Origin of the sequence: Hymenobacter sp. IS2118 (assembly GCF_000715495.1) — a bacterium.
Taxonomy (GTDB): domain Bacteria; phylum Bacteroidota; class Bacteroidia; order Cytophagales; family Hymenobacteraceae; genus Hymenobacter.
The window spans coordinates 1-57,671 of record NZ_JNLX01000165.1; the positions used below are offsets into that span (position 1 = coordinate 1).

49 protein-coding genes, 1 tRNA gene and 1 pseudogene (1 of these 51 running past the window's edge) are annotated in these 57,671 nt (G+C 59.1%); 20 read left to right on the forward strand and 31 right to left on the reverse strand.

The window, feature by feature from the left end:
• Nucleotides 1-13: 13 nt before the first annotated feature.
• The 5 genes from GM79_RS16935 to GM79_RS16955 all read right to left on the reverse strand — a co-directional run bounded on the left by GM79_RS16935 (nucleotide 14) and on the right by GM79_RS16955 (nucleotide 4,652).
• Nucleotides 14-1,117: an ISAs1 family transposase gene (locus tag GM79_RS16935; protein WP_035559885.1), complete on the reverse strand. Its 1,104-nt coding sequence runs from the start codon at nucleotides 1,115-1,117 to the stop codon at nucleotides 14-16.
• A gap of 367 nt (nucleotides 1,118-1,484) precedes the next feature.
• On the reverse strand, nucleotides 1,485-2,030 hold the full coding sequence (locus tag GM79_RS16940; RefSeq protein ID WP_035566236.1) for a cysteine hydrolase family protein: 546 nt from the start codon (nucleotides 2,028-2,030) through the stop codon (nucleotides 1,485-1,487).
• A 204-nt stretch (nucleotides 2,031-2,234) separates the two neighbouring features.
• Nucleotides 2,235-2,816, reverse strand: a complete 582-nt coding sequence (locus GM79_RS16945) for a TetR/AcrR family transcriptional regulator (RefSeq protein WP_035566238.1) — start codon at nucleotides 2,814-2,816, stop codon at nucleotides 2,235-2,237.
• Nucleotides 2,817-3,245: 429 nt separating this feature from the next.
• Nucleotides 3,246-3,533 (reverse strand): hypothetical protein, encoded by a 288-nt coding sequence (locus tag GM79_RS16950; protein ID WP_035566240.1) that lies wholly within the window; start codon nucleotides 3,531-3,533, stop codon nucleotides 3,246-3,248.
• A 102-nt stretch (nucleotides 3,534-3,635) separates the two neighbouring features.
• Nucleotides 3,636-4,652, reverse strand: coding sequence for a tryptophan 2,3-dioxygenase family protein (locus tag GM79_RS16955; protein WP_035566242.1), 1,017 nt, complete (start codon nucleotides 4,650-4,652; stop codon nucleotides 3,636-3,638).
• A 284-nt stretch (nucleotides 4,653-4,936) separates the two neighbouring features.
• Between GM79_RS16955 and sdaAB the strand changes: the two genes are divergently transcribed.
• From sdaAB to GM79_RS16985, 6 genes are all read left to right on the forward strand, one after another.
• On the forward strand, nucleotides 4,937-5,617 hold the full coding sequence (sdaAB, locus tag GM79_RS16960) for an L-serine ammonia-lyase, iron-sulfur-dependent subunit beta (protein WP_035566243.1): 681 nt from the start codon (nucleotides 4,937-4,939) through the stop codon (nucleotides 5,615-5,617).
• A 61-nt stretch (nucleotides 5,618-5,678) separates the two neighbouring features.
• Nucleotides 5,679-7,238, forward strand: a complete 1,560-nt coding sequence (locus tag GM79_RS16965) for a TolC family protein (protein ID WP_081867837.1) — start codon at nucleotides 5,679-5,681, stop codon at nucleotides 7,236-7,238.
• 75 nt (nucleotides 7,239-7,313) lie between these two features.
• A complete protein-coding gene (locus GM79_RS16970; protein WP_035566428.1) occupies nucleotides 7,314-8,699 on the forward strand; it encodes an efflux RND transporter periplasmic adaptor subunit in 1,386 nt (461 codons plus the stop codon).
• A gap of 248 nt (nucleotides 8,700-8,947) precedes the next feature.
• Nucleotides 8,948-9,937 carry an NAD(P)H-dependent glycerol-3-phosphate dehydrogenase gene (locus tag GM79_RS16975; RefSeq protein ID WP_081867838.1) on the forward strand — a complete coding sequence of 330 codons (990 nt, stop codon included), beginning with the start codon at nucleotides 8,948-8,950 and terminating at the stop codon, nucleotides 9,935-9,937.
• A gap of 6 nt (nucleotides 9,938-9,943) precedes the next feature.
• A complete protein-coding gene (locus GM79_RS16980) occupies nucleotides 9,944-10,816 on the forward strand; it encodes a glycosyl transferase (RefSeq protein WP_035566247.1) in 873 nt (290 codons plus the stop codon).
• Between the two features lie 26 nt (nucleotides 10,817-10,842).
• A complete protein-coding gene (locus GM79_RS16985; protein WP_035566251.1) occupies nucleotides 10,843-11,274 on the forward strand; it encodes an EamA family transporter in 432 nt (143 codons plus the stop codon).
• 243 nt (nucleotides 11,275-11,517) lie between these two features.
• Here GM79_RS16985 and GM79_RS16990 read toward each other — a convergent pair whose 3' ends face one another.
• The 4 genes from GM79_RS16990 to pdxH all read right to left on the reverse strand — a co-directional run bounded on the left by GM79_RS16990 (nucleotide 11,518) and on the right by pdxH (nucleotide 15,960).
• The gene (locus tag GM79_RS16990; RefSeq protein ID WP_035566254.1) at nucleotides 11,518-13,290 is read right to left on the reverse strand and encodes a hypothetical protein; all 1,773 of its coding nucleotides are present in this window, start codon (nucleotides 13,288-13,290) and stop codon (nucleotides 11,518-11,520) included.
• Nucleotides 13,291-13,872, reverse strand: coding sequence for a Maf family protein (locus GM79_RS16995; RefSeq protein ID WP_035566256.1), 582 nt, complete (start codon nucleotides 13,870-13,872; stop codon nucleotides 13,291-13,293).
• The gene (locus GM79_RS17000) at nucleotides 13,869-15,194 is read right to left on the reverse strand and encodes a DUF1015 domain-containing protein (protein WP_035566430.1); all 1,326 of its coding nucleotides are present in this window, start codon (nucleotides 15,192-15,194) and stop codon (nucleotides 13,869-13,871) included. The genes GM79_RS16995 and GM79_RS17000 overlap by 4 nt, the downstream gene beginning before the upstream one ends.
• A 115-nt stretch (nucleotides 15,195-15,309) precedes the next feature.
• Nucleotides 15,310-15,960, reverse strand: coding sequence for a pyridoxamine 5'-phosphate oxidase (gene pdxH / locus GM79_RS17005; protein ID WP_035566258.1), 651 nt, complete (start codon nucleotides 15,958-15,960; stop codon nucleotides 15,310-15,312).
• 345 nt (nucleotides 15,961-16,305) lie between these two features.
• Between pdxH and GM79_RS17010 the strand changes: the two genes are divergently transcribed.
• The 9 genes from GM79_RS17010 (at nucleotide 16,306) to GM79_RS17050 (ending at nucleotide 27,508) form a co-directional block, all read left to right on the forward strand.
• Nucleotides 16,306-16,860 carry a YqgE/AlgH family protein gene (locus GM79_RS17010; protein WP_035566261.1) on the forward strand — a complete coding sequence of 185 codons (555 nt, stop codon included), beginning with the start codon at nucleotides 16,306-16,308 and terminating at the stop codon, nucleotides 16,858-16,860.
• 92 nt (nucleotides 16,861-16,952) lie between these two features.
• Nucleotides 16,953-19,421, forward strand: coding sequence for a DUF349 domain-containing protein (locus GM79_RS17015; protein WP_051719001.1), 2,469 nt, complete (start codon nucleotides 16,953-16,955; stop codon nucleotides 19,419-19,421).
• Nucleotides 19,422-19,553: 132 nt separating this feature from the next.
• Nucleotides 19,554-19,629 (forward strand) — tRNA-Thr (locus GM79_RS17020).
• Between the two features lie 81 nt (nucleotides 19,630-19,710).
• Nucleotides 19,711-20,580, forward strand: coding sequence for an EamA family transporter (locus GM79_RS17025; protein ID WP_035566264.1), 870 nt, complete (start codon nucleotides 19,711-19,713; stop codon nucleotides 20,578-20,580).
• Nucleotides 20,581-20,623: 43 nt separating this feature from the next.
• Nucleotides 20,624-21,271, forward strand: coding sequence for an HD domain-containing protein (locus GM79_RS17030; RefSeq protein ID WP_035566268.1), 648 nt, complete (start codon nucleotides 20,624-20,626; stop codon nucleotides 21,269-21,271).
• Between the two features lie 51 nt (nucleotides 21,272-21,322).
• Nucleotides 21,323-21,553, forward strand: coding sequence for a hypothetical protein (locus GM79_RS17035; protein WP_152560054.1), 231 nt, complete (start codon nucleotides 21,323-21,325; stop codon nucleotides 21,551-21,553).
• A gap of 239 nt (nucleotides 21,554-21,792) precedes the next feature.
• Complete coding sequence (gyrA, locus tag GM79_RS17040; protein ID WP_035566272.1) at nucleotides 21,793-24,372, forward strand: DNA gyrase subunit A; 2,580 nt, start codon at nucleotides 21,793-21,795, stop codon at nucleotides 24,370-24,372.
• A gap of 184 nt (nucleotides 24,373-24,556) precedes the next feature.
• Nucleotides 24,557-25,714 (forward strand): tetratricopeptide repeat protein, encoded by a 1,158-nt coding sequence (locus GM79_RS17045; RefSeq protein WP_035566275.1) that lies wholly within the window; start codon nucleotides 24,557-24,559, stop codon nucleotides 25,712-25,714.
• Between the two features lie 765 nt (nucleotides 25,715-26,479).
• Nucleotides 26,480-27,508, forward strand: coding sequence for a hypothetical protein (locus GM79_RS17050; protein ID WP_152560055.1), 1,029 nt, complete (start codon nucleotides 26,480-26,482; stop codon nucleotides 27,506-27,508).
• 90 nt (nucleotides 27,509-27,598) lie between these two features.
• On the opposite strand, the gene hisIE is transcribed toward GM79_RS17050, so the two are convergent.
• The 7 genes from hisIE to hisG form a co-directional block, all read right to left on the reverse strand.
• Complete coding sequence (gene hisIE / locus GM79_RS17055) at nucleotides 27,599-28,267, reverse strand: bifunctional phosphoribosyl-AMP cyclohydrolase/phosphoribosyl-ATP diphosphatase HisIE (protein ID WP_035566286.1); 669 nt, start codon at nucleotides 28,265-28,267, stop codon at nucleotides 27,599-27,601.
• Between the two features lie 77 nt (nucleotides 28,268-28,344).
• Nucleotides 28,345-29,100: an imidazole glycerol phosphate synthase subunit HisF gene (hisF, locus tag GM79_RS17060; RefSeq protein WP_035566288.1), complete on the reverse strand. Its 756-nt coding sequence runs from the start codon at nucleotides 29,098-29,100 to the stop codon at nucleotides 28,345-28,347.
• 84 nt (nucleotides 29,101-29,184) lie between these two features.
• Nucleotides 29,185-29,901, reverse strand: a complete 717-nt coding sequence (gene hisA / locus GM79_RS17065) for a 1-(5-phosphoribosyl)-5-[(5-phosphoribosylamino)methylideneamino]imidazole-4-carboxamide isomerase (protein WP_035566290.1) — start codon at nucleotides 29,899-29,901, stop codon at nucleotides 29,185-29,187.
• Between the two features lie 30 nt (nucleotides 29,902-29,931).
• The gene (gene hisH / locus GM79_RS17070; RefSeq protein ID WP_035566298.1) at nucleotides 29,932-30,519 is read right to left on the reverse strand and encodes an imidazole glycerol phosphate synthase subunit HisH; all 588 of its coding nucleotides are present in this window, start codon (nucleotides 30,517-30,519) and stop codon (nucleotides 29,932-29,934) included.
• Nucleotides 30,520-30,581: 62 nt separating this feature from the next.
• Nucleotides 30,582-31,682 (reverse strand): bifunctional histidinol-phosphatase/imidazoleglycerol-phosphate dehydratase HisB, encoded by a 1,101-nt coding sequence (hisB, locus tag GM79_RS17075; RefSeq protein ID WP_035566299.1) that lies wholly within the window; start codon nucleotides 31,680-31,682, stop codon nucleotides 30,582-30,584.
• A 74-nt stretch (nucleotides 31,683-31,756) separates the two neighbouring features.
• The gene (gene hisD, locus GM79_RS26345) at nucleotides 31,757-34,168 is read right to left on the reverse strand and encodes a histidinol dehydrogenase (RefSeq protein ID WP_316930130.1); all 2,412 of its coding nucleotides are present in this window, start codon (nucleotides 34,166-34,168) and stop codon (nucleotides 31,757-31,759) included.
• Between the two features lie 9 nt (nucleotides 34,169-34,177).
• Nucleotides 34,178-35,029 carry an ATP phosphoribosyltransferase gene (gene hisG, locus GM79_RS17090; protein WP_035566300.1) on the reverse strand — a complete coding sequence of 284 codons (852 nt, stop codon included), beginning with the start codon at nucleotides 35,027-35,029 and terminating at the stop codon, nucleotides 34,178-34,180.
• Nucleotides 35,030-35,482: 453 nt separating this feature from the next.
• On the opposite strand from hisG, the gene GM79_RS17095 reads away from it, so the two are divergent.
• Together GM79_RS17095 and GM79_RS17100 are read left to right on the forward strand one after the other, a co-directional pair.
• Nucleotides 35,483-36,046, forward strand: coding sequence for a Crp/Fnr family transcriptional regulator (locus GM79_RS17095; protein ID WP_035566301.1), 564 nt, complete (start codon nucleotides 35,483-35,485; stop codon nucleotides 36,044-36,046).
• Between the two features lie 99 nt (nucleotides 36,047-36,145).
• The gene (locus tag GM79_RS17100) at nucleotides 36,146-36,622 is read left to right on the forward strand and encodes a hypothetical protein (RefSeq protein WP_035566302.1); all 477 of its coding nucleotides are present in this window, start codon (nucleotides 36,146-36,148) and stop codon (nucleotides 36,620-36,622) included.
• Nucleotides 36,623-36,636: 14 nt separating this feature from the next.
• Here the strand turns inward: GM79_RS17100 and GM79_RS17105 are convergent, their stop codons facing one another.
• Nucleotides 36,637-39,189: a TonB-dependent receptor plug domain-containing protein gene (locus GM79_RS17105; protein ID WP_072008648.1), complete on the reverse strand. Its 2,553-nt coding sequence runs from the start codon at nucleotides 39,187-39,189 to the stop codon at nucleotides 36,637-36,639.
• A 65-nt stretch (nucleotides 39,190-39,254) separates the two neighbouring features.
• Nucleotides 39,255-39,977 carry a ribulose-phosphate 3-epimerase gene (rpe, locus tag GM79_RS17110; protein WP_035566304.1) on the reverse strand — a complete coding sequence of 241 codons (723 nt, stop codon included), beginning with the start codon at nucleotides 39,975-39,977 and terminating at the stop codon, nucleotides 39,255-39,257.
• Nucleotides 39,978-40,115: 138 nt separating this feature from the next.
• Between rpe and GM79_RS17115 the strand changes: the two genes are divergently transcribed.
• Entirely contained in the window at nucleotides 40,116-40,712 is a 597-nt protein-coding gene (locus GM79_RS17115) for a hypothetical protein (protein ID WP_152560056.1), read from the forward strand.
• 91 nt (nucleotides 40,713-40,803) lie between these two features.
• Here GM79_RS17115 and trmB read toward each other — a convergent pair whose 3' ends face one another.
• The 11 genes from trmB to holA form a co-directional block, all read right to left on the reverse strand.
• Nucleotides 40,804-41,469, reverse strand: coding sequence for a tRNA (guanosine(46)-N7)-methyltransferase TrmB (gene trmB, locus GM79_RS17120; protein ID WP_035566309.1), 666 nt, complete (start codon nucleotides 41,467-41,469; stop codon nucleotides 40,804-40,806).
• A gap of 53 nt (nucleotides 41,470-41,522) precedes the next feature.
• Nucleotides 41,523-42,836: a bifunctional folylpolyglutamate synthase/dihydrofolate synthase gene (locus GM79_RS17125; RefSeq protein WP_035566446.1), complete on the reverse strand. Its 1,314-nt coding sequence runs from the start codon at nucleotides 42,834-42,836 to the stop codon at nucleotides 41,523-41,525.
• Nucleotides 42,837-42,956: 120 nt separating this feature from the next.
• A complete protein-coding gene (locus tag GM79_RS17130) occupies nucleotides 42,957-43,838 on the reverse strand; it encodes a hypothetical protein (protein ID WP_035566315.1) in 882 nt (293 codons plus the stop codon).
• 121 nt (nucleotides 43,839-43,959) lie between these two features.
• Nucleotides 43,960-44,379: an ExbD/TolR family protein gene (locus tag GM79_RS17135; RefSeq protein ID WP_035566318.1), complete on the reverse strand. Its 420-nt coding sequence runs from the start codon at nucleotides 44,377-44,379 to the stop codon at nucleotides 43,960-43,962.
• A 90-nt stretch (nucleotides 44,380-44,469) separates the two neighbouring features.
• Nucleotides 44,470-45,165, reverse strand: coding sequence for a MotA/TolQ/ExbB proton channel family protein (locus tag GM79_RS17140; RefSeq protein WP_035566326.1), 696 nt, complete (start codon nucleotides 45,163-45,165; stop codon nucleotides 44,470-44,472).
• An 8-nt stretch (nucleotides 45,166-45,173) separates the two neighbouring features.
• On the reverse strand, nucleotides 45,174-46,403 hold the full coding sequence (locus GM79_RS17145; RefSeq protein ID WP_035566327.1) for an SPOR domain-containing protein: 1,230 nt from the start codon (nucleotides 46,401-46,403) through the stop codon (nucleotides 45,174-45,176).
• 111 nt (nucleotides 46,404-46,514) lie between these two features.
• Nucleotides 46,515-48,272 carry a TonB-dependent receptor gene (locus GM79_RS17150; RefSeq protein WP_051719002.1) on the reverse strand — a complete coding sequence of 586 codons (1,758 nt, stop codon included), beginning with the start codon at nucleotides 48,270-48,272 and terminating at the stop codon, nucleotides 46,515-46,517.
• Nucleotides 48,273-48,347: 75 nt separating this feature from the next.
• Complete coding sequence (locus GM79_RS17155) at nucleotides 48,348-51,491, reverse strand: tetratricopeptide repeat protein (RefSeq protein WP_035566448.1); 3,144 nt, start codon at nucleotides 51,489-51,491, stop codon at nucleotides 48,348-48,350.
• A 228-nt stretch (nucleotides 51,492-51,719) separates the two neighbouring features.
• Complete coding sequence (locus GM79_RS17160; RefSeq protein WP_035566331.1) at nucleotides 51,720-52,454, reverse strand: ATP-grasp domain-containing protein; 735 nt, start codon at nucleotides 52,452-52,454, stop codon at nucleotides 51,720-51,722.
• A 2-nt stretch (nucleotides 52,455-52,456) separates the two neighbouring features.
• Nucleotides 52,457-52,855, reverse strand: coding sequence for an immunity 22 family protein (locus GM79_RS17165; RefSeq protein WP_051719003.1), 399 nt, complete (start codon nucleotides 52,853-52,855; stop codon nucleotides 52,457-52,459).
• 23 nt (nucleotides 52,856-52,878) lie between these two features.
• Complete coding sequence (holA, locus tag GM79_RS17170; protein WP_035566334.1) at nucleotides 52,879-53,937, reverse strand: DNA polymerase III subunit delta; 1,059 nt, start codon at nucleotides 53,935-53,937, stop codon at nucleotides 52,879-52,881.
• Between the two features lie 152 nt (nucleotides 53,938-54,089).
• Between holA and tyrS the strand changes: the two genes are divergently transcribed.
• Complete coding sequence (gene tyrS, locus GM79_RS17175) at nucleotides 54,090-55,409, forward strand: tyrosine--tRNA ligase (protein WP_035566452.1); 1,320 nt, start codon at nucleotides 54,090-54,092, stop codon at nucleotides 55,407-55,409.
• 284 nt (nucleotides 55,410-55,693) lie between these two features.
• Here tyrS and GM79_RS17180 read toward each other — a convergent pair.
• Together GM79_RS17180 and GM79_RS17185 are read right to left on the reverse strand one after the other, a co-directional pair.
• Nucleotides 55,694-55,864, reverse strand: a pseudogene (locus GM79_RS17180) (histone H1); the annotation flags it as partial.
• Nucleotides 55,865-56,116: 252 nt separating this feature from the next.
• Entirely contained in the window at nucleotides 56,117-57,364 is a 1,248-nt protein-coding gene (locus GM79_RS17185) for an aminotransferase class I/II-fold pyridoxal phosphate-dependent enzyme (RefSeq protein WP_035566337.1), read from the reverse strand.
• A gap of 279 nt (nucleotides 57,365-57,643) precedes the next feature.
• Here GM79_RS17185 and accC point away from each other — a divergent pair, with 279 nt between their 5' ends.
• On the forward strand, nucleotides 57,644-57,671 hold the 5' portion of the coding sequence (accC, locus tag GM79_RS17190) for an acetyl-CoA carboxylase biotin carboxylase subunit (RefSeq protein WP_035566339.1). The gene runs 1,484 nt beyond the window's last position; 28 of the gene's 1,512 nt are visible here — the first part of the coding sequence; the start codon lies at nucleotides 57,644-57,646; its stop codon lies off the right edge, out of view.

Below are 57,671 nucleotides of genomic sequence, written 5' to 3' on the forward strand. Positions count from 1 at the left end.
CAGACTAACCGCACTATGCAAGTTGGTGGCAAATCTGGGTCAGCAGCTCTTCTAAATAGGCATCGTTCCATCCGAGCCGCTTTCGTTTTTTCTTGATGCTGACCCGTGTGGGGTCCTGTTGCAGCAGGTTAAGCGCCATTTTGCGCACGAGGGCCAGGTTTTCCACGGCTTGGGCCTGGCGCAAGCGGTGGGCGTCTTCGCCCAGCGTCACGTCCAGGTGCCAGTGGAGCTTGTTTTCAATGGCCCAGTGGTCGCGCACGGCGGCCGTGGCCTGGGCCGGGGTCAGGCTCGCGCGGCTGCTGAGGTAGTAGCGCACGGCCTGCGACTGGGCCGGTCCGTCGACCGGGTGGCGGGTGGTCGCGACCCGGACCAGGGCGGCCAGCCCCGGCCAACGGCCTTCTTCATCGACCCAGCGCAGGTCGGTTTGGACGCTGACCTGGGTGCAGAGCGGGGTGTTGTGGGAGGCCAGGCTCCAGGATTCGAGCGTCTGCCGAGCGGGCACCTGAGCCAGGGCGCGTTCGGCCTCGGCCAAGAGCGTGGCCTGGTTCTCCTTGAGGGCCAGCAGGTAATCACCGCCTTGCTGGCAAATCTGGGCCGCGATGGCAGGTTGGCAGCTGAGCGCATCGAGGCTGACGAGGCAGCCGCGTACGTCGAGTAGGGCCAGTACGTCGGGGATGGCCGCCAGTTCGTGGCCTTTGCCCGCCGTGGCCACCTGGGCCAGGCTCAGGCCCTGGGCGCTGGCCACGGCCGACACCACGTGCAGCGCCTGCGGGCCGGAGCCGCGCAGGGTCTTACCGTCGATACAAACCTGGCCGAGTTGGTCGGCGGGCAGCACCTGCCGCATCCAGGCCAGAAAGGCCGCGTTGAACGCCGCCGCGTCCAGGTGCTGAAAGACCCGCCGGAAGGTATCGTCGGACGGAATACCGTTGTCCAGCGAGAGGTAGCGCCGAAAGACGGGTTCTTTCTGCTGGCCAAACCAGGCGATTTCCTCAAAATCGTCGGCCCCGCTCAGCACAGCTAGCACGCTGATAACGAGAATGTCTAATAGTTTGTGGCGAAAGTTTTTATTCTGCCGCCGGAAGTCCGGCACGTCGGCTAAGTGGGTGAGTAACGACATCGAACCAAGGGGGTAAGCCGCAAATTTACCCTTGCGCACATAGTGCGGTTAGTCTGGACCAGCAGTAGCTCGGCACCAAGTGGCCAAGTGCCTGCTAAGGGGCGGTACGAGTTTACGAAACCCGTCTACGATTCAAAGTTTACGAAATGGCCAAGGCAGATGGGTTTCGTAAACTTTCCAAAGGGAGCCTGGTCCCCGCCAAAGCACCACGCCAGCCGTGTCCTGAATGGAAGCCGAAAGCGGCGTTTTTCAAGAAGTGTCCGAGAACGAGGGTTGGGTGAAATAAAAAAAATGGCTAGACCGCAACCAACAAGGGATTGAGACTATAGCCCCAATCCCTTGTTGGTTGCGGTCTAGCTGTAAGCCCTTAGGCAGCCAGGTACTCCGTCGTGTCCTGAACCTTGGCGTAGAAAGAGGATAGCGCGGCTAAAAATGCCGTCTGCACGTCGGCGGCTTTCACCTGCGCACCATTTACTTCCAGGTCTCTGGTGGCACAGGCATCCCCGATGACGGTGCATTCAAAGCCCAGGTCGCGGGCGGCGCGGGTGGTGGCATCAATGCACATGTGCGTCATCATGCCCGTAATCACTAAGTCCTTGACCCCGAGCCCTTGCAGATGCGCCAGCAGGTCCGTCTCCCGGAAGCTGTTCGGGTAGTATTTCTGCACTGTTTTTTCGCCGGCTTCCGGTTTCACGTTCGCGTGAATCTCGGCCCCTTCAGTGCCGGGCAGGAAGAACGTCGCGTCGGGAGACACTCCCAGGTGGTGCACGTGGACGATGGGCAGGTTTTCCTCGCGGAATTTGGCCAGCACAAGCTTGACGTTTTCGCTGGCTGGCAAGGGGCCCACGAGCTCCATGGCACCATTGGCAAAATAATCGTTTTGAACGTCGACAATAATCAGGGCTTTGCTCATTTTACTTTTTTGTTAGGGTGAAAATATGCGGTGAATTTACCGGGAGGTGAAAGCCGGATGACGACCAAATGAGGTCGAAGTCCGGCCATTTTGTTAACCCAGCCGCTGAACCGAATCTGCATGCTAAGGCAGGGCTAAGTGACTAAACGTTAGTTATGGACTTAACGGTCCAAAATTAAGCAAAAAAATGTGAACAGACCTGCGCTACCCGTCCAGGTGGGATAGGAGCAGCTGCAGGGAATCGTCGAGCTGCTGCGGGCTATAGCCGGCCCGGGCCATCACCTGTAGCCCCGGAAAGGCCAGCACCAGCAATTTGGCCAGGTCCCGGGCCGGCCGCGGGCTGGTCAGCGCGCCCGCTTGCTGCCCCCGTTCGATGGTGCGCGTCAAGAGGTCCTCCATCAGCTGCAGGTCCTGCACCACGCGTTGGCGCACCTCCGGGTCGTGCGGGGCCAGCTCGACGGCCTGGTTGATGCTCATGCATCCATAAGCGGGTTCGGCGTCGTTCACGCTGGCGAAAAGCTGGTGAAAAAAAGCGTCGATGGCCGGGCGGACGGCTCCCTGTTCCAGCACGTGGTGCGCCGCACGGGCCCGGTCCTGCCGGTAAGTGTCAAACGCGGCAATAAACAGCTCCCGCTTGCCGCCAAACGTGGCGTACAGACTGCTCTTGCTTAGCCCGGTCGCCGCCAGCAAGTCCGTTACGGAAGTGGCCTCATAGCCCTTGCGCCAGAACACGCCCAGGGCCTGACGAAGTGCTTCGGTGGTATCAAATTCCTGGGGACGCGGCATCGAATGGAGGACTTATGAGGCGCAAGTTACAATTAAGAACCGTTCGGTCCAAAATAAAATTCCTGCCCTCGAATAACGCTCGGGTAAGTCGGAGGGCCCGGCACGTTTGCCTTAGTCAGCAGTGGGGATTGGTAAACAAGTACGCTCCCCCCGACTCGGTAGCGCGGGCTTCTACCTTTTGTGCCTCCTGGCTTGCTATGCGATGAAGTAGTTGGTGCGACGGCGTAAGCAACGATACAAACGTTCGTTTTCGCTATCGCGCCTCGCTACGCTTGTAGCACGGTTTTGCCTTGTGAGCACTCCCTAAGCGGCTTGGCTTGGGAGTCGAAGGTTTTGCCCTGCTTGTTTAACGACACGTCAGAAGCAGAAAAGAGCTTAGCGTGTCAATCCGCCCTTTTGAAAGAAGAATCCCGGGTAAGACCCGGAAAACTATTTCGGCTCCCCGCTGCCGGGTGCGGGCGTTGCCGGGGGCGTGGGCAGCCCCGCCGTGAGCCGGCCCAAATCGACGTGTGATTTGGCTGTGTTTTCGTAAACCTCAGTCAGGATTTCCATGAGCGGCTTGGCCAGCTCGGGGCCGTTGCGGGCTACGGCGCTGGTCAGCACGTTGTGGTAAAAGGCGGCAATAGCGTCGCTGTCCCACAAGCTGCTGATGTTGGTGTGCAGGGCTTGCATTTGCGCAAGGGAAGTGTCGATGAGTTTCTGGTCAGCTTCGGTCATGGGTTTTGCTAAAAAAAGCGGCAGGCTTTTCCATACGGATGCCTACCGTTTTCGTGTTCAATTAAACGTGTTTTGAAGTGCTAAAAGCTGCCTCAAATAGCTTTAGGAGACAACGTTTTGGGGTTTGCGCACAATCTCAGTCTCGCCCAGCACTTGCTCCACCCAGCCTTTGCCCCAGTCTTCGAGCTCCTGCGCACTCCAAATCTGGGGGTAGAAAATGCGGCGCTGGAACTTGGGAGGCAGGTAGTTGCGCCAGTTGGTGCCCCCGGTGGCGGCCACGTCGGTGGGGTTGCGCTGCAGGTAGCGCACCGCCGATTTGTAGTGCATCAGCGGCCAGTTCACGTTCACGCTCACGTCGAGCTGGCGCATGGCGCGCAGCAGGCGCGGGTGCTGCTGGTCGGCTGCGGGCAGGCGCTGCACCACGGCCCACACATTGCGCTCGTGGTAAGCTTCGGCGTGGCGCACGAGGTCGGCGGTGTACTTGCGCTCGAACTCGATAAGCGTGAGGGCTTTGGCGCCGCTGTCCTCGATGGTGGCGCCGGCTTTCCAGTAAATGCAGCCCAGCAGCTGGTCGTAGTCGTGGGCCGAGGCTTCGCCCAGGGCCTGCCGCTTGGCCTTGTCGGTGAGGTTTTCGAGGCTGGTGCTCGCGATTTCTATCATGCGGTACTGCACCGACTGAAACCCCGAGGCGGGCATGAGCGCCATGCGGAAATCCAGAAACTGGTCCTTGTCCATGCCATCGACCATGACATCAAACGAGTCGATGAGGTTGTCGAAATAGCGGTTGATGCGACCCAGGCGCAGCACGACTTCGCCGAGCGTGGGCGCGCTCAGGTCCCCGATTTGCTCGTATTCGCAGAGGCAGAGCTTAAAGTACAGCTCCGAAATCTGGTGGTACATGATAAAAATCCGCTCATCGGGCAGGTTCGTGAGCGGCCGCTGCAGCGAGAGCAGCGTGTCGAGCTCGATGTAGTCCCAATAGTTGATGTACTTGGCGTGGTACAGGCCTTCGAGGTAGGCGGCCAGGTCCTGGCCGTCGGGGGCGTAGCGGGCCTGCAGCCGTCGGAGCTGCTCAAATACGGCCGGCGAAAATTCGTCCGGCAAAGGATGGGTGGGCATGGGCGTGGGGTGGGTGGATGGGGGAAATCAGCCTGGGTGGGCCTGGGCAAATATCGTTAAAATAACGAGCCACCCGGCTTGTGGCAGGTGCCGCCGCGCCACCTGGGGCAACTGCTGGGGCAACTGATTAAGCCCCGGCCGCATCTTTGCCGGGAATCCGGTCCCGAAAGCCCGTCGACCACCCGCCCATTGTGGCTGGGCGGCAATATTTGGGGCGTGGTAGGGGCTGGTATGGCGCCAATCCGCTACTTTTAGGCCCATAACACCACGTATGGCGCAAGTTGATGGCCGAAAAATCCAGTATTTTTGATATGATTGGGCCCGTGATGATAGGGCCCAGCTCGTCGCATACGGCCGGGGTAGTGCGCATTGCCCGGGCGGCCATCCGCATGCTGGGCAGTATTCCCACCGAGGCCGTCGTCACGTTTTACAACTCTTTTGCCCGCACCTACGAAGGCCACGGCTCCGACCGCGCCATTGTGGCGGGCCTGTTGGGCTACGCCCCCGACGACACCCGCATTCGTACCGCGTTCGACCATGCGGCCGAAGCCGGCCTGAACTACACGTTTCAGAGCGTGGGCAACGCCTCCACCATGCACCCGAATACCATTAAGCTGAGCCTGCACGACAGCGGCACCGGGCACCGTGTGGAGATAGTGGGGCAGAGCCGGGGCGGTGGCGTTATCCGCATTGTGGAAGTGGATGGGTTTCCCTCCGATTTTTCCGGCTCGCTGCACACGCTTATTATCGATGCCAACGACGTGCCCGGCTCCATTGCTTTCATCGCCTCGGTTATCGCGCACGACCAGTGCAACATCGCCACCATGTTTGTGAGCCGCAAGGGCCGCAACGACGCCGCCCGGCAGTTCATCGAAATGGACAGCCCCATCAAGGAAATAACGCTGGCTTATTTGCGTCAGCTCAGCTGGGTACAGCGCATCACCTACATTCCCACCCTCGAATAATGACGCCCGCAAATCCTGTTCGGGTTATTTTCGCCTCTTCCAAGCACTATTTTTCTGCAAGATGAAACGAAGGACTATGCCACTTTTTGAAGCCCGGCCATTGGCTTTGGCGGGGTTTGTGGGGGTGCTGCTGGCGCTTGCCCCCGCCGCAAATGCCCAAAATTCAGCGGTTCCTCCAGTGCCGCCGGCGGCGCAGCTGGGGCGGCCCCAACTGCCCGTCACCGGCCCCTGGACCCTGCAGCGCGCCGTGGACTACGCCCTGCAAAACAACCTGACCGTGCGCCAGAGCGAGCTCACGGCCCAGCAGCAGGAAGCCATTCAGCGCCTGAACCGGGCCGCGCTGCTGCCCACCGCCGGCCTGAATGGCACCCAGGGCTTCAACTTCGGTACCAACCGCGACCCCTTCACCAACCAGTTTCAGCAGCTGAACGTGCGGACCAACAACTTCAGCGCTACCGCGCAGCTGACGTTGTTTTCCGGGTTTCAGCTGCGCAACACGGTGAAGCAGGGGGTGCTGGATGCCCAGGCCGCGCGCATTGATATTGCCAAGGCGCGCAACGACTTATCGCTGAACGTGGCCTCTTCCTTTCTGCAGCTGCTGCTGGCCCAGGAGCTCATCCGGGCTTCGGAGGCGCGTCTCGGGACGGTGCGCGCCCAGGTAACGCAAAGCGAAAAGCTGCTCAAGGCCGGGGCCGTGGCCGAAGGCAACCTGCTCGATAGCCGTGCCCAGCTGGCCGGCGAAGAACGTACGCTCGTGACCGCCCAGAACCAGCGCGACCTGGCCCAGCTCACGCTGGTGCAGCTGCTGAACCTGGACCCGGCCACGGCCACGCAGTTCCAGGTGGACGTGCCCGCCCTCGCCGACCCCACGGCTTACACCACCTCGCCCGACGGGCTGGACCCCAACGCCACCTACGAGCTGGCCCGCCAGAACCAGCCCGACGTGCAGGCGGCCGATTTGCGCGTGGAAAGCGCCCGTCGGGGCATCGACATTGCCCGCGGCGCCTATTATCCCCGCCTCACGGTGGCTGGCGGCGTGCAAACCGGTTTTTCATCGGTGCGCACCCAGTTTCAGCGCACCCAGGGTGAGCCGGTAGAAGTGCCCGTACTTCAGCGCGACCCGGCCGCGCCGGGCGGCTACTCGCCGTCGCCGTTCGTGCTGCTGAGCCCTCAGTTTAATACCCAAACATTGCCCTACAATTTTTTTGACCAGTTGGGCGACAACCGGGGTGAGTTTGTCCAGTTTAGCCTCAACATCCCCATCCTCAACGGCTTGCAAAGCCGGGTGGGGGTGCAGCGGGCTCAGGTGAATGTGCAGCAAGCTGAGCTGCGCTCCGAGCAAACGCGCCTGCAGCTGCGCCAGACCATTCAGCAGAGCTTCGCTGACGCGCTGGCGGCCCAGCGCCGTTTCACGGCCAGCTCCCGGCAGGTCGACGCCCTGCAGCTGGCTTTCCGCAACGCCGAAATCCGTTTCAATAACGGCTTGCTTAACGGCACCGATTTCAACATTGCCCGCAACAACCTCACGGCCGCCGAATCGGACATGATTCAGGCCAAGTATGAATTCTTCTTTCGCCGCAAGGTGCTCGAATTCTACCAGGGTAAGCCACTGGCTTTGTAAGTGTTAAGTCAATAGCTACTCGCCCATTCCAATAATATCTTCATAAGCCAATGGTTATTGGCTAACTGCAAAAAAATGAAAAACAACCGTATACTCTACATTCTCGTGGGCGTGTTGGTGGTCGCACTCGCGGCGTACACCGTGGCCAAAAAACAGGGGTGGGTGGGCAAGCCTACCGGGGTGGAAGTGCTGGTGTCCAAAGCCGGCCCCGTCACTATTGTTGAAAAGGTGAGCGCCTCGGGCAAGTTGCAGCCCGTAACGGAGGTGAAAATCTCGCCCGATGTTTCCGGTGAAATCATTCAGCTGTACGTGCAGGAAGGCGACTCGGTGCTCAAGGGCCAATTGTTGCTGCGCATCCGGCCGGATAACTACCAGGCGCAGGTGGCCGTGCAAAATGCCCAGGTGGGTACCCAGCGCGCCAACGTGGGCCAGGCCCAGGCCCGCTTGCAACAGTTGCTGGCTTCGGCCAAGCAAACCGAGCTTTCGTACCGCCGCAATGCCTCGTTGTTCAAGCAAAAGGTGATTTCGCAGGCCGATTACGAAGCCAGTCAGGCGGCCTACAACGCCTCGCAGGAGGAAATTAACAGCGCCCGCCAGTCCATCCGGGCTTCGCAAAGCACCGTGAACGCAGCCTCGGCCTCGCTGGACGAAGCCCGCCGCAACCTCGACAAAACCACGATTTACGCCCCCGTTAGCGGTACCATTAGCAAGCTTAATGTGAAGAAGGGTGAGCGGGTAGTGGGTACCAGCCAGATGGCCGGCACCGAGCTGATGCGCATCGCCAACCTCAACAACATGGAGGTGCGGGTGAACGTGAACGAGAATGACGTGAACAACGTGAACATCGGCGACTCGGTGGACGTGGACGTGGACGCGTACAGTAGCCGGGGCGAAAAATTCAAGGGCCTGGTGACCAACATCGCCAACACCGCCAAAGACGCGCTGACGGCCGAGGCCGTGACGGAATTTGAAGTGCGCATCCAGATGCTGCCCGAGAGCTACCGCCACCTGCAGCGCGTGGTAGGCGGCAAAACCATCGTGCCCTTCCGGCCCGGCATGACGGCTTCGGTCGACATTGTGACGGACCGTAAAAGTGGCGCCTTGAGCGTGCCACTGGCCGCCGTAACCACCCGTTCGGACTCGGCGGCGGTGAAAGCCGGCGAGGGTAAAGACAACGAGCAGAACGGCCGTGCCGCGGTGGCCGGCGCGCCCAAGCCCGAGATTCAGGAAGTGGTGTTTGTGGTGAAAGATGGCAAGGCGGTGCTTACGCCCGTAAAAACCGGTATCAGCGACTTCCAGAGCATTGAAATTCTGAGCGGTGTGCCCGCCGGCGCACAGGTGGTGAGCGGCCCCTTCCGGGCCGTGGCCAAAACCCTGAAGGACGGGGCCCTGGTGGATATCAAGGACGCCAAGAGTCTCAACAAGGAAGCCCTTAAAGAAGAGCCCGAGACGGATAACTAGCGCCCGTTGCGTTGCAATTGAACGTCGTGCGCATTGGCCGGGGCTACGCTGTGGTACTAGTAAGGTTTACTATTGCAGCAGCGTGGGGCCGGCCAATTTTGCAGGGTGTTCCTGGCTGCTGAGCAAAGCAGCGGTGCCAAAGTAAACGCACCTTGAATGACTTGCAACCAAGTCACAATCATAACTAAAGCTTGCGCCTTGTAGCGTAACGCTTATGGCTCACCACCCAACTGATAAGCCCCACTGATTTGGAAAAAATAGCCATGTTGGGCGGCGGCTCCTGGGCCACCGCTCTCACCAAAATCCTCAGCGAAAATGGCGCCCGCGTCGACTGGTGGCTGCGTTCAAAAGACGACGTGCAGCACCTGCTGCGCACCCGCCACAACCCGCGCTATCTGTCGGCTGTGCAGTTCGACCTGAACCGGGTGTACCCGACCACCGACCTGGCCGATGCCGTGGAAGAAGCCGACTGGCTGGTGCTGGCTGTGCCCGCCGCCTACGTGCAGCCCGTGCTCGACAAGCTGGACCGTGACGCGCTGAAGCATAAGCGCGTGGTTTCGGCCATTAAGGGCATGATTCCGGGCAAAAATCAGCTGGTGACGGATTACGTGGCCGAGCGTTTCCGGCTGGGTCGTCAGCAGCTGGGCGTCGTTGCCGGGCCTTGCCACGCCGAGGAAGTGGCCCTGGAGAAGCAGAGCTACCTAACCATCGGTTCGCCGGATGCGGCGCTGGCCCAGGAGTTTTGCGAGCTGTTGCGCAACCGCTACGTGCGCGCCTATCCGGCTTCCGACCTCGACGGCATTGAGTACTGCGCCGTGATGAAAAACATCATTGCCCTGACCGGCGGCATCGCCCACGGCCTGGGCTACGGCGACAACTTTCTGGCCGTGCTGGTGAGCAATGCGGTGCAGGAAATCCGCCGGTTTTTGCAGGCCATCAACCCGCACCCGCGCGACCTCTCGGCCTCCGCCTACCTCGGCGACTTGCTGGTGACGGCCTACTCGCAGTTTTCGCGCAACCGCACGTTTGGCGGCATGGTGGGCCGCGGCTACTCCGTGAAATCGGCCCAGCTCGAAATGAACATGGTGGCCGAAGGCTACTTCGCCGTGAAAAGCATCTACGAACTGAATAAAAAGCTGAAAGTGCACATGCCCATCACCACCGCTGCCTACCGCGTGCTCTACGAAAAGGTGGCGCCCGCCGTGGAAATGGAATTGCTAAAGGACCAGCTGCGCTAGTTTGCCATGAAAGTCGTCGGCTTTACCTTCGTTCGCAACGCCATCACCTACGATTATCCGGTGGTGGAAAGCATCAATTCCCTGCTGCCGCTCTGCGACGAAGTGGTGGTGGCCGTTGGCAATTCCGCCGACGATACGCTGGGGTTAATCCGCAGCATCGCGTCGCCCAAAATCCGCATCATCGAAACCGTGTGGGACGACTCACTGCGCGAGGGCGGGCGGGTGCTGGCGGTAGAAACTGATAAGGCCCTGGCGGCCGTGCCCGCCGATGCCGACTGGGCCATTTACCTGCAGGCCGACGAGGTGCTGCACGAGGCCGACTACCCGGCCATCCGGGCTGGCATGGCCCGCTGGCAGCACGAGCAGGCGGTGCAGGGCCTGCTGCTCAACTACCGGCATTTTTACGGCTCGTACGACTACGTGGGGGATTCCTACCGTTGGTACCGGCGCGAAATCCGCATTGTGCGGCCCGGTATCGGCGTGGCCTCGTACCGCGACGCGCAGGGCTTCCGGCTGGCGGATAATGCCAAGCTGCGGGTGCGGCTACTCGATGCCACCGTGCACCACTACGGCTGGGTGAAAACGCCCGCCGCCATGCAGCGCAAGCAGGAAACCTTCAACAAGTTCTGGCATACGGACGAGTGGGTGGCCCAGAACGTGGTGCCCGCCGACGAGTTCGACTACAGCCAGGTCGATTCGCTGGTGCGCTTTGGCGGTGCGCACCCGCAGGTGATGCTGCCGCGCATTGCCGAACAAAACTGGCGCTACGAGCACGACATGAGCCGCAACCACTACCGCCCCAAAGACCAGCTCAAGCGCTGGCTGGAGCAGCTCACGGGCTACCGCCTGGGCGAATACCGCAACTATATACTTCTGTAATCCCTGGTCAACCGCCAGGCAACGCGATGCTCAACTGGCTTCCTCTGGCCCTGCTCACGGCCCTGTGCCTGGCCCTCTATAATTTCTTTATCAAGTTGGCGGCCAACCACGTTCCGGCGGCCGTGGGCGCCGTGGTGTTGCAGCTGGTGGCGGCGGGGCTGGGAGCCATCTGGCTGGTGAAGCTAAAGCTGCAGGGCGAGCCGCTGACCATTACTGGCAAGGGGCTGATGCTGTCGGCATTGGCAGGTTTGGGGGTTGGCCTGGCTGAAATCCTAACCTTTGTGGTCTTTCAGCGCGGCGTTGATTCCTCGGTGGGCACGCCCGTTATCGTGGGCGGTTCGGTGTTGCTGACGGCCGTACTGGGCGTGCTGGTGCTGCGCGAAGGCTTGTCGATGCCCCAGGCGGGCGGGCTGGTCCTGATTGTGGTGGGCATCGCCTTGCTGGCGCGGGGGCATTAGGTGGTGAGCCATAAGCTTTAAGCGACGGGCTGCAGGCTTTGATTATCAACAGGACTTACGCACTCAGTTGCTGGCGCGCGTCTCTGACGCGTGGCTTGCTGGCTTGGCGTTTCCAAACGCCGCCGTTCGCACCGTCTGGTCTCGTTGGCCGCGCGCGTCAGAGACGCGAAACCAGTGGGCAACGCGTCGGAGACGCGCGCCAGCAACTGAGTGCGTAAGTCCTAATCAATTCAGATGGTACCCTTAGTGCCGCCAGGCTTTGGTTTGCAAGGAATACCTTTGGGGAACCCGATAGATTTCCACTTCCCGGTTTTGATAAGCGGGCGGAAAATTAAACTCGGGCTGAAAGAACCCGCGCTTTTTGGGGAAAGCCACCACGTAGGCGTAGCGGGTGGTACCGTGCTGGTCGTTATCAATGTGCCAGGCGCGCTGCCGCATCTCGGAATGCGCGTAAAAGCGAAAAAACAAGTTGTGGGTGGGTTCCGGAATCAGGACTGGGCCGGGGGCCTGCGTGGCCAGCCATTGGAGCCCGGCGTGGTAGGCTGCATTGGTGCCCCGCGCCGCCGGATTTACCCGAATGACTGAATAAGCCTGATAGCTTACAAACAGCCCGATGCAAGCGGTAATGCCCCATCGCAACCGGCCGCTGGGCCAGCGCCAGCGCAGCCATTCCATCACCAGGGCCACGAGAATGAAGGAGAAAAATGCCTTGTACAAGAGCACGCGCTCGGGCGGAAAAACCCGCTGCGCCAGAATAAGCGCGTAGGGCAGCCCGGCAAACCACAGCGCCGGTACGCCCACGCGTCCCAGCTGTAGCGTGAGCCCGGCGGGCAGCCGGCCGCCCCGCGCCGCCAGGAGCAGCCAGGCCACCGCCCCGAGCATTGGCACCGCGATAAACGCCCCCAGTGTGCGCTGTCCCGCCATAAAGCCCTCGTTGAACCAGACGTAAGCGGGCAGGCCGGTCCAGAATCTGGCGGCCGGCAGCGCCGATACGTACCCGTTTCCCACCAGCTTGTTCAGGCCCGAAACGAAAATCAGCGGGCTGTAAAGTATCAGCACTCCCGCTCCAATCAGTCCGCCGGCCGCCGCGATAGGTAGTAGCTGGCGCCAGTTGCGGCGCCGCAACGCCGCCACCCCAAGCCAGGAAAAAGCGGAAGCCAGCACGTACGCAAACGGCGGAACTGTGTAGCCGCCCAGTACCCCGGCCAGCACGAGGGCCGCCCAGGCTGCCCGTTGCCGGCCCCGCTGCTCCACCAAAATCAGGGTGCTGAAAAAGACGATGCCCGCCAGCAATATCATCAGCCAGTAGCCGCGGCCCACTCCGGCGTGGTACAAACTCAGCTGCAGGCAGCTAAACAGGCCCGTGGCAATGCCCGCCACCCGAAACCCGGCGAGCCGCAGCAGCCCCAAAAACAGAAAAACAGTGGCCCCGGTGCTAATGAGCAGCACGGGCAGCCGCATGGTCCACCAAAAGCCGGGATGTAGCTGGTAGAACGCCACACTGATGGTGTTGGAAAATACGTGGTTGTTGGGAATGGGATAGTAGGCAGTGGTGGCCAGCAGCCCTTTGCTCACGAACACCTCGTAGGAAACGGCATCGTCGTACTCCGGATTATAAAGGCTGAAATAGAGCCGCAGCCCGGTGAGCAGCGCCAGCGCTCCCCAGGCCAGTTGCAGCTGGATTTTAGTCAGGTTACTAAAGCCGGCGAGCAGGGCGGCGGCGGAAAGAATTAGCTCCTTACCTAATGCCCGGAGCTCCGCCCGGTAGGCGCGCAAGCCGCAAAGCCCGCCAAAGAGGCCCGCCGACAGCACTGCTCCCCAGGCAAGTGACCGGCCAAAAGCTGCGTATTCGGTGGCACTGAACCGGCGAATGGGCTCGCCATAAAACGGAAAAATCGCATCTAGCGCCTGCGTTTCGGCCCAGGTCGCGGAGCCCAGCACCAGCGCCGAATAAGCTGTGCACAATGCCAGCAGCCCCAGCCCCAGGAGCCAGAAAAAGCGCGCAGATAGTAGCATCTACTCGGGCTTTGGCAGCGCGCCCATTTTGTCCAGCTCTTCCCACACGCGGTGCGTGGGCAGGCCCATCACGGTGAAGTAGGAGCCTTCGAGCCGGGTGATGCCCACCATGCCCAGCCAGTCCTGCGCCCCGTAGGCGCCCGCCTTGTCGAAGGGCTTGGCGGTGGCTATATAATGGGCGATTTCGGCAGGGGAGAGGGGGCGGAAATGCACGGTGGTCTGGTCCGAAAAAACCACCTCGCGGCCGTCGCCGCCGCGCAGGCATACGGCCGTGAACACGTCGTGGGCGCGGCCCTGCAGGCGCGTGAGCATGGCGGTGGCTTCGGCCACGTCGGCCGGCTTGTTCAGCACGTCCTCGCCGAGGCAGACAATGGTGTCGGCGGTCAGTACGACTTCGTTGGGTGCCAGGCTGGCGGCGTAGGCGGCGGCTTTGTGGGCGGCCAGGTACTCGGCTACTTCGGCGCGGCGCAGGTGGTCGGGGTACGTTTCCTCGATTTCCACCAGGCGGATTTCGTAGGCCAGGCCCATGTCAGCGAGCAGCTGGCGGCGGCGTGGGGAGTTGGAGGCTAAGATTAATTTCACGAAAGAATACCCTGAAAATGGTGCGCGAATAAGTTGCCGTCTTCCTCATCGGCAATGCTGCTGAAGAGGAAGCCCCCAATCGTTTTGGGGTAGAAAAAGGTCGATTTGGCCGGCATCACGGCCCCGGAATGGCACACGGCTTCCACTTCGGCCATGCTTACTTCGTTCACAATGAAAGCGGCGCGAGCCTCGCCCCGGTCCACCCGTTGCAGGCACTCCGCGAAATTGCGCACGTAAGCCACTCCCGTCCAGGCGCGCTGGGCATCGGGGCCCACCAATCCCAGCGCTTTTTCCAGCACGAAGAAGTGCAGTACCGTCAAATCAAGCTGCTTTACTTCTTCGGTAGTGTCCCAATTCAGCAGGGCGTGCGCCTCGGGCCGCAGCCTGATTTTGTAGGCCTGCCCGCCGAGGTACACGCCGAAAGCCCACTTTTTGCCCGCGATAATTTCGGGTAAGTCGTTGGCGTTTTCTTTGGGTAAAACGGTGAAGTAGGGCGCCAGGCGGGCCAGCAGCTCGGCATCGCTCAAGTGGCCGGGTAGCTCCAGCAGCAGCCGGTGCGTGGCCAGAATGCGCAGGTCGTCGGCGGCCGCGTTGGTCAGGTACATCAGGTGGTAGTTCCAGGGTTCGCGGCCGGTAGCGTCGGGGGTGGCCGCCTGCCGGGCGTGGCGGTAGGCCAGCGAGCCTTCGTAGCGGTGGTGTCCATCGGCCAGAATCACCTGGCGGGCGGCCATTATTTCCTGAAACCGGTTAATAATGGCGGCGTCCTGAATCACGGCCAGCACGTCGCGGGCGCCCTGGTAATCCTCCTCGGTTTCAAGCAATGGCGCGCGCATGGCTTCGTCCATGTACCGCTCCAGCTCAAACTCCTCGTCGCGGTATAGGCCGTGGGTGGCACTGGTCTGGAACTGCGTGCGGGCCAGGAGCGCGGCGCGGTCGCTTACGGCGCCGGGTAAGGTGTTTTCGTGCCGCAGAACCACATTTTCGGCCCATTCGTAGGCGCGGATGTGGCACATGAAACCCTTGCGGCAATACTCCCGCGGGCTGCCGGGCAGCCGGAAGTACTGGTAGTAAACGTAAAGGCCGGGCAGCTCATCCTGGCGCAAAATGCCGGCCGCCTGCCACTCGCGCAGGCGAACCAGGGCCGCCGCGGACGGGTCGTCGGACCGGGGCACCGAGAGGTGAATGGAGTTGAGCGGGTTTTGGTACAGCGCGTCCCGCTGCTTCGTCGACACGACGTCGAAAAGCGGCGAAACATACGCGTCAATATCGGCGCTCAGCGTTGGGTTGTAGCGCCAGCCGCGCAGGGGTTGAATTTCAGCCAAACTGGTAAGGAATGAATCGAATTTGAGGTTTAAGCAGTGGTGCAAAATCAAACGCACATTGAACCGCTTGCAACCGATTGAAAGCTTGCAGCTAAAATTTTGCGGCTTGTAGCTGCTAGGGCGCCAGGCGGCTGCGCTGCCAGGTGGTGCCGGTCAGCTCGTACACGATGCGGTCGTGCAGGCGGCTGGGGCGGCCTTGCCAGAACTCTATGCGGTGGGGCCGCAGCAGGTAGCCGCCCCAGTGTTCCGGGCGGGGCAGGGGGTTCTGCGCTCCAAATTGGTCGGCTACCTCCGCTTCGCGCGTTTCCAGCACTTCCCGGTTGGCAATTACCTGGCTTTGGGGGGAGGCCCAGGCACCAATCTGGCTGCTGCGCGGCCGGCTCTGGAAATATTCAGTCGACATTGCCTCGGGGGCTTTCTCAACCCGGCCTTCCACGCGCACCTGCCGCTCCAGTCCCGGCCAAAAGAAGTTGAGGGCGGCCAGTGGCGCCTCGGCCAGCTCCTGGCCCTTGCGCGACTCGTAGTTGGTGTAAAACAGAAAGCTGCACTCCTCGGGCAAGCCCTTGAGCAGTACCACCCGGGACGAGGGCTGGCCGTTTGGTCCCACTGTGCTCAGCGTCAGGGCTGTGGGTTCATCGAGTTGGGCGGCCAAGGCTTCGTCGAGCCACACCCGAAACTGTTGCACGGCATCGGGCAGCACGTCGGCTTCGGCCAGCGTGCGTTGGGCGTAGGTCTTGCGAAGGTCGGCGAGTTGCGGGTCAATCATGCGACGGTTGAGGAGGGGGTATTTATTATAAGTAGGCTGTGCTTAGCGAAATTCTTACCGGTTTAAGAACGAAACGCCAACATTCTGATTCATCAAATGCTTAACGAATAAGTTCTTGACCTGAATTAAACGCATGCTAGTTCACGTTCAACAAACTGCGAACAAAAAAGCGGGCAGCTAAAAGCTATTGGTTTATTACTTAGGACGCCTGCTTGAGGCGGTGAGCAGCGCGCCTTTCGGGGCGCAAGTTACTAACAACCGGGAAGCCGTTTGGACTGCCCTTCGCCCGCTAAATCGTCGTATACCAGTCGTTGTTTCGCCCTTTTCTTTTGTTCCCTGACTATTATGCGACCCGGCACGCTTCTTATCTCGCAACCTTTCCTCGGCGACCCTAACTTCGAGCGCAGCGTTGTTATGCTGTGCCGCGATGAGCCCGAAGACGGGTCTTTTGGGTTGGTGCTCAACCGCCTGACTGCCCTCACGCTTGGCGATGTGCTGGAGCTGCCGCCACTAGGAGTCGCTGCTGCCATGCTGCCCATTTATGTTGGTGGGCCGGTTGAGCCCAACACCCTGCACTACCTGCACCGCCAGCCCGACCTGCCGGGTGCTTCGGCCCTGGGGCAAGAGGTGTACTGGGGCGGCGACTTTGAACACTTGCTGGGCTTGGTCGGGAACGGCGCGGTTGATGCCGCCAGCGTGCGACTTTTTGCCGGCTATTCGGGCTGGTCGGCGGGCCAGCTGGCGGGCGAAATCAAGGAGCGGAGTTGGATACGGCACCCGGCAAGCGCGGGGAAAGTGTTTACTTTGTCGTCTGATGCGTTTTGGCGTGAGATTCTTCGGGAGAAAGGCGGGCGATACAAAGTGCTGGCCAATTATCCGGTAGACCCCCGTTTGAACTGATTGGGTCTCAAACCGTAGCTTCTGTTTCATTATCATCCTTTTTTTGCTCTCTCCTCTGGTCCAATTTGTCGGGCTGGCCTTTTCGAATTTTTATGGCTGCTGAAGAAAACCCCACTGCCCCGCTTGCTGACGGTTCCAACCCGTCTGCGGAGGACCGCATGACCATCCTGCAACGTCGCCTGGCCGAAATCCAGGGCACTCCCGCGTCCACTGATGCGGCCGTACCTGCTGCCGACGCAGACCAGGGTCAGGTAGAATTGCCCACGCAAGGCACGCCCGAATTGCCCGCCGACCAGCCCCTCGGGGCCGGCACCGCCGAGCCCGTGGCTGAGCCGGCTGTTGCGGCCGCACACGGCGCCTTCGCGCCCGAGCCCGGTACGCCGGAAGCCAGTGCGGCCATCGAGTCCTCGCACCATGTGGCCAATCCTGCTACGGTTGATGGCCACGAAGTATCGGCGTCGCAAGCCCGGGCCTTGGCGCACTATGGTGATGCCTCGCCAGCGGCGGCCGAAAAATCCGTGATTGCTAATCCCGAAGCCTTGCCTGCCGCCGGCCACATCGACACGGCGCATCCGGCGCCCATTGCCGACCCGGAAACCCTTAGCGGCCCTATGGACAGCGGCGTTGCCGAGTCCGGTGCTACCGTGGAAGACCAGGCACCCGAGCTGCCCACCGCCCACATCGGCACGGCCGAGGAGTTGGAAACGGCTCCGGAAGAATTGGCTACGCTGCCAACTTCGGAAGAAACCCCGTTGGATGCCGCGCCCGCCGTGGAAACCCACGAATCGGAAATCCACGAAACCGGGCCCAGCGTATCCGAAGCTGAAATCCCCGATTTTACCGCTCTCGACCTGCCTGCCCAGGCTACCTATCTGGTTGGGTTGTTGCGGGACTCCAACGCTGCGCGAAACCGCAAGCAGATTCAGGACCTGACCCGCCAGTACGAAGCCAATGTGGGCCTGGCCCGCAGTGCGGCCCGCCAGAAGTTTGCCGAGGGTGGCGAAGGCGCCGAAGCTTTCGCTTTTCAGCAGCCCGAAGGCCAGCAGGAGCTTAATAAGGCCTTGCAGGAATTCCGTGAGAGCCGCGCCAAAGACGCCAAAACCGAAGATGCCAGCCGGGGCGACAACCTGAGCAAGAAAAAGCAGCTCCTCGACCAGCTTCGTTTGCTGGTTGAAGCAGCGGAAACCAAGGACAGCTCGGCGAAGCTGAAGGCGCTGCAGGGTGAGTGGAAAGCCACCGGGGCCGTGCCTCAGACCGACAGCCAGGCCATTTGGGATACCTACCACGGTCTGTTGGACATCTATTACAGCAAGCAGGGCCGCTTCCTGGAGATGAAGGACCTGGACCGTCGGCGGAACCTCGAAGCCAAAGAAGTGCTGATAAAGCGGGCCGAAGCTTTGGCGCAGGCAACCGGCATTAATAAAGCCCTCGACGAGCTCACCAAGCTGCACGACGAGTGGAAGCACATCGGCCCAGTGCCCAACGACCAGCGCGAGCCCCTGTGGCAGCGGTTTATTGCGGCTTCCGACGTGCTGCACCAGCGCCGCAAGGAGTTTGTGGACCAGCGCTCGACGGTGGAAAAGGCGAACCTGACCGTGAAGCAGGCGCTGCTGGAACGGGTGCTACCTTTTGCCGCGTTCGATTCGGACCGTGTGAATCTGTGGCGCTCCAAAACCGACGAGCTCCAGGAAATTAAAGTGGAGTGGGAAGCCGCTGGCCTCGTGCCCCGGGCCCAGGCCGATGCCCTGAACAAGCAGTACTGGGCGGCCTATAAAGGCTTCTTCAACCGCAAGAACGAATTCTTTAAGTCGCTCGACAATGAGAAATCGGCCAACGTAAAAGCCAAAATCGCACTAATTGAGCAGGCTGAAGAAGCGGCGAATAACGCCGACGGTGATGCCGCGCGTCAGGTTGTTATCCGGGTGCAGAAGGAGTGGAAGGACGTGGGCCGCGTGCCCGATAAGTTGGCTGATAAGCTCTGGCACCGTTTCCGCGCCGCCTGCGACGCCGTATTTGAGCGCCCCAAGCACGAGGCCCGGCAGCGTGAGGAGAAAGTGCAATTGTCGTCGGTGGAGCAAACCAGCCACCTCGAAAAGATTGCCGAGCAAGTCAATGCCCTCTCCGCCGATAACCCTGGCTCCCTCGAAGGGTTCCGGGGGCTGCTCGCCCGTTGGGGAGCCGAGTTTGACCCCACCGACGTGGGTGCCGGCTCCGGTACTTCCGACCGCAGCGAAGAGCAGCTGCTAAGCCATCTGGGCAAATACCTCGACCAGGTGCCCGGCCTGGCCTATGCCGACCGTACCGAGCTGTTGTTTCAGGCCGAAGTGGCCCGGTTGAAAGCCCGCCCGCAGGCGCAGCAGCAGCTTACGCGCAAGGAAATGGCATTGCGCAAGGAAATCAACGAGTTGGAAAATGACCATTCCACCTTGCAGACCAATCTGGCCTTCTTCGCTCGTTCCAAAAACGCGGCGCAGCTTCGTCAGGAATACGAAGGGCGCATCGCCGAAGGCCAGACGCGCATCGAAATTCTGAAAAAGCAGCTGAAAATGATTCGCAGCTAACATTGGTTCAGAATCAGTAGCTTATCCGTTTCAGAGGAGCCCGACACGAACAGTGTCGGGCTTTTTTGTGATATAAATGGCCGATAAAGCTGGCAAAAACGGTTTGCCTGCGTACTTTTGTGGCACCTCAACGCCTCCTTAGCTCAGCTGGTAGAGCAACTGACTTGTAATCAGTAGGTCGCTGGTTCGATCCCGGCAGGAGGCTCCATGTGAGAAGCAGACCCCAAAAGTCGTCGGGCCGGAAACGGTGGCGAGTTCTGGGGTCTGTTTGGTTTAGCTCCGCTTCGTGATGCGCAAAAATTGGCTGGACGCCTTGCCGCCCGTTCCTTCGTTGTTGCTGGCTTCGTTGAGCGTACAGGCCGGGGCGGCCATGGCCAAAGGGCTTTTCCCGGCCGTTGGCCCGTCGGGCGCTGCCGGCTTGCGCGTCGGTCTGTCGGCCCTTATGCTTTTGGCCGTATTCCGTCCTAGCCTCCGCAACCTGACGGGCCCGCAGTGGCGCGCCATTATTCCGTACGGGGTGGTGCTGGGTGCCATGAACCTGTTCTTTTATCTGGCGCTGGCCCGTGTACCCCTGGGCTTATGCGTGACGCTGGAGTTCATGGGGCCGCTGCTGTTGGCCGTGAGCAGCTCGCGGCGGGTTCTGGACTTTGTGTGGGTGGCGCTGGCCGGCAGCGGCATTGCCCTGATTGCACCCTGGGACGGCCATGGGCTGGATTTGTTGGGTAGCTTTTTTGCCTTGCTGGCGGGGGCATGCTGGGCGGCTTACATTGTGCTGGGCGGGCGAGTTTCCCAACTGATTTCCGGCCCGGCAGTTGTCGCAACTGGTATGCTTTTCGCCACCCTCACCGTATTGCCCGTTACCATTGCCGGGGGCGGATTGGGCCGCCTCACGCCCGCGTTGCTGGTCTCGGGCTTTGCCTTGGCCTTGCTCTCAAGCGCCATCCCATTCACCTTGGAGATGAACGCGCTTCGCAAGCTCTCCAGCCGCACTTTTAGCGTGCTTATGAGCCTGGGACCGGCTATGGCGGCGGTATGTGGGCTGATTTTCCTGCACGAGCAGCTTTCCTTCACGCAATGGCTGGCGGTGGCTTTGGTGGTTATTGCTAGCGCGGGCGCGACGCTTAATGCCCGGAAAGTGCTGCCGGCTATCGAAAATTGAACAATACCCCAGCGCCTGTTTCCCACTTTTTATTAATTCTTCTATGGACTTGATACCGGCCACCGCTCATTTCATCGAGCAGAAATTTGCTGATGAAGGCAGCGGGCACGACTGGGCCCACATCCGACGGGTGTGGCTGATGGCTCGCCGGCTGGCCGCTGCTGCGTCCGAAGCCGACCCGCTGGTGACGGAGCTGGCCGCGCTGCTGCACGACATTGCCGACTGGAAGTTTCACGACGGGGACTACGAGGCCGGGCCGCGTGCTGCCCGCGAGTGGCTGCGCAGTCAGGCCGCGTCCGAAGATGTAATCGCGCGTGTCGAAACTGTGATTCGCGAAGTGTCATTTAAAGGAGCGGGGGTGGCCACGCCCGTTTCTTCAATTGAGGCCGCGTTGGTGCAGGATGCCGACCGGCTGGATGCCATCGGCGCCATTGGCATTGCCCGCGCTTTTGCCTACGGGGGCCACAAGGGCCGGCCGCTGCACGACCCGGCCGTGCCGCCGGTATTGCATGACTCCTTCGCTAGCTACCAAAAGAACGCCGCGCCCACCCTCAACCACTTCTACGAGAAGCTGCTGCATCTCCAGGACCGTCTCAACACCGACGCCGCCCGGCAAGTTGCCGCCAGTCGCCATCGCTACATGGAGGGTTTCGTAGCGCAGTTCCTAGCCGAATGGGAGGGACTGGATTAGCGCAGATTACCTATTTCTTGTGGCCGTGGGCCTTTGGTTACCTTTGTGCCCATGAAGCTGCTCCTCCGTTTGGCCCCCTGCTTGCTGGTGTTTTTTGCCGCAAGCTGTCGTACGTGCCCCATCAATACCTGCCATGTGCGCAAAGTGCACTTGCACAGCGGCGTCAAGTACCGTGGGCAGCCGCTGATTAAAAAGCAAAACCCGTCCATTGGCGAAAAAATTAAAACGCATAATCCCAAGTCGGGCACGCATCCCAGCGACAAGAGTAAGCCGCTGAAGTAAGCAACTCACCGGCGTGCGGTTTGGGAATCTCAAAAAAGGTGCCCCTGGACCGGCGGCCCGACTACGATTTCAGGTCGTTTACGTTGGGAAAGGGGAGCGGTCCAAAAGGGCTATAAAAGGCCGCAGCGCTTGCCGTTGCGGCCTTTTTGTTGTATCTTCGCACATACATAAAGAACCATTCACCCAGCGGCTAAAAGGACCCTGTTTCGGCCCTTCAAAGCTGCCAATCAACCCCCCTAATGGCGGAAGGCGAAAAAATCATACCGATAAACATCGAAGACGAGATGCGCGGCGCGTACATCGACTACTCGATGTCGGTCATCATCTCCCGGGCTCTGCCTGATGTTCGCGACGGCCTGAAGCCCGTGCACCGCCGCGTGCTCTACGGCATGAGTGAGCTGGGCGTGAGCTATAATAAATCCTACAAAAAATCAGCCCGTATCGTGGGCGAGGTGCTGGGTAAGTACCACCCGCACGGCGACAGCTCGGTATACGATACCATGGTACGTATGGCCCAGGACTGGAGCCTGCGCTACCCTTTGGTGGACGGCCAGGGTAACTTTGGTTCCGTTGACGGCGACTCGCCGGCTGCCATGCGCTACACCGAAGCCCGCCTTAAGCGACTGTCGGATGAAATGCTCAACGACCTGGATAAGGACACCGTTGACTTTCAGCCCAACTTTGACGACTCGCTGGAAGAGCCCAGCGTGATGCCCGCCAAATTTCCGAACCTGCTGGTGAACGGTACGTCGGGTATTGCCGTGGGCATGGCCACCAACATGGCCCCTCACAATCTGACGGAAGTTATCAATGGCATCATTGCCTATCTCGACAATCCCGACATTACGGTAGATGAGCTGATGCAGTACGTGACGGCGCCCGACTTCCCGACGGGCGGCATCATTTATGGCTACGAAGGGGTGAAGCAGGCCTTCCACACCGGGCGGGGGCGCGTCATCATGCGGGCCAAGGCTTCTTTCGAAACGTCGAAGACCGGGAAGGACCAAATTGTCATCACCGAAATTCCCTACATGGTGAACAAGGCGTCGATGATTGAAAAGACGGCCGCGCTCATCAACGACAAGAAGATTGAGGGCATCTCCGACATGCGCGATGAGTCGGACCGCGACGGCATGCGCATCGTGTACGACCTCAAGCGGGACGCCATGCCCAGCGTGGTGCTCAACAATCTGTACCGCTACACGCAGCTGCAAAGCTCTTTCGGCGTCAACAATGTGTGCCTGGTGAAAGGCCGCCCGATGACGCTAAACTTGCAGCAGCTCATTCATTATTTCGTTGAGCACCGCGCGGAGGTTATCATTCGCCGCACCAAGTACGAGCTGGCCGAAGCCCTGAAGCGGGCCCACATTTTGGAGGGTTTGCTCATCGCGCTCGACCATCTGGACGAGGTAATTGCCCTTATTCGCGGCTCGCGCGACCCCGAGGTAGCCCGTGGGCAACTTATTACCCGTTTCGCACTGAGCGAAGTGCAGGCCCGCGCCATTCTTGATATGCGTTTGCAGCGCCTTACGGGCCTGGAGCGTGATAAAATCGTGGCCGAGTACGAAGAGCTGATGCGCTTGGTAGACCATTTGAATGCCGTGCTGGCGTCGGATGTACTGCAGCGCGGCATCATCAAAACCGAGCTGGAAGACATTCGGGAGCGCTACGGCGATGCCCGCCGCACGGAAATCAACTACGTCGGCGGCGATTTCTCGACCGAGGATATGATTGCCGACGAGGCAATGGTTATCACCATTTCCCGTGAAGGCTACATCAAGCGTACCAACCTGGATGAGTACCGTGCCCAGGGCCGGGGAGGAGCGGGCTCGCGGGGTGCCATTTCGAAAAAAGACGACTTTACCGAGCACCTTTTCGTGGCCACGACGCACGAATACTTGCTGTTCTTTACCGAGCTTGGTCGCGTGTTCTGGCTCAAAGTGTACGAAGTGCCGGAAGGAGGGAAGGCCACCAAGGGCTTGCCCATTCAGAACCTTATCGAAATCCCGCGCGAAGACAAAGTGCGTTCCGTGCTCAACGTACGCGGCCTGAAAGACCCGGATTACCTCGAGAATACCTACCTGATGTTCTGCACGGAGCAGGGTACGGTAAAGAAGACGCCGCTTGTGGCGTACTCGCGCCCTCGTACGGCGGGTATCAACGCCATTACCATCAATGAAGGCGACCGGATTCTGGACGTGCAGCTGCTCGCGCCGAATGCGGAAGTGGTGCTAGCTTCACGTTCCGGGCGGGCCGTGCGCTTTAACGAGTCGAAGGTGCGTTCCATGGGCCGGGCGGCGGCGGGTGTGCGCGGCATTAGTCTCTCCGATACTCCGGGCGACCGGGTGGTGGGCATGGTTTGCCTTTCGGACCCTTCGCAGGAGCTGTTGGTGGTGAGCGAAAACGGCTATGGCAAGCGCAGCCCTCTCGACGAGTACCGGGTAACCAACCGCGGCGGTAAAGGCGTCCGTGCCATGAAGCTTACCGACAAAACCGGGAATCTGGTGGCCATCAAAGACGTTAATGACACCGATGACCTGATGATTATCAACAAGTCGGGCATTACCATTCGGTTACGTATGAGCGATTTGCGCACCATTGGCAGGGCTACGCAGGGTGTGCGTCTGATTAAAATTGGCAGCAACGACGAGATTTCTTCGGTGGCTAAAGTAGCTGCCGAGGAGAAGGAAGAGCTTGAGCCTGAAGCCGCAGTGATTGAAAGTGCTTTGGAAACAGCAACTGGTGTAATGGATGCCAGTGCGGCTGAGCCCATCAATCCGGCTGCTGAAGCCGAGGCCGACTCAGAAGAATTGGCATAGTTGCTGAATAGGAGCGGGGCGAGCCATTTGGTTTGTCCCGTTTAGTTTGTGCGAACTCAACACCGGTTGTCCGCGTTTTTAAGACCAAATTCGTGGTGTTCTCTATTTTTCCTTCATGTTCCTCAATTCAATATTCAATTAATCTGCACTGATTTTTTGGATGTTAAGACTCATTTCCTCCTTTATGAAGAAGACTTTTTTGACGCTCACTGCTGCTGCTGCCTTAGCTGCGGGCTTGCCATCACTAGTTTCGGCACAAAATTCGGCTGTCACCAATGCCATCCTCAACCAGCGTTCCGGTTTATTGGACAAGGCCCGCGTTGATATTGACAAAGCTATTGTTAACGAAAAGACCAGTGGCAAAGCTAAAACCTGGTACACCCGCGGCGAAATCTATCAGGGCATGATAGATAATCCTATCTATGGCAAGCAACTGCAGCCCGGAGAAGGCTTGCAGAAGGCATATGAATCCTACACTAAAACCATTGAGCTTGACAGCAAAACGGGCGAGTTTGGCAAGCAAGCCGATGCGAAAATTGAGGGCCTTTATGGTATTGCATTTAACAATGCAGTAAACAGCTACAACTCTAAAGACTACGATAAAGCTATTGCGAGCTATAAACTGGCTTCCCAAATTAAGCCCCAGGATACAACCGCTGTGTTGTATTCGGCTTACGCTTCCGAGGCAAAACAGGATTTTGCCGGTGCTAAAGCCAGCTATAACCAGTTGCTGGGCATGAACTATAAATCGTCTACTTTGTTTACGCGTTTGCTTCAAATTGCCAAGCAGCAGGAGGATAAGCAAGAAGCCGCGAAAGTTCTCCAGCAGGCGTTGGTAGCTTACCCTAATAATAAGGCCTTTATGTTAGAAGACCTTAACGTGGCAATGGCTAACGGCCGAGGTGACGAAGCTTTGATTAAAATCAACAAAGCCCTTGCCGCTGACCCCGGTAATTCTAACCTATATGCTGTTCGCGGCTCAATGTTTGACCAGCAAAAGAAAAATGACCTGGCATTGGCTGATTATCGTAAGGCTGTTGAGCTTGACCCAGATAATTTTGACGCTCAATTCAATCTTGGGGTTTATAATTATAACCGTGCTGCAGATGCTTACACTAAGGCCAGTAAAATGGATTTGAAAACCTATCACGTTTCCGGTAAGAAGTTTGAAGCTGAAGGAAAAAAATACTTTGATGCTTCGGTTCCGTATTTTGAAAAAGCGCTTCAGCTTCAGCCCGACGACCGTAACACATTGTCTTCGTTGCAAAAGGTTTACTTCCGTTTGGGGCGTACTGCTGATTCAGAACGTTTGAGTACTAAGTTGAAGTCGCTCAGCAAGTAGTTCCTGGATATTGAATAGGAGAGCCCATCCAGTTTGGATGGGCTTTTTAGTGTTCAGTTAATTTAACATAATATAAATTATAAGACACTTTCTTATGTTGTATTTGCATCCGGTTTTGATGTCCAATTTATTTTACCTTTCGGTTCTTTGATATTATGGATTGGCATCGTATAGTTTTGTCCATAAAGCCCACTTGCACGGTTTGGTCTGTCATTTTTTTTAGCCGTTAGCACCGCCTTTTGATGGCGATTTGAACGTTATTACCTCTGTGCTGATGTTTCCCGCCTAATCTGTCCTCGCTCGCTTCTGGATGCGTTCTTCAACTTTTTCTAGCATGATGGTTTGAGCTATAGGTTTAATATGTGGGTGTACAATTATTGCTTGTGGTAGTCTTATTTCTAATGACCTTTACTCCTACATGTGGTCTTCAATTATTAAAAATACAAAAAAGTACAAAAAATCTGCGAATTTTTACTTTTTTGTACTGAATAGTATTATAATATTACGTGAGGAGGAGGAACAATGAAATCACGCTGCTTCAGAAGCTTAAGTCTCTTTTTATACTAATGATTTAGTTAAACCCCTTTATAATATACACGCTCGACTTTCGAAAATATTTGCATTAAATACTTATACTCCTTAGTCTATTAAAGTATAAAAATATCAGCGAAATAAACTTTTTTATACTTTAATAAAAACCTAGATTCCACTGAGTGGAATAGTCTACGTTAATAGTATTATTGTAGAAAGTATAAACACAAGCTGATGCCTAAACTAATTGACTACCCTAGAACGACCTACTCTGGTGCTTGGGAACTAGCGGAAATTACTGACGACACCGGAGGCAAGTGCGCTATAGAGACTGCAGCACGCAAGCTTAATCGGAAAGTAAGTGGCTCATTCAAAGCCATCATTGGCTCCGCAGTAAAATTTGGCCTGCTTACTAGCAAACGAGAATTGCTCACGACCACCACGTTATTTAAGCGAATCAAACACGCTTATGACAAACAGGAAGAAATAATATTCCACCGGGAAGCTTTCCTGACTCCTCCCCTTTTTACGCAGCTATGCCGGAAGTTCCGCTCAAGGGAGCTACCAATGCAAATGCTGGATGTAATGCTAATTCGTGAGTTTGGCGTCGAAGAAATAAATGCACAAGGAGTAGCAAAAGCCTTCGTAGAAGGTTGCCGGATGGTAGGCCTGCTGGATGAAAACAATATAGTGGCCGATATCGATGCCTTGACTACCAACAAATCGCCCCGACGTGAACTGGCGAGTATTCAACCTGCTGTAAATACCTTCAGAGAAGAAACCCAGACACCCGAGATACTTGAGTCGCTTTTACCACAAGTCCGAGATACTGAAGCCTCTAATTTGAACCAAGCGGACAAAAACCTCAATCGTAATGACTTATCAGCAGTCAACCGTACCCAAACAACTTTTCCCATTCATGCCTCCGATGCCATCGCCAGTCTATTCGGACTTATGAATAATAGCGAACCAGACGAAGCTAAAACACAACCTGAAGCTGACACGAAGCCAGTGCCGCATAGCACCTTTCCGAACGAAATCGAACATGCTGTTGCTAAAACGCATCCATTTACTGCAATAGATGCAAAGGTTTCACGCCCAGTCCAACAAACAGTACCACAGCCGGTTGTCACCACAGGATACCAAATTCAGGTGAGTGGACCTGGAGTCAACACCATCTTATCTATCTACGAGGAAGAAGATGTAGCCATTGCAATGGCCCTGCTACAGAAAATCAGCCGACAGTTAAAAGCTAGCAGCTAGCCAGTTGACTAAGGTCAAAACGATAAGGGCCCGTCTACTAGACGGGCCCTTATCGTTTTGACCTTAGTCAACTGGCTGTTGAGAATAGTTTTATTGTTCGTTTAAATGCCGGGTATTTGGCAAGCGGTGACGCTCCTGCAAAATGGCGATTACTTCCGCCATTGGCACCCCAGCCGCAACGAGCAGAACCAACAGGTGGTACAACAAATCCGCAACTTCCCCCGGAAGGGTTTCGCGGCTCCCACTCACGGCGTCAATGACAGTTTCAACGGCCTCCTCTCCTACTTTTTGGGCGATTTTCGGCATGCCTTTCTTGAAGAGCGAAACCGTGTAAGAAGTTGGCGCTTGCTCCGGAAAAGCATGGCGCTGCACAATCAAACGTTCCAGGCTGGACAAAAAGCCGATGGGTGCGGCCGGAGCCTGCTGCTCATCGGCCTGCTCAAAGCAGCTGATGGTTCCCCGATGACACGTGGGACCAGCGGGAATGACGCGGATGAGCACAGTATCCGCATCGCAGTCCACGTGCAAACTCACCACCTGCAAGAAATTGCCGCTAGACTCGCCTTTAACCCACAAACGGTTCTTGGACCGGGAAAAGAAAGTTACCCGGCCGTCCTGCTGGGTCCGGCTCCAGGCTTCCGCGTTCATGTAGCCGAGCATCAGGACCTGACCGGTATCAGCATCCTGAATGATGGCAGGCACCAGGCCAGTCACAGGGTCAAAACGGACGTCAGCAGCGGATGAGATTTGAGTAACCATGGGCAAATTTGAAAAAAACAACCGGGAATAGTGACTTTGGTGGCTCTTCCAGCCCGTTACCATTCCCTAGGTAATAACTAAAGCCGAACAGGAATGCCCTCAGCGTGCAGGTACTGCTTCAGGGCGGGCAAACCGGTTTCGTTGAAATGAAAAATACTGGCTGCCAGAGCTGCGTCAGCCCCACCGGCGCGGAAAACATCGGTGAAGTCGGAAGCCTGGCCGGCACCGCCCGAAGCAATAACCGGAATGGACACCGCGTCGCTCACGGCCCGCGTCAGGTCGAGGGCAAACCCGGATTTGGTACCGTCGTGGCTCATAGATGTCAGAAGAATTTCACCCGCTCCCAACTCGGCCGCCTCCTGGCACCACGCCACAGCCTCCCGGCCCGTAGCCACCGTGCCGGCACGCGTCATCACCTGCCATTCGCCGTCAACTAGGCGCGCATCTACGGCCACCACCACGCACTGGGACCCGAAGCGGCCAGCCAGCTCGGCAATGAGCGCCGGGCGTGCCAGGGCCGCCGAATTGATGGAAACCTTGTCGGCACCACTCAACAGCAGCGCTTCCACGTCGGCCACCGTACTGATTCCGCCGCCCACCGTGAACGGGATATCCAGCACCCGCGCTACGTCGCGCACCAGCTCGGTGAGGGGTTTGCGGCGCTGGTTGGTGGCGGTGATGTCCAGAAACACCAGTTCATCCGCCCCTTCTTGAGCGTACCGGGCCGCCAAGGCAATGGGGTCGCCCGCATCACGCAGTCCTTCAAACTGAATGCCTTTCACGGTGCGGCCGTCACGGACGTCCAAACAGGGAATAAGTCGTTTCTTAACCACGGAACTCTAGAGAAAACGGTAATATGAACACATGTTGGCTATTAAAAATGTACCCGCACGCTTGAACATCGGAACGGTCAAATCTTAAAGGAAAGGCTGGAGCTCCGCCAGCGACAAAGTCCCTTCGTAAAGGGCTTTGCCGATGATGGCCCCGTGCATGCCGGCTTCTGCCAGCGCTTCCACATCGGCCAGGGTGGTTACGCCACCACTGGCAATGAATTTTGCCGCCGGAAACTGCGCAATCAAGGTTTTGTAGATGGCCAATGACGGGCCTTGCATCAACCCATCCTTGCTCACATCCGTGCAAATAAAAGTCGTGGCGCCAGTATTCAGATAGTTCGAGATGAAATCAACCAGCCGAAGCTCACTCTGGTCGGCCCAGGCATTCACCATGATGTGCTCGCCCTTGAAGTCGGCCCCGAGAAAAATAGTATCGGGCCCAAACTGGGTAAGCCAGTCCGCTACGGTCGCGGGCTCACGCACAGCCAGGCTCCCAGCAGTAACGTGGTTAGCGCCGGCATCCAGTATTTGGGTGAGGGCGGCAAAGGTTTGAATCCCGCCGCCAGCATCAATATCCAGCGCAGTCTTGGCGGCAATGGCTTCGAGGATGGCAAGATTTACCGGCTGGCCGGCCCGCGCCCCGTCAAGGTCCACCAGATGCAGGCGTTTTACTCCGGCATCAGCAAAGCGCTGCGCGACGGCCACCGGGTCCGCATCATAGGTGGTTTGGCGGGAGAAGTCACCGGCGCTGAGCCGGACACACTGGCCGTTGACAAGGTCGATTGCGGGAATTATTTCCACTGAAGTTGAAAAACGCGAAAAACGAAAGAATTATAAATTGAGAAAGTTGGCCAGAATGCGGGTACCGACCGCACCACTCTTCTCGGTATGAAACTGCACGCCGTAGAAATTGCGATGCTGCACCGCCGCGCTAAACGGGGCCGGATGCGTAGATTCGGCAATGGTGTAGGCCCCCACCGGGGCATAATAGCTGTGCACGAAATACACGTGGTCGGCATCGGTGAGGCCGGCAAACAACGGACCTTGCAAGGCCTGCAGGTTGTTCCAGCCCATATGCGGCACCTTGTGCGTGGCATCGGCTGCGAAACGCCGCACTGCAAAGGGCAGGAGCCCCAACAGCGGTGTGTCGTTTTCTTCGCTGTGCTGGCCGATGAGCTGCATGCCCAGGCAAATCCCCAGAAAGGGCTGTGTAAGCGTGGGAAGTACCTGGTCCAAACCAGCGGCCCGCAAAGCCTGCATGGCCGACGAAGCTTCGCCTTCGCCGGGAAACAGCACCTTATCGGCTTTGCGCAATATTTCGGGGTCGGCGGTCAGCGTTGCCTGAGCACCCAAACGCTCCAAAGCAAAAAGTACCGACTGCACGTTTCCTCCTTTGTAATCAACTACTGCAATTTCCATTATCTACAAATATTACCCATTTGTAACAAGCAATAACATTATTCATTTGTCAAATAAAGTTACTATAGTATTCCCTTGGTGCTGGGAATGGCAACTGAATCATCCCGTTGCAGCGCCATCTTAATGGCTTTAGCCACAGCCTTGAAAATTGCTTCGATTTTGTGGTGCTCGTTATCACCCGAACACGCAATATTCAGCGTGGCCTTAGCATTATCGGTAAAGGACTTGAAGAAGTGAAAGAACAGCTCCGTGGGCAAATCTCCTACCCGCTCGCGCCGGAATTCCGCATTCCAGACCAACCACGGGCGACCCGAGAAGTCAATGGCCGCCTGGGCCAGGGCCTCGTCCATGGGCAGCAGGAAGCCGTAGCGAGCCAGCCCCCTCTTCTCTCCCAAGGCCTGGGAAAAAGCAGTCCCCAGCGCCAGCGCCGTGTCCTCTACGGTGTGATGCTCGTCAATGTGCAAATCACCTTTTACCCTTATGTGTAAATCGACCCCGCTATGACGGCCGAGTTGTTCCAACATATGGTCAAAGAATCCCAGGCCGGTATGGATGTCCGTTTTACCGGTGCCATCCAGATTCAGATTCACTTCAATCTGAGTTTCGTTAGTGTTGCGTTCTATTACTGCGGTGCGGGCCGGGTAGCGCAGATGGCGGTAGATAGCTTCCCAGCTCGTGGTAGTCAGCACGGCCCGGGAGTCGGACTCCTCTCCTATCAGAATGGCCTTGCTGCCCAGATTCACGGCTAGCTCCACATCGGTCAGCCGGTCGCCGATGACAAAGGAGTTTGCCAGGTCGTATTCATTGGCCGGGTCCAGGTATTGGCCCAGCAAACCGGTTCTTGGTTTTCGCGTGGCCAAGCCCTCGTGCGGAAAGCTACGGTCGATGTGCTCAGCAACGAAGTGCACACCCTCCCCCGCCAGAATCTCCTGCATCAGCCGATGTGGCGGCCAAAACGTGTCTTCTGGAAAGCTGGCAGTTCCCAACCCGTCCTGGTTGCTCACCAGCACGAGTTCGTACTCGGGCAAATCGCGGGCAATACGGGCCAGGGCGCTAATGCAGCCTGGTAAAAAAGCAAACTTTTCCAAGCTGTCGACCTGCTGGCTAGGCTGGGGCTCCACGAGGATGGTGCCATCGCGGTCAATAAAAAGGGCCTTTTTCAATTATATGGGCAATTAACAGTGAGCGAAATTACAGCGAAGCAGTACCTCGCTGGTTGGCGGGCAAACCGAAAGCTTTAATGGTTCGATACCAATTCAGCAGGCTGAAGGGCGCCGATTTCGGCCAGGGCCTGGAGTAGGAGGCTGTTTTCGGCGGCCGTACCAACGGTCAGGCGCAGACAACCGGCGCAACCCGGTTGGGTCGTGCGGTTGCGCACCACGATGCCCCGCGCTCGCAGTTGGTCGTAGACTGCAGTGGCGTCAAGGTTGAAACGCACCAACAAAAAATTGGCATCCGAAGGAAATACGTGCTCAACGATAGGCAATTGCGGCAATTCGGCGGCCAATACTTCCCGGCCCGCCAGTAGCTCGGCTTGCATTGCGGGCAGCTGGGGCGCCGCAGCCAGCGCCGTCAGCGCGTGCTGCTGCGTAGCGGCCGAAATATTATAGGGTGGCTTAATCTTATTGAGGTAGCCGATAAACGCCGGCGCCGCGTAGGCCACGCCCAGGCGCAGGCCGGCCAGGCCCCAGGCCTTGGAAAAGGTTTGCAGCACCACCAAACGCGGAAACTCGGCTAAACGAGTGGTCCAGCTGGGAGCCGCCGCGAAGTCCGCGTACGCTTCATCCACCACGACAATTCCCCGGAAGGTGCGCAGCGCGGTTTCCACTGCTGCTTGCGCAAGCAGGTTTCCGGTGGGGTTGTTGGGCGAGCACAGGAACAGCAGCTTGGCGTTTGATGCCGCTAAAATCGCAGCGGCATCGGCGGGGAGTTGGAAATCCGGCGTCAGCGGCAGGCGCTCTACGCGCACGTCGTTGAGGTTGGCCGCCACTTCGTACATGCCATAAGTCGGCGGGCAGATAATAATGCTGTCCTGGCCGGGCGTGCAGGTAAGACGCACCAGTAAATCGATGGCTTCATCGGAGCCGTTGCCGAGGAAAATATTGCCGGGCACTACCTCCTTCAACTGCGCCAGCTCCGCTTTGATGGCACGCTGGTGCGGGTCAGGATAACGGCTGAAATCGTCGCCTCCCACGGAGCCGAGGCTGTTCTCGTTCGCATCGAGCATTACCGGCGCCATGCCTTCAAACTCGTCGCGGGCGGAAGAATACGCCTGCATGCGCTCCACGCTGGGACGGATAAGTCCGGCATACGGCACGGAAATATTCTCCTGGCCGGCACCAGCCGTTTGGGATGCAGCTTCGCCCAACGCAGCAAGCCGTACCGCAACGGCCCGCGCGTGCGCCGCCAGTCCTTCGGCCTCGGCCATCGTCTCCACTACCGGGCCCAGCGTGCGCAAACCCGGTGCGGAAAGCCGCTGGAAGGTAATTTTTTTAATAAATGAATCCAGTGACACGCCGCTGTATTGCCGGGCGTACCCGCTGGTGGGCAGGGTGTGGTTGGTGCCGGAAGCATAGTCGCCCACGGCTTCGGGCGTGAAGTGGCCCAGAAAGACCGAGCCCGCGTTGGTGACCTGAGCGGCCAGTGCATCGGCATTGTCGGTAGCCAGGATAAGGTGCTCGGGCGCGTATTGGTTGGAAAACGCCAGCATAGTAGCCGCATCCGCCAGCAGCACGGCCCGGCTGTTATCCAACGCCACTGCCGCAACGTCGCGCCGGGGTAGCGTGGCCAATTGCCGGGTCACCTCGGCCTGAACCTGGTCGATAACAGCTTGTGAATCGCTAAGCAGAATCACCTGGGAATCCGGGCCGTGCTCGGCCTGCGACAGTAAATCGGCGGCGACGAAAGCCGGATTGGCCGTGGCATCCGCAATGACGAGTACTTCGGAAGGACCGGCCGGCATGTCGATGGCCACGCCGAATTCGGCGGCGGCCAGCTGCTTGGCGGCGGTGACGTACCGGTTGCCGGGACCAAAAATCTTGTCAACCGATGGCACCGAATCAGTGCCGAGGGCCAGGGCGGCAACCGCCTGCGCCCCGCCCGCCTTCACGACTTTTTCGATACCCAGAAGCTGGGCCACGAACAAAATCACCGGGCTCACCGAGCCATCGGGTTGCGGGGGCGTGCAAACCACCACCTGCGGGCAGCCGGCCAAACGAGCCGGCACGCCCAGCATCAGCAGCGTGCTGAACAGCGGCGCCGAACCACCGGGTACATACAAACCCACCCGCTGCACGGGCACCGCCCGCCGCGAGCACACCACGCCGGGCATGGTTTCCACCCGCAGCTCGGGTTCGCGCTGAGCGGAATGAAAGGCTTCAATATTGGCTTTGGCCTGCCGAATAGCCAGTTGCAGCGCGGCGGGCACCTGGGCGGCGGCGGCGGCAAACTCCGCCTCAGATACCAACAAGGTGGTGAGCGTGGCGCGGTCCAACTCGGCGGTGAGGGCCAGCAGGGCCCCATCGCCTCCTTGGCGCACCTGCGCAAAAATATCGCGGACGCGGGCCGCTACCTGGGGAGCTTCGGCGGTGGCAGCCCGCTGTTGCAGGGCGGGCCAGGTGCCGGGCGCGGGAAACGAATAAGCTTGCATGGCAAACGTTTAAGCAATCATTTTTTCGATAGGCAACACCAAAATACCCTCGGCCCCAACGGCTTTGAGCTGGCTGGTGATGTGCCAGAAATCATCTTCCTGCACCACCGACTGCACCGAAACCCACCCGGCTTCGGCCAATGGGGTGACGGTGGGCGACTTGATGCCGGGCAATAGCTCCCGCACCTGGTCGAGCGCCGTGATGGGCGCGTTGAGCACGATGTACTTGCTGCGCTTGGCGCGGCGCACGGCCTGCATCCGGAAGCGCAGCTGGTCGAGCAGCTCGCTTTGTTCGGCCGACAGATTGGGCTGGGCGATGAGCACGGCTTCGGAGCGAAACACGGTTTCCACTTCGCGCAGGCCATTGCCGAGCAGCGTTGAACCGCTGCTCACGATGTCGCAGATTGCCTCGGCCAGGCCGATGCTGGGCGCAATCTCCACCGAACCGCTGATGGTGTGCAAGTGGGCCTGCACGCCGTTTTCGGCCAGGTAGCGGCCCAGAATATTGGGGTAGGAAGTGGCGATGTTTTTACCTTGTAACGCAGCAATCGAGGCGTAGGCATCGGCGCGGGGTACGGCCAGGCTGAGGCGGCATTTGCTGAACCCGAGGGTTTCGACTTCCAAATCCGGAAAGCCGGCTTCCACCAGCACGTTTTGGCCCACGATGCCCAGGTCGGCCACCCCGTCCTGCACGTAGCCCGGAATATCATCGTCGCGCAGGAAGAGGATTTCGAGCGGGAAATTAGTGGCTTCGGTTTTCAGCTTATAAGAGCTGCTGATGAAGTTGATGCCGCATTCGCGAATGAGGGACAGGGAATCCTCGCTCAGGCGACCGGACTTTTGGATGGCTAATCGTAGCATGAAGGGTAAAAGAGGCGGGGTGTGCCGCACGGGGCGCACTAGTGAGGTTCGGACGGGGCCAACTGGCCGGCCGCGGAACTACCCGTAAATGATTAAAGTAAAGCCCGGCGGATACGCACCCCGAGCGCGGAGGTGGAGACTCGGGCGGCCGGTGCTAGCTTAGCACCCGGCGCACAACCCGGCCTCCCACAGATGGTGGTGACGATGATGGGCGCCCACAACTACCGCGTTTTCAGCCGGCACGCACAGAACCGGCGCGGCCGTCGCATCAGAGCAAAACAGGGAAGCTAAACGGTTCATGGTGCGACAAAGGTAGAACAGAAAACCAAACGGGCGGGTACAATCCGGCATTCGGTTTCCGGAAATTGATACCAACAGCGCTATTTAAAGGTTTTAGCCAAAGACCAATAATTTTTCAATCAGCAAGCAAAATTGCGGTAAATCTCGCGCTCTATGACCCAATTGATTGCGTTTCTTAATGAATTGCAGCCCCTTAGCTCACCGCTTCAGGAAGCTATTCTGGCGGCGACGGTTCGCACGCGGCTGCCTGCACACCACCTGTTGCTGAAACCGGGGCAGGTGGCGCGACAGGTTTATTTTCTGGAGTCCGGGCTGGTGCGGGGCTATACCTTGCTGCACGGGCGGGAAATTTCTTCCTGGTTTATGCAACAGGGCGATTTTGTGATTTCCATCCTGAGCTTTTTCACTCAGCAGCCTTCCGAAGAATACCTGGAACTGCTGGAAACCGGCACAGTGTACGCCATCCATTTCGACGAGCTGCAAAGGCTTTACCGCGAATTTCCCGAGTTCAATTTTATCGGGCGCAAGCTCATCGAAAAATATTATGTACTGAGCGAGCAACGGGCCCAACACCTGCGCTCGCGCACGGCCGCAGAGCGTTACGAAGCACTGCTACGGGATTTTCCAACCATCTTCCAGCGGGTGGCGGTGCAGCACATTGCCTCGCATCTGGGCATGGCGCCGGAAACGCTGAGCCGGCTGCGGCGCCGGTACTGACGGAGCATTTCGGGTGAGGCGAAAATGACATTTGTCATGAAATGCACCGGTTCAGGCCCGGACATTTGGGACTATAATCACAAGTAAATACGCTTCGTTATGAACCCTTACCCTGATACTTTGGACCGAAAGCCGCGCCTGTGGCAAACCCTTTCGGGCACGGCCGCTCTCATCGCGGCCAATGTTATGCTGAACCATTATTCGGCGCCAAACGGCATTGTTATGACGCCCGTGGTCGTCTTTATCGGCGTTTACGCTTTGTCCCTGACGCGCCGTCTCAGGCCCTTCTGGCTGGTTTTACTAGCTGCTGGCGTCGTCTCCATTCACGACATCGGCATTAAACTATATGGCGGGGCCATGCACGACCTGGAAGGCCAGGGATTTATTTTCGCCTTCCTCTTTTTAGGGCTGATACCCTCCTACCTGCGATTGGTTTCCACCGTCAGCAATAACAAACACGCGCGCAAGTCAGAAATTCGGTGGGCCTTGCTCCTCTTTCCGGTTCTTATCCTGATTCACCTTTCCGTAACCGATGATTTAGGATTGGGCAGATGCGTGAACTGCAACCCTGATTAGGGACCGCGCCAACATTAAAACCGGGCAATCACGCGCAGGTTCACCACCCGCTGCGAGAGGTAGCTGGGCACGGAATACGTCACGCCGTTCACGTCCTGCAGGTAGCTGTAGCCGGCCACGTTGTTGGCGCCCAGCACGTTGAGAATCTCCAGCCCCATCCAGATACTTTCGAAGCTGTAGAACCGAGCTTTGGGGGCGTCGTTGTTTTTCAGGCCCACAACCTTGGAAAAGCCTAAGTCTACGCGCTTATAGCTGGTTTCCAGCGCGTTGGTGCCGCGCAAATCGGGCGCGTTGGGCGGCGTAAACGGCAGGCCCGTACCGTACACCAAGTTCACGTAACCGCGCACCGAGGGGTTGTTGGGCAAATGGTCCTGGAAGAAAACCCCCACGTTCAGGCGTTGGTCCTGCGGCCGGCGGATGTAGCCTTTGGCGGCCCGATTAATGAGCTGGCCATCGGCATCGAACGTGCTGGCGGAGTCGCCCACCACATTTTCGCGGGTCGTGAGCAGGCCCAGGCTAAACCACGACTCGGCGCCCTTCACAAACTCGCCGCTCACGCGGGCATCGAAGCCGGCGGCGTAGGCGGTGGCGTTGTTTTTGGCGAAGTAGCGCAGGCGCACGTTGTCCACGTCGTAGGGCACCACGTCGGTGAGGTATTTGTAGTAAAGCTCGCCCGAAAACTTGAACGGGCGGCCGAACTGCTGAAAGCTGATTTCCTTGCCCGCGATAAAATGGTAAGACTTTTGGGCCCGTAGTGCCGGGTTGAGAAACGCCTGCTGAATGCCCAGCTGAATAGTCTGCTGGTCGCGCAGCTCGCGGTAGAAAGGCGGCTGGTAATAGACGCCCACGGCCGCTTTAAACGAGCGGTTGGGCCGGCGGCGGCTGATTTGGGAGTACTGCACCCGCGGGCTGATGACGAGCTGGCCGTTGGTAGTCCAGTAGTGGGCGCGGGCGCCGTAGGTGAACGTGCGCAGCGAATCCAGTGCCCAGGTGTCCTGCACGAAACCCTGGCTGCGGGTGCTGCGCAAGCTCAAATCGGAGCGCAGGCGCAGGCGGCGGGCATCGGGCACAAAATCAGCAGAGTCGGCAAAGCTGTACTCGTCGAGGGTGTCAGTGATGCGCTCACGCCCAACTTTGGCGCCCCAACGCACGGTGTGGCCCCCACCGGGCGCCCAGCGGCCCCGCGTTTCGGCCGTGAAAATCCGGGCATTGAGGCTGTTGCGCGAGTTTTTGAACTGCGAACCAATATCGCGCTGCCGCACCGCCTGATTAAAATCGGGCGAGTTGGGGTCGCGGTTGATTTCGGCAAACGTGTAGGCGGCCTCCACGTCGCGGTACTCAAACTCACGCGACACCACGGCTGAGCCCAGCAGCTCCATCTGCAGGTTGGCCGTGAAGTCGTGCTTCAGGCTCAGCCCGGTTTGGTAGGTATCAAACTGCATCCGCTCGCGCCCGCCGTAGGCAATGAACACCCGCGTAAACTGGTTGGTCCCGGTCGAAAAAGTGGCTTGGCCCGTTTCCGGCGCGAAACGGTAGTCGTTGTGCGCTATTACGCCGAGCAGGCCCAGCGTGGTACGCTGCAGGTCATCTTTCTTCCCCAATCCGATATTGACGAAGGCTTGGGCGTCGTAAAACGTGGGGTTGTAGCCGCCCTGCGCCTGCCGCAGCGAATTGAGCACGTACTGGGCATTTTTGTAGCGCACGCCGGCCAGGTAGCTCACGCGGCCGTTGGCCGAGCGGGCTTCGGCGTGGGCCGCACCGCCCACCAGGCTGCCGGTGAGCGAGGCGGCAAACTTCTCGGGCGTTTTGTAGTCCACGCTCAGCACCGAGGCCAGCTTGTCGCCGTACTTGGGCTGCCAGCCGCCGCTGCTGAACTCGACCTGCTTCACCAGGTCGGGATTGATAAAGCTTAGGCCTTCCTGCTGCGCCGAGGTAACCAGAAACGGCCGGTAAATCTCGAAGCCGTTCACGTACACCAGGTTTTCGTCGTAGTTGCCGCCCCGCACGTTGTAGGTGCTACTCAGCTCGTTGTTGGACACCACGCCGGGCAGCGTCTTGAGAATGGCGTTGAAATCGCCGAACGGGGACGGAATTTCCTTAGCTGACCGCGGGTCGATACGGGTGATGCTGACCTGCTCGCGGGTGTCGGCCTGGTCATAGCGGCCGGTCACGTTCACGCCGCCCAGGGCTTTGGGGTCCAGCTGCATGGTCAGGCGCAGGGGTTCGGCCGCGTCGGCAGGCAGCGTCAGGGGGATGCGCAGCGGCAGGAAGCCCAGCCGCCGGACTATCAGAAAGTAGGTTTGACCAGGGGCAACTACTCTTACCGGCAATGAAAATGCCCCGGCCGCCGTGGTGTTGGTACCGCCCGGCTGGCCCTCCACTCCCACCGCAGCCAGCTCCATGGGCTGGCCGCTGGCGTCGCGCAACGTGCCCGTTACCGTCACCAGCGCCCTGGGTGCTGCTTTTACTGGCGCCGGTTCCTGGGCCTGGACATCGGCCGCAGCCAGCAAAAGCACCACCAGCCCGCAAGCCCGGAACGGACCCAGGCGCAACTTTTTACTTCCCATTAACGGTGACGGACTCGGGGTAAGGCTTTTTTTCACGGTGCTCGGCTAACGTTCCAGTCCGGGAGCTATTGCCCACGTTCGTGGGCAAAACGTTCCGGCGCGGTTAACTCCATGCCCGTCAGGTATTCGCGCATGCGGGCCAGCGTGGCCACCGGCCCTTCCGGCGCACTGAACACGAAATTACCGGCCACCAGCACATCGGTACCGGCCTGCACCAGCGGCCCGGCATTGTCCAGACTCACGCCACCATCCACCTCAATCAGGGCATCGGAGCCGGCATCAATCAATAATTCTTTCAGCGCGGCTACTTTTTTCAGCGTGTTCGGGATGAAGGCCTGACCGCCAAAGCCGGGGTTCACCGACATCACCAGCACCACGTCGAGGTCGGCGGCAATGTCTTCGAGCAGCGTCACCGGCGTGTGCGGGTTCAGAGCCACGCCCGCCCGGCAGCCCAGCTGCTTTATCTGCTGCACCACGCGGTGCAAATGCGTGCAGGCCTCGTAATGCACCGTAATGATGCTGGCGCCCGCGTCCCGAAAGGCCGCGAGGTAGTGCTGGGGCTCCTCAATCATGAGATGCACGTCGATGGGCTGCTTGGCGTAACGGGCCACAGCTTGCAGCACGGGCAGGCCAAAAGAGATATTGGGCACAAAGCGGCCGTCCATCACGTCGAAGTGGAGCCAGTCGGCGGCGCTGCTGGCAAGCCGCTCGGTTTCAGCTTGCAAATTGGCGAGGTCGGCGGCCAGAAACGAGGGAGCCAACAAGGGAGCACGGCGAATGGAGTTCATGGCCGCGAAGATACACTGCCCCCCGCTAGCCCGGTGCGGCCCAGGCGGCGGCGCGGCTCTACTTTTGTGGCCGGCCAGCCCGTGGTTTTACGTCCCGTTTTCAGCCTGGCAGTTCCTCCGCTCTTCGCTTTATTTTCCGTGCCTCACCTCGTTCCTCTTCTCATCCGCGGCATCAACAACCTGTCCGATGCCCGCTATTGCGCCGGCATGGGGGCTGATAAGCTCACCTTCGTTCTGGACCCCGCCATCCCCGGCTACATCGACATTAAAGCCGTGAAAGAGCTGTCCGGCTGGATAGCGGGAGTGGAGCTGATTGGTGAATTCGACCAGCTAAGCGCCGCCGAAATCAATGCCATCGCCGCCGATTGCGCCCTCGATGCCGTGCTGCTGCGCCAACCCCGCTCCGCCGCCGAGCTGGCCGAAATCGCCCCCCCGGTTTACCTGGAGCTGGCCGTTGGCGCACTCGCTACGGCGAGCTATTTGCCCGCTGCGCCGGTGGGCATCGTAGTGGAGTTAACAATTCCACTCACCAGTGAAGTACGCGAAGGACTGAGCGAACTAGCAGCCCAGCGCCCACTCTGGATTGGCCCCGGCCTGGACCCTGCTTTGGCGCAAGAGCTGATTACCTCTCTGTCCCCGGCCGGTCTGGCATTCCCCTCGGGCGACGAAGTAAAACCCGGCCTGCGCGATTTCGACCAGCTCGAAGCCGTTTTCGAGGCTTTGGAAGTTGATTAGGCTGTCGTTAGTTACTCGTTGTCAGTTGTTAAGCTGCCCATTACTCAATAACTGACAACTAACAACTGAAAACTAACAACTAAAAAAAAGACTAGCTCAGTCGAAACTGCACGTACTTAATGGGCACTCCTATTGCGCGGTACTTGCCCTCAAAATTGGTTTGAATGGCCTGCGCTTCCGTAAACTCCACGCTACTTTCAGCATAGAGGTCCCGTGTAAAGCGCTCCACCACGGCACCAGGCCGGGCCGCCAGCGTTTCTAATGTAAACTCGAACAAACCGTCATTATCGGTTTTGAGGTGCAAGAGGCCGCCGGGAGTTAACAATTGTTCGTACAAGGCCAGGAAGCGCGGCGAGGTCAGGCGGCGCTTAATGTCCCGGTCGCGCGGCCGCGGGTCCGGGAATGTTATCCAGATTTCCGCGAGCTCGCCGGCGCCAAACTGGGCGGCCAGGGCCTCGGCGCGCATGCGCACGAAACCCACATTCGTCAGGCCCATCTCGGTAGCGCGGGTGCTGCCCCGCCAAATCCGCTCACCTTTAATGTCGAGGCCGAGGAAATTGCGGTTCGGGTGCCGTTGCGCCAGTCCTACTGTGTACTCGCCCTTGCCACAGCCCACCTCCAGGGTGAGCGGGTGCGGCGCCTGAAAAAAATCGGTACGCCAGCGGCCCCCAAGCTTTTCGTATTCGGGCTTGCCGGGTTCTATAATATCGGGACGGGTGGCATTGTCCGTGAAACGGTGCAGTTTGACGCGAGGCAAGGGTGATGTTAATTAGATGCAATAATATTTTTATTCAGCTGTTAGCTAGCCGATTAAGTAGTTCGATACAGGTCCTCGACCTCGGCCACCACGAAAGTGCTGCCGCCGATGAACACAACATCTTCGGAATTTGCCGCGCGGCGGGCCGCAGCCACGGCTTCAGCCACGGAACCATACGCTAAGCCCTTTAGCCCCAGCGCGACGGCTTGCCGGGCCAGCTCGTCGGCGGGCAAGGCTCGGGGAATGTTCGCGGCGCAAAAATAATACGTGGCCGCTGCCGGCAGTAAGGCCAGCATGCCGCCCACATCCTTATCGTTCACCGCTCCTATCACCAGATGCTGGTGCCGATGCGGGAGGCGCAGCAATTGGGCCAGCACCAGCTGCAGGCCGGCGGCATTGTGCCCGGTATCGCAGACAACCAACGGCCGGGTACCGATGATGCTCCACCGCCCCCGCAGGCCCGTGAGTTGGGTTACCTGCCGCAGGCCGGTCCGAATTGCCGCCTCGGTAATGCGGAAGCCCTGCGCCCGCAGCTCATCCAGCGTGGCCAGCACACCGGGCAGGTTGAACTGCTGGTAATCGCCCGGCAAGCCCAGCTCAGCGTTCAGCAAGTACGGCCGCCCCTGCTGGGTGACGGCCACGGGCCGCCGGCCGGTGGTCAGGGAAGGCTCGTCGGTGAATTCGGCCTGGTAAATCTGGTCGGCAAAAACGAGGTGGGCAAGTTTGGCCGCAGCTTCCCGCTGGAATACGGCCGCCACTTCCGGCTGGGTCTGGCTCACCACGGCCGGCACGCCGGGCTTGATAATGCCCGCTTTCTCGCCCGCAATTTCCGGCAGCGTGTCGCCCAGCAGCGCCTGGTGGTCGTAGCTGATGTTGGTGATGAGCGAAACCAGCGGCGTGATGACGTTGGTCGAATCGAGCCGCCCGCCCAACCCCACTTCCACAATGGCCACATCGACGCGCTGCTCGGCGAAATAACAAAAGGCCAGGGCCACGCACATCTCGAAAAACGAGGGCTGGACTTCCTCGAAAAGCGGCTGCCAGCGTGCCACCCACGCCACCAGATAATCGGCAGACAGCTCCTGGCCATTCACCCGGACCCGCTCCGTGAATTCGCGCAGGTGGGGCGAGGTGTACAACCCCACCTTGTAGCCCGCCGCCTGCAACACCGCCGCCAGCAAATGTGAGCTACTCCCTTTGCCATTGGTGCCGGCTACGTGTACGCTCCGGAATTTCTGTTCCGGATTACCCATGGCTTCGACCAGCCGTTCAGTATTGCCAAGGCCTTTTTTGAAGCCCGCCGCGCCCACCCGCTGGAACATGGGCAGTTGGTCATACAGATAAGCCAGGGTTTCGGAGTAGGTCACGGGCGAATTGATAAACGCGTTATTAGGGAGCACAAAGAAACGGCGTAGTCGCCTCATTCAAACCAAAAGCCCCGTGGCACGCGAAGCGCAACACGGGGCCTTAACCAGGAAATCCGGCTGCTATCGAACTGTAAACCTAAAGGTGTAAAACCCGGTGGCCCCGCCCGCAGCGCTGTTCGTTTTTATGAATACGGCGTCAAGCAGCTTGTCGCGGCACAGCTTTTCCTGAGCCGGAGATACGTTGCCCGACACTTTCGAAACCGATTCCACTTCGCCATCGGAGGAGATTTTGATTTTGAAGCGAACGACGCCGGAGTTGTTGACCACGGCATCCACCACCGGCGTGCTTTCGAAGCGCCAGCCGCTCATTTCCAGGCCGCCACTGCCGGGACTGCTGCCGCTGCCCCCGCGGCCCGGTGCGCCGTAAAGCGCCTTGGCGTCGAGCGAGCCGTTGGGGTCGCCCTGGTCGCCCACGGTGCCGGGCCGGTCGCCGTTGTTGTTGCCCGTGGGGGCATTGCTGCTGCCGTTCACGCCGTTGCCGCCGCCGGTTTCGCTGCCTTTGGGAGAAAAGGTGACGGCAACTTTGCGGGCTGGCTTGGGCGCCACTTTCACTTCTTCCTTGGGCGGCGCGGCTTTTTCAACGGGAACTTCCGAAACCGGGCTTTCTTCGGCGTCGCTCGTAATAATTTTCTCCTGCGAAGGAGGCGTTGGGGTTGGCGTGGCGGCGGCTTCGGGGCGTGGCTGAGGGTCGGGGTTGGCTACAGGCGGGCGACTGTCCTCACGGTTGGGAGAAATATTGGCCGTGGCCATACTCTGCACATCGCCCGAGCCAGCCTCGTCGATGCCGTAGTTAAGCTCCACGCCGTCGCCCCCAATGGCGGCCAGCGGCGGGTCAGGGCCCTTAAAAAACGTGAACATAAAAACCAGCAACAGCAAGCCATGAATGACCACAGTGCCAATCAGGGCCTCGCGGCGGTATGGTTCCGGATAATCAATAGCCATCTTATTGGTGATGAAGTAATGGGGCAGCTGTTTTTTTTAACGCATCAGGCCAAAGCGAGTTCAAAAACATCCGCTCGGCCCCGCTCAAACCGGCAGTGCCCGGTTGCCTGGTGGTGCTTTCCTACTTCCCGGCCGCCTGCTGGGCCTGGGTTGCCATCACCATTTTCAGTTTCAGGCGGTTGCCAATCTCCAGAATATCAACCAGTTTCTGCACGTTCAGCGAGTTGTCGACCCGCAGCACTACGGTGGGCTGCTCGGTAGCGGGCGCCGTGCCAACCAGCGCCAGCAGTTCGGCCTCAACCATGGCCGGAGTCACGGGCTTCTTATTCACGAAATAGGTGCCGGCAGCATCCACCGAAATGGTGATGGGCTGCTTCATTACCTGCACGCTGGATTTGGCATTGGGCAGCAACAGCTTGATTACGTTTGGATTGACCAGCGTAGAGGCAATGAGGAAGAACAGCATCAGGAAGAACATGATGTCGTTCATGGCCCCGGTCTCGACGTGCGACGTGAGGCGGCGGCGGCGGGAAAGATTCATCGTTGATTAGAATTTAAAACGAGAAATGAGGAATGAAGAATTGGCGATGTGCCCGAATTTCTTCATTCCTCATTTCTCGCTTTCGTTAACTTAATTATCCTGAAGGATGTCCATAAACTCAATGGCGGAATTTTCCATACGGAACACCATGCGCTCCACGAGGATGCTGAGCCAGTGGTAGCCTACGTGCGCGATGATGCCCACGATAAGGCCCGTAGCCGAGGTCACGAGCTTCACATACAGCCCGTCGGCCACCTGTGGAATACCAAATTCCTTGGTAGCGGCAATGGAGTAGAAAATCTTGATAACCCCGATAATAGTGCCCACAAAACCCAGCATGGGCGCAATGCCGGCAATAATACCCAGAATGCTGATGTTCTTTTCGAGGCGGGCAATTTCAATCTTACCCACGTTTTCGACGCTGGCCTCAATCTCCTTCAGCGGCAAACCGATGCGGCGCAGGCCTTTTTCGACCATCCGGGCCAAGGGCGAGGCAGTCTGCGCGCAGAGCAGCTTGGCCCCGGCCAAATCCCCCTTCACCATCAACGAACGGATGCTGTTCATGAAGGAATCGGGGTCGCCGGCAGCTTTGCGGATGGCCAGGTACCGCTCAATCATGATGTAGAGCGAGACGATGGACAGCGCCAAGAGGGGAATCATTATCAGTCCCCCGCGCAGAATCAAGTCGAGAACGGGAACTTCGGCCTGCACAATCGGAGCATCCGAAACGGCGGTATTGATAGTATCAGCCGCGACGGCGGCAATTTGCAAAAGGAATGCGGACATGCGTTCGATTAAAATTTCAAAGTATTGAAGTCGCTGCGCGTGCTGATGCGCAAGCGCTGGGCCTCACGTTGAGCCGAAGCCAAATCGGCGTAATCAGCCGCCGTGACCCGGAAGAGGCGGCTGCCAGCGGGCGGCAAAATAACGTGGGTGGCGCGGCCCGTTTTGGTCAGCGCCTTGCGGCCTCTTTCGGCGGAAGCCAGAGTCCGGTAAGCGCCGGCAATGACGTAGTAACGCCCGGTACGCTGCTTAATTGTGGTGGAGCCTACCACGGCTTTGGCAACGGGAGTGGCAACAGCTGCGGGGGGCACTACAACCGGCGCGGGAGTGGCAACGACAGCAGCAACGGCCTTAATCGGTACGTTGGCAGCGGTTTTTGCCGGCAAGGCGGGCGCCGGGGCAACATTTACCGACGTCGTTACCTCACTGGCGGCTGGTTCTGAATCGCTCGTAACACCAACCGGAGGGGGCGCCGTGGCAAGCACGGGAACCGGCGCCGTTGCAGGGTCTTCGAGCGGCGTCATACCCTCGGCTTCAAGCGGAGCGGCCGATGCGTTGAAGTTGTGCTGGCCCAACGTAGCTAGCTGCGGCTCGGAGACGGAAGTGGCGCCTGCTGAGCGTTGGGCCCATTCCAGTTTGGGCAATTGCACTTGCCAAGCCGTGGGCAAGTACCCGGCATTAAGGGCCACCTGGTAGTTAGCCAGCAGCAGCAAGCCAGCGGCAAAGGCAATTACCCCACCGGGCAGCAGGCGCGCCCAGCGCGGACGGCGCTCCGTGCCGCTGCGCAACGCGGGCTGCGGCCGCTTGGTGCGGGCGTCGTTGGCCCGCACCGGACGGGCAGCCAGCGGCGGCAAGCCAAACGCGGAGGCCAGCAGATTGTCGGTACCAGTATATTCGAAGGCCAGGCCCCGACCAGCGGCGCGCCGGAAAATGCCAATGCCTGGCAGTTCGGTTCGGTTGGTGTCGTCGAGCTCCTGCTGAAGGCCCGCCACGGCGGTGCGCACCGCCTCGCGGGCCTGGGCAATAGACAGGCCCAAATGCTGGCTCAGCGCATCCACCAACAGCCCGTCGTTGCGCGTCAGGGCCTGGTTGAATGCCACCAGTTTGGTGGGCGGGCTTAGCGTTTGGCGGCCCGGCTGCGCGCGCGCCGAGGAAACATCGGCCACAAGCCCCCCAAAATCCGGAATAATCACGCAGTCGTGGTCACGGAGTAAGGGGCGGATGTGGTCGGCGAGATGCATTTTTTCGAGTTACTGAATACTAGAATTCGGGTAAATGGCTACGCGTTGCCGGTCTCATCAATTTCCAAAAAGGAAGTTCTGATGAAAGGCAAGCAACTAGTAACCAGAAACCTAGAACGTATAGGTAGCGCCGCCCAGCACGTTCACGCCTTTAACGGGATAGCCGTAAAAGCGCTGATAATGACTATTGGCAAGGTTATTACCCATTACAAAGATGGATATTTTTGGCGTAATGCGGTAATCAGCACGCAGGTTTAAATCGATAATCGGGTCGGTGGCGCGGTAAAAGTCGGGCACGCGCACGTCACCGAAGTTGGCGCCGGGCTGGTAGCTGATGCCATAGCTGGCCGAGTAAAAATATCCTTCGACGCCAACCATCAGCTTATCAAAAACATTGTACGTTCCGAAGACCGAGCCCTGGAATTCGGGCCGGTGAAACGGCTGAGCCAGGTTTTTGAGGGCGTACTTATTGTAGTCCAGCCGCGTGCCGAGGCGGAATTTTTCGGCCATATTATACAGCAGCTCGCCGTGGATATTCAGTACGCCCGTGGCATTCTGGTCATACACAAGGTCGAATTTGGTGGGGTCGATGGCGTTGTTGAGGTAGAAATACAGGTTGCGGTCGCGGGCATACGTGGCGCGGGCATTCAGCTCCAGCCCCCGCACCGGCGTCGAGGTAAAGCCCGCGTAAATGGTCGGGCCGCGGTGAGTGTCAGCCACGTTCAGCCCCCGGTTCAGCCACGGGTTTTCGGTGCTCAGGTCGTAGCGCGTCACACGCTGCAAGGCCCCGCCCAGGCCGGCGTACAGCATAAATTTCTCGGGCGCAACGGTGTAGCCCACCCGCAAGGCCGGGTAAATCACGCCCCGGCTCACATTGGTCGTGGTGTCGGAGGAATAACCCAACGTGGCGCCCAGGGTAAAGGCGAGCCGCTTGTTGATGAATTCGTAGGCCGGGGTGGCTTGCACAAACGTGCGGCTGCGCGTCATCAACGGCTGCGGGTCGGGCTGGTTGGCGGTGCCGGGCGCCAGGTCCTTTTCGGAAATAAACGAGGCGTCCGCGGTTACGGTCACGCGACTGGTTTCGCTCAGCGCGTAGCCGCCTTTGGCATTCACCGTCACGTTGTGCTCCTTGGCGTCGAAGCTGTCGCCCCAGTACCGGTAGCCGAGGCTCGCATCATAGGTGAGCACCTGCTCGGGGTCGCGGTTGTGGGCGTAAGCCTTCACTCCAAAGCGGTTGAATACCTGCTTGATATCGCCGGCCTCGGGCCTGACAACCGGGTCGGGCTGGTTGGCGGCCTTTTCGTAGCCGTAGAAATTGTAGCGCTCCCGGCCCAGGTCGAGGGCTGCGCCAAAAGCGGCAGTGCCCCGGTACAGCTCGCCCATCAGGTGGGCGCTGGACTCAGAAACCCCGGAATTCTTGCCGTCCACGGGTCCGTTCACCGAGTTTACGTGCTTGATATCCAGGCCGTAGCTGTGGTCGGTATTGCGGGTGCTGTGGAAATAGCCCCGCCCGTAAAACGTGCCGTAATTGCCCAAACCCGCTTTGATGAAGTTACCCGTGAGCGGCGTCAGCTCCTCGCTGCGGATGGTGAGCACCTTCACCGACGGATTCAAGCGGTCGGCCGGCAGCCGGAAATCCGGGAAGGTGTAGGCCACCTTGCGCTCGGCCGGGGGCGGTGCGGGCAGCTTGATTTTCGAGTAGTTGCGGGTGGCTTCGGGCAGTTGGTTTACCCGCTCTTTCACAATTTCAATTTCGGCCTCCTCAATCTTGCCCGTGGTTTTGGGCCGCGTGGTTTGGGCCGAGGCCGAAGGCCCAAAGCCCCCCGCCAAAGCCAATGCCAGCACCCACCCCGCTACCGGACGCGCCATTGGCTTATTCTTTGGTATCAACAAACGCTTCATCAGCAACTGATTATTCAATGAAAAAATACGCGGCGCGGTGAGTTAGCCCTTGGCCGGGGTTTTGGCCGGCACTTTCGCGGGCGTTTTAGCCGGGGCAGGTTTGGGGGCGACGGGTTCGCTAGCCTCGTCGGGCTGGTCGGCACCCAGCGTTTTCAGGCGCTGTTTAGCGCCTTCCACCACCTCCGCCACCGGAAATTTATTGTCGATGATGGAATTGAGCGTGCCCCGCGCCTGGAAGTTGTCGCCCTGCGCAGCGTAGGCATCGGCCACCAGCAAAAACGCGCGCCCCTGCCACAAGGTGTAGCTGCTGAAATTGGCGTTTACTTTCAGTGCTTCGGCAATAGCTTCCTCGTTCTTCTTCTGTTTGAAGTAGGTATCAGCCAGGTAGTACTGCGCTTCGGCCCCGTTCACGTCGTTGGGGGCGGCAGTGACGGCGGCGGCCAGCTCGGTCGCCGCTTGGTCGAAGTTGCCGGCGCGGTAGCTGGCCTTGCCCAGGTACAGCAGCGCGGCATTGGTGGCGTTGGCCGTGGCGCCGGCTTGCGTGCGCAGCTCTTCGGCCACGCGGCGGGTGCCGGGGTAGTCGCCAGCCTCGTACAGGCTGCGCACCTGGCCCAGGGTGGCATTGGCTACTTCGCGGCGGTTGGTACTGGCGCCGCGCAACCGCTCGTATAGCTTGGCGGCCTCGGCGTAGCTCTTGTTCTCAAACTCCAGGTCGGCCAGGCGGCCCACAGCGCGGTTTAGGAACTCGCTTTTTCCTTCGGCCACCACGGCGCGCAGACGGGTCAGCCCCTGCTGCTTGTCGCCGGTTTTCAAGTACGAATCAGCCAGGAAGAACCGGGCGTCGGGCCCGAGGGCCGACTCGGGATACTGCTTCAAGTAAGACTCGATGCGCAAGATAGCAGGCTGGTATTTCTCAGCTAGATACAAAGACTTAGCCGCTTCAAATTCGACGCTTTCCGTGGCCTTGCTGTCGGGGTTTTGGGTTTTGAATGAGGCCAGGGCCGCGTCAAACTCTTCGGTGCGACCCAACGCCGACAAGCTTTCCTGCAGGCTGTAGAGCGCTTGCGACGAAGCCTCGCTGCGTGGAAATTCGCCCAGCACGCGCTGGAAATCGGCCACGGCTTTTTCGTGCTGTTGCAGGTTGGCGAAGGAGACGCCGCGCTTTTGCAGGGCCTGCGGCACGAGCGGGCTGTTGGGCCGGTTGTCAATCAGGCGGGAGAAACCGTTGGCGGCGGGCTGGTACTCGCCGGCCTCGTACGAAAGCTGCGCCTGCTGAAACACGGCCTCCTCGGCATAGCGCGAGTTGGGGCTGGTTTTGAGCAGCGAGGCCAGCGTGGTGGTGGCTTCGTCGCGGCGGCCCATGGCGCCCAGAGTGCGCCCTTTTTGGTAGTAGGCGTAGTCCTTGTCGGCGGCGTTGGCCTGAATCACCTGGTCGTAGAGGGTCAGGGCCTGCGGGTAGCTTTTGGCCACGTAATAGGTATCGGCGAGGCGCAGCGTGGCGTCGTAATAGTCCGGGTCGTCGGGTTTCGCCGATTTGTCGTTTAGAAACGCCTGGAATTGCGGCCGCGCGCGCTCGTACTGCTTGGTGTTATAGTAAGCGTAGCCCAGGCCGTACCGGGCTTTTTGCTCAAATTCCACCTCTTCGGCACTCACGCCGCCCTGCCGGGCCGCCCGGGCCGCAGCCGAGTACGCGCTGATGGCATCGGGGTACTGCTGGCCCACGCTGTAAATTTCGCCGCGCAGTACCTGGGCCGCCGCGCGCAGGGCGTCATCGGCCGGGTATTTCAGCGACTTGTCCAACAGCGGCAGGGCGGCGCTGTAGTTGCTGTTGTTGTAAAGCGAAGCCGCCTGCGAATACGCCACACGCTGGTAGGTGGCGTTCAGCTTGTCGCTGCGGTCGTCGAGCCCTTCGAGGTAGGCCAGGGCCTGCGCGTAGTCGGTAGAGGCCAGGAAGCTGGTGCTCAGCAAATCATCCACTGTGGGTTGGCTGGCCGAGCGGGGAAAACGCTTGCGGAAGTCGCGCAGCACGGCAATCACCTCGGGCAAATTGCCCAGCTCGTATTGCACCTGGCCCAGCTTGAGGGTGGCATTTTCGGCAATCTTTTTATCGAAATCACCCTGCCGGGCCGCCTCGAAAGCCGTAACGGCCTGGGGCTTCTGGTTGGCCTGCACGTAGCTCAGGCCCAGGTGATAGGCAGCATTCTGGCCCAGCGAATCGCGGCGCACGGCCACGTTTTTCAGGTTGGCGATGGCGCCCTTGTAGTCGCCCATCTTGTAATTGGCAAAACCAATCTTGTACTGAAGCGCCGGCTCAATCTTGCCCTTGCGGATGGCCGCGAACTTGTCAAAAGCCTCGGCCGCTTCCTGGTACTGCTGCTTTTGGTAGTACGCATCGCCGAGCAGCAGCTGGATTTCGTCGGAGTTCTGCGGCGGCGGCGTGTCCTTGAGGGCCTTGGAGGCGTAGCTAATCAGCCCATCGTAGTTGCCTTCCTTGTAGTAAATCTGCGACACAATGGCCGGTACCACCGGCTTGTAGGCGTCGTTCTGCTCGGCCACGCCCAGGTCGGTACGGGCAGCGGCAAAGTCGCCGGCCCGGTAGGCCAGGTAGCCCGCGTAATACGAGCTGGCGTATTTGAACGGACCCGCCATTTGCTTGCTGCGGTCGAACAGCAACCGGGACTTGTCATATTCCTTCTGCTCAAAATAGCTATACGCCAGCTTGAAGTCGGATTCGGCCCGCTGCTCGTTGCTGAGGTTATCGGGCGCCACCTTTTGCAGGTAGCGGATGGCGGACTCGTAGTTCTTCTGGTCGAAGTAGAACTTGCCCAGCTCGAAGTAGGCTACCGCCGAGCGCGGGTGGGCCGGGTGCCGGTTGGCGAAAGCCAGAATGAGGCCCTCGGCGTCGGGATGCAGCAAATACAGGCCGCTCACGGCGTAGTAGTACTCGGCATCGGCGGTGCGGTCGGCCGGAATGGGGCTGGCCTGGCTGCTGCGTATTGGCTCAATGGCGAGGTAGTGCCGGAAAGCCTCCTGTGCCGCGCCATATTGGCCGCGGTCAAATAGCTCCAGCCCTTCTTGAAAGAACCGCTCGTCGGCGGCAAAAACCTGGGTTTGCTGGGCGAAAGCCGCCACGGGCGCCGCCGCGCTCAGGGCCGCGGCCAACGCCAGCCGGGGAAATAGCTTCATGTAATATCCTTGCATGGGGGACCGAAAGCGGTCCGGGAAGTAGCCAAAAGTAGCAACAAAAGCCCGTAGGTTGCCCACAAAACGCAGAAATGCCGGTTTCATTGCCGGGCGCACCTTCCCTTAAATGCCATTCGGCTACTCCCCACCGCCCGATTGGGCCGCCCGCATTCAGCCACGGACAGGCGCTGCAAACCCTGCGACCGCAGCTTCGGGTGGAGTACCCGCCTGCTAAAAATCGCAGTAGTCCTCGCTGCCGGTCATCTCGGCCCAGCGGGCGCTCAGAAACTTGGCGTAGGCTATTGGCATCAGGCCGTAGGCGCCCAGCGAGTGCCCGTCGTTCACTTCCACCACCACGGTTTGGCCGGCCGCCGTCACGCCCATATCCAGCGAAAAAGCAGCGGGCGCCTCGGGCAGGTAAGCGGCCAGCGCGGCTTCTGCCACGGCCGGGTCGAAGTGGGCGTGCCAGTCGCCTTTGTAGGGCCGGGCATCCAGAATCTGGCCGTAGCGCACGAAACAGCGCCATTCGGCCACCAGGTTTATGGGCTCGGCGCACCACACGGGCGTGTCCTGGTGCTGGTCGCCACAGCCCACGAGGTCGCGCACGCCGCGCACCAGCACGCCGGTAAATTTTTTGGCATCGTACACGGGCTTCACGAAAACCGGCCACTGGCTGGCGTCGGCCGCCACGGCGTTGATGGTGCTTTGCCACAGCCGCCGGCCCAGAAACGGCCGTAGCGAATCGGGGTAGCCCAGCTCGGCCGGCACGGGCAGGCCCAGCGCCCGCAGGCTGCCGCGCACGGCCGCGATGTGGCCCACCACTACCTCATCGGGCGCGTGGTCGCGCACCGGCTCGGCATCGGTGTAGGGCACGATTTCCCAACCCATCTGCTGAAAGCCGTCGAGGGCCTGGTAATTGTTGACGCTTTGCGGAATACCGTGGTGGAAGTGGGTGTGGGCACGCATAATCAGCGGTTGTCGAAGGCCCCCAGGTAGGTGAGGCCGTTGTAGGTCTTGTTCGAATCTGTTACCGCCAGGCCGGAATCCTGGTAGTAAAACAGAGCGTTGGCCGCGTTAATATTCAGTGCCTGGCACTGGTTCGCTATCTGTTGCTCAGTTTCCTGGGAAGCCAGGGGTAGCTCGTCGAGGGCGTCGGCCAGGCTCCGGCTGCTTTCGTTGTAATAGACCCCGATTAAATCGTCGTCGTACCACCCCGTTCCCAGGTCCTTGTCGAACTCACTGGCCGCCAGGCCGGCGTCGCGGTCGGTTTCGTTGATGGCGAAGTACTGGTAGAACTCGTCGCTAGTCTTTTCGCTCACGCCAATCCACACATGGATGGCATCCATTACGTTATAGCTGGTTTCCATCTTTTAGATTTTAAGCACGAAAATCACCCCAGCACGCCGGCCGGCACGTTGTGCAGAATCAGCCAGACCAGTTCCCGCAGAATCTCAGCGTCGTCCATCGAGCCGCTTTCGATGCCCTTGCTCTGCGCGTCGGCCCGTCGGATGTTGTGGATGAGGCCCACCACCCGCTCGGGCGGGAACACCCGCAGGGCCTGCTGGTACTCCTTCTGGGCAAAGCTGTTTAGGATGCCCAGCTTCTTAAACTCCCCGTCCGAAGGGTTGGGGCCGGCCTGGTGCAGCACCAGCAGCTTGCTGAAGAAGTTGAACAGCAGCGTGAGGTTGGGGATGAGCGGGTTGGCCTTGGGGTTGGCCGCGAAATAGCCCAGAATACGGTTGGCCTTGAGCACGTCGCGCTGCACAAGGGATTTTTGCAACTCGAAAATATTGTAGTCCTTACTGATGCCCACCATCTGCTGCACCAGCTCCTCATCGATGGGCTGGCCGGGCTTGAGGTTCAGCACCAGCTTGTCAATTTCGTTGGCCAGCCGGCCCAGGTCGGCCCCGATGTACTCGGCCAGCATGGCGGTAGCCTGCCCGGTAATTTGCTGGCCGCGGTGGCGCACGTTAGCCGTGAGCCACTGCGGCACCTGGTTGTCGTAGAGTTTTTTGCTGGTCATGAGCACGGCCGGCGAGTCTTTGCCGCCAAGCAGCTTGCCCAGCTTCTTGCGCGAGTCCAGCGTCTTGTGCTTGTAGCAAAACACCAGCACGGTGCTGGGCAGCGGGTTTTTCAGGTAGGCCTCGAGGAAAGGCCAGCTCCGCTCCTGCTCCAAATCGGCCACGCTCTGGGCTTCCTTCACGATGACGACCGAGCGTTCAGCCATCATGGGAAAGCGCTTGGCCTGGCCCAGAATCCCGGTCACGTCCACGTCTTTGCCATAGAGCACCACTTGGTTGAAGCTGCGCTCGTGCTCGGCCAGGACGGTTTTTTCAATCAGGTCGGCTACCGCATCGATGTAGAACGGCTCCTCGCCCTGCAAAAAATACACGGGCTGGAACTGCCGCTGCTGGAGCTGCTTGAGGAGGGCGTCGGCTTCGAGTATCAATGCGTGAAGGAGCGAAGGGTGGATGGGTGAATGGCTTTTAGGCGCCATTCTTTCGGGCTGACAAAGGTAAAGCCGCCTAGTACCTTTGGGGCCATCATTTGCGGGTGAGCCACTTTCACACTCACCCATTCACCCATTCAGCCATTCACGCATTGAATCTCATTGAAGCACTGACCTGGCGCGGCATGTACCACGACGCCATGCCCGGCACCGCCGAACATCTGGCCGCCAACGCGCCCATCACCGGCTACATCGGCTTCGACCCCACGGCCGCTTCGCTGCACATCGGCAACCTGGCCACCATCATGCTGCTGGTGCATTTGCAGCGGGCCGGCCATCGGCCCGTGGCCCTGGTAGGCGGCGCCACCGGCATGATTGGCGACCCCAGCGGCAAATCGGCCGAGCGTAACCTGCTCGATGAGGTTACGCTGCGCCGCAATCAGGAAGGCATCCGGGCGCAGCTCGAAAAGTTTCTGGATTTCACGCAAGGCCCCACCGGCGCGCTGGTGGTCAACAACTACGACTGGTTCAAGGAAATTGGTTTCCTGGGCTTTCTGCGCGAAGTTGGTAAGCACCTCACTGTGAACTACATGATGGCCAAGGACTCGGTGAAGCGCCGCATCAGCGGCAACGAGGACAGCGGCACCGACGGCATCAGCTACACCGAATTCAGCTACCAGCTGCTGCAAGGCTACGACTTCGTGCACCTCAACAAAACCCTGGGCTGCACCCTGCAAATGGGCGCCAGCGACCAGTGGGGCAACATCACGACCGGCACGGAGCTTATCCGCCGCATCAGCAGCGCCGAGGGCCGCGACGCCAAAGCCTACGCCCTCACCGGCCAGCTCATCACCAAAGCCGACGGCACCAAGTACGGCAAGTCGGAAACCGGCACCGTCTGGCTCGACCCGGCCCTGACCTCGCCCTACCAGTTCTACCAATTTTTCTACAACGCCGCCGATGCCGATGTGCCGCGCCTCATCCGGGTGTTCACGCTCCTCAGCGAGGCCGAGATTGCCGCCCTGGAAGCTGAGCACGCCCAGGCGCCGCACCTACGGATACTCCAGAAAGCCCTGGCCCGTGATGTAACGGCCCGCGTGCACTCCCCCGAAGCCGCCGAGGCCGCCATTGCCGCCTCCGAAGTTCTCTTTGGCAAAGGCGACCTCGCAGCCCTGCAAGCTCTGGACGAAGCCACACTGCTCGACGTGTTCGCAGGCGTACCGCACATCCTCGTGCTACGCTCCGAATTTACCACCCTCAACACCGTGACCTTGCTCAGCGATGCCACCCTGCACAAAATCTTTTCTTCCAAAGGCGAAGCCAAAAAGATGATTCAAGCCGGCGGCGTCAGCATCAACCGCGAGAAGGTAGCTTCGCCAGAATCCTCCGTCGCAGCCCTCCCCTTGCTGGCTGGCAAATACTTAGTAGCGCAAAAAGGCAAGAAAAACTACTTCCTGATTGAGCTGGAGTAAATTACAAGTGAGGTTTTTTTGCCATTTGCCATCCTAAGCCCAGCGAAGGATGACAGCTTTTCAGCATTCCAAACAGCTTCCATACTCCTAGCCCAAAGAAAATGCCCCGCTGAGCACAGCGGGGCATTTTCTTTGGGCTGGTTTCCACAGCGCCGGCCAAACCGCGAGGGTAGGTCCGTAGCCGTGGCCGGGCCTTACTTCTTCTTGGCAGGAGCAGCTTTTTTGGCAGCAGGAGCAGCCTTTTTAGCGGCCGGAGCAGCTTTGGCGGCTGGTGCATCAGCACCGGCGTTCTTGGTGTTCTGAACTTCGGTACGGAACGCCTGGGCCATCGTCTTCAATTCCTGCATGCCTTTGCGCACACGAGTGCCGGCAGCAGCGTTTTGCTTGTCGTAGAATTTCGAAAAGTCGTCTTCGAGCGACATCACGAGGTCCTTCAATTTGCCAAAATTGTTCATTGTGGGTTGGGTTGGGGGTGAAAAATGAAAGTGTAGTGGTGTTAAGCCGGCCCTAATATACAGGGATTTCAAATGCAAGCAAGTTTTCCGTTTTTTTTCTAAAAGCCCTTCCCCTGCTATCAGGGGGCTATTTCGTCAAAAAAAAGGCCATTTGCACAAAGTTGTCGACCACACCACTTCTTGGGATAATCCCAAAACACAAACGCCGGCCTCCCCTTCGGGAAGCCGGCGCAAAGTGCCATTACGGCGAATTTAAGCGGTTTGAAAAGGCGCCGGCGTTTTGTTGTAAAGCCCTTTTGCTAGCTTGGCACCCATGGCTTCGAAGGCCACAATCGTTTCCTGCACGTCGTCCAGCGTATGCATGGCCGTCGGAATCAAACGCAGCATAATAACGCCCTTGGGCACCACCGGATACACCACGATGGAGCAGAAAATGCCGTGATTCTCACGCAAATCGAAGGTTAGGGCCGTTGCTTCGGAAAGTTCGCCGTTCAGCAGCACCGGCGTTACCGGCGACTCGGTAGTGCCAATGTTGAAGCCTTTTTCCTTCAGCCCGCTTTGCAGCGCCCGAACAATCGTCCAGAGCTTTTCGCGGTATTCGGGGTGAGCGCGAATCAACTCCAAACGCTTTAGGGCACCAATTACTAATGGCATGGGCAGCGATTTGGCGAAAATCTGGCTGCGCATGTTGTAGCGCAAATATTCAATCACGCTTTCCTGCCCGGCCACGAATGCGCCGATGCTGGCCATGCTCTTGGCGAAGGTGTAAAAAATCAGGTCTATGCCCTCGGCACAGCCCAAATGTTCGGCCGTTCCGGCCCCGGTGGGCCCCAGCGTGCCAAAACCATGAGCATCGTCGACGAATATGCGGAAATCGAATTTTTCCTTCAGCTTAATGATTTCCGGCAGCTTGCCGAGGTTGCCCGACATGCCGAACATACCCTCCGTAATAACGAGGATGCCGCCACCGTTTTCGTCGGTCAGGCGCTTGGCGGCGTGGAGCTGTTTCTCCAGGCTTTCCATATCGTTGTGCCGGAACACGAAGCGTTTGCCCTGATGCAGGCGCACGCCGTCGATAATGCAGGCGTGCGACTCGGCATCGTACACAATCACGTCGTGGCGGCTCACCAGCGCGTCGATGATGCTCACCACGCCTTGGTAGCCGAAGTTAAGCAGCAGCGCCCCCGGCTTCTGCACGAAGTCGGCCAACTCGTTTTCCAGCTGTTCGTGCAGCGTCGAGTTGCCGCTCATGATGCGCGCGCCCATGGGGTAAGCCATGCCGTACTCGCTGGCCCCGTCGATGTCGGCCTGCCGCACTTCGGGGTGGTTGGCCAGGCCAAGGTAATTGTTCAGGCTCCAGGTCAACACCTCTTTGCCGCGGAACTGCATGCGGGGATGGATTTGGCCCTCCAGCTTGGGGAAAGCAAAATAACCGTGCGCATAATGCGACTGCGAGCCAAGGGGGCCGCGGTTGGCCGAAATCCGGTCGAAAATATCCACTGAAAAAACGGGAAAATTGAATGGTTGTAAAAGCAGCTAAGCGGCTTCACATAACGCGCATACTGTGCGCATGGTCAGCCCAATCACAAAGGTAGCCAAGGGCCGCCGTTGTACATAATATGGGCTTAATAACGTCATTCTGCGCCTGATGTTTACGGATAACCATGAGTTTCCAACTTTCTTTGCGCCTTGACTCCCGCTTTTAGTTGGAGAACTGTTCGCGCTTACTGCTTCCCACCCACCGCCTAATGCTCTCTGACTGCCTGTTGGAGCTCAATTATGAAGAAAATCTCCAAGCTGCTCGTCG

Excerpts from the sequence above, each read along its gene's own strand:
- GM79_RS17035 (WP_152560054.1), top strand. The coding sequence starts at position 21,323 with ATGAAGCTGCTCCTCCGTTTGGCCCCCTGCTTGCTGGTGTTTTTTGCC.
- GM79_RS17050 (WP_152560055.1), top strand. The coding sequence starts at position 26,480 with ATGCCTAAACTAATTGACTACCCTAGAACGACCTACTCTGGTGCTTGG.
- gyrA (WP_035566272.1), top strand. The coding sequence starts at position 21,793 with ATGGCGGAAGGCGAAAAAATCATACCGATAAACATCGAAGACGAGATG.
- GM79_RS16950 (WP_035566240.1), bottom strand. The coding sequence starts at position 3,533 with ATGACCGAAGCTGACCAGAAACTCATCGACACTTCCCTTGCGCAAATG.
- GM79_RS17105 (WP_072008648.1), bottom strand. The coding sequence starts at position 39,189 with ATGGGAAGTAAAAAGTTGCGCCTGGGTCCGTTCCGGGCTTGCGGGCTG.
- GM79_RS16985 (WP_035566251.1), top strand. The coding sequence starts at position 10,843 with ATGCTCAACTGGCTTCCTCTGGCCCTGCTCACGGCCCTGTGCCTGGCC.
- sdaAB (WP_035566243.1), top strand. The coding sequence starts at position 4,937 with ATGGCCGAAAAATCCAGTATTTTTGATATGATTGGGCCCGTGATGATA.
- GM79_RS16965 (WP_081867837.1), top strand. The coding sequence starts at position 5,679 with ATGAAACGAAGGACTATGCCACTTTTTGAAGCCCGGCCATTGGCTTTG.
- hisG (WP_035566300.1), bottom strand. The coding sequence starts at position 35,029 with ATGCTACGATTAGCCATCCAAAAGTCCGGTCGCCTGAGCGAGGATTCC.
- GM79_RS17045 (WP_035566275.1), top strand. The coding sequence starts at position 24,557 with ATGAAGAAGACTTTTTTGACGCTCACTGCTGCTGCTGCCTTAGCTGCG.
- hisD (WP_316930130.1), bottom strand. The coding sequence starts at position 34,168 with ATGCAAGCTTATTCGTTTCCCGCGCCCGGCACCTGGCCCGCCCTGCAA.
- GM79_RS17010 (WP_035566261.1), top strand. The coding sequence starts at position 16,306 with ATGCGACCCGGCACGCTTCTTATCTCGCAACCTTTCCTCGGCGACCCT.
- hisIE (WP_035566286.1), bottom strand. The coding sequence starts at position 28,267 with ATGGTTACTCAAATCTCATCCGCTGCTGACGTCCGTTTTGACCCTGTG.
- GM79_RS16940 (WP_035566236.1), bottom strand. The coding sequence starts at position 2,030 with ATGAGCAAAGCCCTGATTATTGTCGACGTTCAAAACGATTATTTTGCC.
- GM79_RS16970 (WP_035566428.1), top strand. The coding sequence starts at position 7,314 with ATGAAAAACAACCGTATACTCTACATTCTCGTGGGCGTGTTGGTGGTC.
- GM79_RS17100 (WP_035566302.1), top strand. The coding sequence starts at position 36,146 with ATGAACCCTTACCCTGATACTTTGGACCGAAAGCCGCGCCTGTGGCAA.
- GM79_RS16935 (WP_035559885.1), bottom strand. The coding sequence starts at position 1,117 with ATGTCGTTACTCACCCACTTAGCCGACGTGCCGGACTTCCGGCGGCAG.
- GM79_RS16955 (WP_035566242.1), bottom strand. The coding sequence starts at position 4,652 with ATGCCCACCCATCCTTTGCCGGACGAATTTTCGCCGGCCGTATTTGAG.
- GM79_RS16980 (WP_035566247.1), top strand. The coding sequence starts at position 9,944 with ATGAAAGTCGTCGGCTTTACCTTCGTTCGCAACGCCATCACCTACGAT.
- GM79_RS16945 (WP_035566238.1), bottom strand. The coding sequence starts at position 2,816 with ATGCCGCGTCCCCAGGAATTTGATACCACCGAAGCACTTCGTCAGGCC.
- GM79_RS16990 (WP_035566254.1), bottom strand. The coding sequence starts at position 13,290 with ATGCTACTATCTGCGCGCTTTTTCTGGCTCCTGGGGCTGGGGCTGCTG.
- GM79_RS17135 (WP_035566318.1), bottom strand. The coding sequence starts at position 44,379 with ATGAATCTTTCCCGCCGCCGCCGCCTCACGTCGCACGTCGAGACCGGG.
- pdxH (WP_035566258.1), bottom strand. The coding sequence starts at position 15,960 with ATGATTGACCCGCAACTCGCCGACCTTCGCAAGACCTACGCCCAACGC.
- GM79_RS17030 (WP_035566268.1), top strand. The coding sequence starts at position 20,624 with ATGGACTTGATACCGGCCACCGCTCATTTCATCGAGCAGAAATTTGCT.
- hisH (WP_035566298.1), bottom strand. The coding sequence starts at position 30,519 with ATGGAAATTGCAGTAGTTGATTACAAAGGAGGAAACGTGCAGTCGGTA.
- GM79_RS17015 (WP_051719001.1), top strand. The coding sequence starts at position 16,953 with ATGGCTGCTGAAGAAAACCCCACTGCCCCGCTTGCTGACGGTTCCAAC.
- GM79_RS17025 (WP_035566264.1), top strand. The coding sequence starts at position 19,711 with ATGCGCAAAAATTGGCTGGACGCCTTGCCGCCCGTTCCTTCGTTGTTG.
- GM79_RS17160 (WP_035566331.1), bottom strand. The coding sequence starts at position 52,454 with ATGCGTGCCCACACCCACTTCCACCACGGTATTCCGCAAAGCGTCAAC.
- rpe (WP_035566304.1), bottom strand. The coding sequence starts at position 39,977 with ATGAACTCCATTCGCCGTGCTCCCTTGTTGGCTCCCTCGTTTCTGGCC.
- GM79_RS17140 (WP_035566326.1), bottom strand. The coding sequence starts at position 45,165 with ATGTCCGCATTCCTTTTGCAAATTGCCGCCGTCGCGGCTGATACTATC.
- GM79_RS17130 (WP_035566315.1), bottom strand. The coding sequence starts at position 43,838 with ATGGCTATTGATTATCCGGAACCATACCGCCGCGAGGCCCTGATTGGC.
- GM79_RS17095 (WP_035566301.1), top strand. The coding sequence starts at position 35,483 with ATGACCCAATTGATTGCGTTTCTTAATGAATTGCAGCCCCTTAGCTCA.
- GM79_RS17145 (WP_035566327.1), bottom strand. The coding sequence starts at position 46,403 with ATGCATCTCGCCGACCACATCCGCCCCTTACTCCGTGACCACGACTGC.
- GM79_RS17150 (WP_051719002.1), bottom strand. The coding sequence starts at position 48,272 with ATGGCGCGTCCGGTAGCGGGGTGGGTGCTGGCATTGGCTTTGGCGGGG.
- GM79_RS17155 (WP_035566448.1), bottom strand. The coding sequence starts at position 51,491 with ATGAAGCTATTTCCCCGGCTGGCGTTGGCCGCGGCCCTGAGCGCGGCG.
- GM79_RS17165 (WP_051719003.1), bottom strand. The coding sequence starts at position 52,855 with ATGGAAACCAGCTATAACGTAATGGATGCCATCCATGTGTGGATTGGC.